The 57,671-nt window shown below is 46.7% G+C and carries 53 protein-coding genes, 1 pseudogene and 1 riboswitch (1 of these 55 running past the window's edge); of the genes and pseudogenes, 6 read left to right on the forward strand and 48 right to left on the reverse strand.

Annotation, left to right across the window (positions count from 1 at the left end; translation table 11 throughout):
• Positions 1–163 precede the first annotated feature (163 nt).
• The 8 genes and pseudogenes from LI091_RS06510 to pcrA form a co-directional block, all read right to left on the reverse strand.
• Positions 164–625 (reverse strand): annotated as a pseudogene (locus LI091_RS06510) (virulence RhuM family protein); the annotation flags it as partial.
• 87 nt (positions 626–712) lie between these two features.
• Positions 713–2,206: a 23S rRNA (uracil(1939)-C(5))-methyltransferase RlmD gene (gene rlmD, locus LI091_RS06515; RefSeq protein ID WP_186582415.1), complete on the reverse strand. Its 1,494-nt coding sequence runs from the start codon at positions 2,204–2,206 to the stop codon at positions 713–715.
• Between the two features lie 210 nt (positions 2,207–2,416).
• Complete coding sequence (locus LI091_RS06520) at positions 2,417–2,647, reverse strand: hypothetical protein (RefSeq protein ID WP_015526073.1); 231 nt, start codon at positions 2,645–2,647, stop codon at positions 2,417–2,419.
• A gap of 219 nt (positions 2,648–2,866) precedes the next feature.
• Positions 2,867–3,220, reverse strand: a complete 354-nt coding sequence (locus LI091_RS06525) for a CGGC domain-containing protein (protein WP_044961569.1) — start codon at positions 3,218–3,220, stop codon at positions 2,867–2,869.
• Positions 3,221–3,256: 36 nt separating this feature from the next.
• Positions 3,257–4,012 (reverse strand): ABC transporter ATP-binding protein, encoded by a 756-nt coding sequence (locus tag LI091_RS06530; RefSeq protein ID WP_021651662.1) that lies wholly within the window; start codon positions 4,010–4,012, stop codon positions 3,257–3,259.
• On the reverse strand, positions 4,012–5,097 hold the full coding sequence (locus LI091_RS06535; RefSeq protein ID WP_227574163.1) for a FecCD family ABC transporter permease: 1,086 nt from the start codon (positions 5,095–5,097) through the stop codon (positions 4,012–4,014). The genes LI091_RS06530 and LI091_RS06535 overlap by 1 nt, the downstream gene beginning before the upstream one ends.
• 14 nt (positions 5,098–5,111) lie before the next feature.
• Positions 5,112–6,206, reverse strand: a complete 1,095-nt coding sequence (locus LI091_RS06540) for an ABC transporter substrate-binding protein (protein WP_021651660.1) — start codon at positions 6,204–6,206, stop codon at positions 5,112–5,114.
• 106 nt (positions 6,207–6,312) lie between these two features.
• Positions 6,313–6,603: riboswitch (cobalamin riboswitch) on the reverse strand.
• A gap of 101 nt (positions 6,604–6,704) precedes the next feature.
• Positions 6,705–8,948, reverse strand: a complete 2,244-nt coding sequence (pcrA, locus tag LI091_RS06545) for a DNA helicase PcrA (protein WP_044961576.1) — start codon at positions 8,946–8,948, stop codon at positions 6,705–6,707.
• Positions 8,949–9,093: 145 nt separating this feature from the next.
• Between pcrA and LI091_RS06550 the strand changes: the two genes are divergently transcribed.
• Positions 9,094–9,714, forward strand: a complete 621-nt coding sequence (locus LI091_RS06550; RefSeq protein ID WP_015526078.1) for a DUF1836 domain-containing protein — start codon at positions 9,094–9,096, stop codon at positions 9,712–9,714.
• 130 nt (positions 9,715–9,844) lie between these two features.
• On the opposite strand, the gene LI091_RS06555 is transcribed toward LI091_RS06550, so the two are convergent.
• On the reverse strand, positions 9,845–10,162 hold the full coding sequence (locus LI091_RS06555; protein ID WP_015526079.1) for a YerC/YecD family TrpR-related protein: 318 nt from the start codon (positions 10,160–10,162) through the stop codon (positions 9,845–9,847).
• Positions 10,163–10,401: 239 nt separating this feature from the next.
• Here LI091_RS06555 and LI091_RS06560 point away from each other — a divergent pair, with 239 nt between their 5' ends.
• Genes LI091_RS06560 through LI091_RS06570 form a run of 3 tightly spaced genes read left to right on the forward strand, consistent with a single transcriptional unit; the run spans position 10,402 to position 12,559 of the window.
• On the forward strand, positions 10,402–11,091 hold the full coding sequence (locus LI091_RS06560) for a YesL family protein (protein ID WP_110102929.1): 690 nt from the start codon (positions 10,402–10,404) through the stop codon (positions 11,089–11,091).
• Complete coding sequence (locus LI091_RS06565; RefSeq protein ID WP_015526081.1) at positions 11,091–12,032, forward strand: TIGR01212 family radical SAM protein; 942 nt, start codon at positions 11,091–11,093, stop codon at positions 12,030–12,032. Before LI091_RS06560 ends, LI091_RS06565 begins: the two co-directional genes overlap by 1 nt.
• A gap of 14 nt (positions 12,033–12,046) precedes the next feature.
• Complete coding sequence (locus LI091_RS06570; protein WP_059086750.1) at positions 12,047–12,559, forward strand: DUF4364 family protein; 513 nt, start codon at positions 12,047–12,049, stop codon at positions 12,557–12,559.
• Positions 12,560–12,587: 28 nt separating this feature from the next.
• On the opposite strand, the gene LI091_RS06575 is transcribed toward LI091_RS06570, so the two are convergent.
• The 11 genes from LI091_RS06575 to infC form a co-directional block, all read right to left on the reverse strand.
• Positions 12,588–13,910: a replication-associated recombination protein A gene (locus LI091_RS06575; RefSeq protein WP_265190953.1), complete on the reverse strand. Its 1,323-nt coding sequence runs from the start codon at positions 13,908–13,910 to the stop codon at positions 12,588–12,590.
• A 182-nt stretch (positions 13,911–14,092) separates the two neighbouring features.
• A complete protein-coding gene (locus LI091_RS06580) occupies positions 14,093–14,857 on the reverse strand; it encodes a polysaccharide deacetylase family protein (protein WP_118752769.1) in 765 nt (254 codons plus the stop codon).
• A gap of 102 nt (positions 14,858–14,959) precedes the next feature.
• Entirely contained in the window at positions 14,960–15,580 is a 621-nt protein-coding gene (locus LI091_RS06585) for a cytidylate kinase-like family protein (RefSeq protein ID WP_110102931.1), read from the reverse strand.
• A gap of 10 nt (positions 15,581–15,590) precedes the next feature.
• The gene (locus LI091_RS06590; protein ID WP_015526086.1) at positions 15,591–16,301 is read right to left on the reverse strand and encodes an ABC transporter ATP-binding protein; all 711 of its coding nucleotides are present in this window, start codon (positions 16,299–16,301) and stop codon (positions 15,591–15,593) included.
• Positions 16,302–16,315: 14 nt separating this feature from the next.
• The gene (locus LI091_RS06595; RefSeq protein WP_021651650.1) at positions 16,316–17,074 is read right to left on the reverse strand and encodes an ABC transporter ATP-binding protein; all 759 of its coding nucleotides are present in this window, start codon (positions 17,072–17,074) and stop codon (positions 16,316–16,318) included.
• Positions 17,075–17,076: 2 nt separating this feature from the next.
• On the reverse strand, positions 17,077–18,150 hold the full coding sequence (locus LI091_RS06600; RefSeq protein WP_265190954.1) for a branched-chain amino acid ABC transporter permease: 1,074 nt from the start codon (positions 18,148–18,150) through the stop codon (positions 17,077–17,079).
• Positions 18,151–18,160: 10 nt separating this feature from the next.
• On the reverse strand, positions 18,161–19,045 hold the full coding sequence (locus LI091_RS06605; RefSeq protein WP_015526088.1) for a branched-chain amino acid ABC transporter permease: 885 nt from the start codon (positions 19,043–19,045) through the stop codon (positions 18,161–18,163).
• Positions 19,046–19,141: 96 nt separating this feature from the next.
• Positions 19,142–20,302: an ABC transporter substrate-binding protein gene (locus LI091_RS06610; RefSeq protein WP_021651647.1), complete on the reverse strand. Its 1,161-nt coding sequence runs from the start codon at positions 20,300–20,302 to the stop codon at positions 19,142–19,144.
• A 236-nt stretch (positions 20,303–20,538) separates the two neighbouring features.
• Positions 20,539–20,895, reverse strand: coding sequence for a 50S ribosomal protein L20 (gene rplT / locus LI091_RS06615; protein ID WP_015526090.1), 357 nt, complete (start codon positions 20,893–20,895; stop codon positions 20,539–20,541).
• Between the two features lie 33 nt (positions 20,896–20,928).
• Complete coding sequence (gene rpmI, locus LI091_RS06620) at positions 20,929–21,126, reverse strand: 50S ribosomal protein L35 (protein ID WP_021651646.1); 198 nt, start codon at positions 21,124–21,126, stop codon at positions 20,929–20,931.
• 83 nt (positions 21,127–21,209) lie between these two features.
• Positions 21,210–21,704, reverse strand: coding sequence for a translation initiation factor IF-3 (infC, locus tag LI091_RS06625; protein WP_015526092.1), 495 nt, complete (start codon positions 21,702–21,704; stop codon positions 21,210–21,212).
• A gap of 440 nt (positions 21,705–22,144) precedes the next feature.
• On the opposite strand from infC, the gene LI091_RS06630 reads away from it, so the two are divergent.
• On the forward strand, positions 22,145–22,468 hold the full coding sequence (locus LI091_RS06630) for a DUF1540 domain-containing protein (protein ID WP_021651645.1): 324 nt from the start codon (positions 22,145–22,147) through the stop codon (positions 22,466–22,468).
• 123 nt (positions 22,469–22,591) lie between these two features.
• Here LI091_RS06630 and ftsZ read toward each other — a convergent pair whose 3' ends face one another.
• The 12 genes from ftsZ to LI091_RS06690 form a co-directional block, all read right to left on the reverse strand.
• A complete protein-coding gene (gene ftsZ, locus LI091_RS06635; protein WP_015526094.1) occupies positions 22,592–23,743 on the reverse strand; it encodes a cell division protein FtsZ in 1,152 nt (383 codons plus the stop codon).
• Between the two features lie 251 nt (positions 23,744–23,994).
• The gene (locus LI091_RS06640; RefSeq protein WP_022426894.1) at positions 23,995–25,278 is read right to left on the reverse strand and encodes a cell division protein FtsQ/DivIB; all 1,284 of its coding nucleotides are present in this window, start codon (positions 25,276–25,278) and stop codon (positions 23,995–23,997) included.
• Complete coding sequence (gene murA, locus LI091_RS06645) at positions 25,275–26,555, reverse strand: UDP-N-acetylglucosamine 1-carboxyvinyltransferase (protein ID WP_237972222.1); 1,281 nt, start codon at positions 26,553–26,555, stop codon at positions 25,275–25,277. The genes LI091_RS06640 and murA overlap by 4 nt, the downstream gene beginning before the upstream one ends.
• 27 nt (positions 26,556–26,582) lie before the next feature.
• Positions 26,583–27,683, reverse strand: coding sequence for an FtsW/RodA/SpoVE family cell cycle protein (locus LI091_RS06650; protein WP_173776002.1), 1,101 nt, complete (start codon positions 27,681–27,683; stop codon positions 26,583–26,585).
• A 54-nt stretch (positions 27,684–27,737) separates the two neighbouring features.
• Positions 27,738–29,093, reverse strand: a complete 1,356-nt coding sequence (gene murD / locus LI091_RS06655; protein WP_173739726.1) for a UDP-N-acetylmuramoyl-L-alanine--D-glutamate ligase — start codon at positions 29,091–29,093, stop codon at positions 27,738–27,740.
• Between the two features lie 14 nt (positions 29,094–29,107).
• Entirely contained in the window at positions 29,108–30,064 is a 957-nt protein-coding gene (gene mraY / locus LI091_RS06660) for a phospho-N-acetylmuramoyl-pentapeptide-transferase (RefSeq protein ID WP_015526100.1), read from the reverse strand.
• A 63-nt stretch (positions 30,065–30,127) separates the two neighbouring features.
• A complete protein-coding gene (locus LI091_RS06665) occupies positions 30,128–31,894 on the reverse strand; it encodes a peptidoglycan D,D-transpeptidase FtsI family protein (protein WP_215638556.1) in 1,767 nt (588 codons plus the stop codon).
• A 67-nt stretch (positions 31,895–31,961) separates the two neighbouring features.
• Positions 31,962–34,031 carry a peptidoglycan D,D-transpeptidase FtsI family protein gene (locus tag LI091_RS06670; RefSeq protein ID WP_227588587.1) on the reverse strand — a complete coding sequence of 690 codons (2,070 nt, stop codon included), beginning with the start codon at positions 34,029–34,031 and terminating at the stop codon, positions 31,962–31,964.
• Positions 34,032–34,061: 30 nt separating this feature from the next.
• The gene (locus LI091_RS06675) at positions 34,062–34,631 is read right to left on the reverse strand and encodes a hypothetical protein (RefSeq protein WP_015526105.1); all 570 of its coding nucleotides are present in this window, start codon (positions 34,629–34,631) and stop codon (positions 34,062–34,064) included.
• Between the two features lie 22 nt (positions 34,632–34,653).
• Positions 34,654–35,589: a 16S rRNA (cytosine(1402)-N(4))-methyltransferase RsmH gene (rsmH, locus tag LI091_RS06680; protein WP_015526106.1), complete on the reverse strand. Its 936-nt coding sequence runs from the start codon at positions 35,587–35,589 to the stop codon at positions 34,654–34,656.
• A 35-nt stretch (positions 35,590–35,624) separates the two neighbouring features.
• Positions 35,625–36,056 carry a division/cell wall cluster transcriptional repressor MraZ gene (mraZ, locus tag LI091_RS06685; protein WP_021651636.1) on the reverse strand — a complete coding sequence of 144 codons (432 nt, stop codon included), beginning with the start codon at positions 36,054–36,056 and terminating at the stop codon, positions 35,625–35,627.
• 303 nt (positions 36,057–36,359) lie between these two features.
• Complete coding sequence (locus LI091_RS06690; protein ID WP_265190955.1) at positions 36,360–39,404, reverse strand: glycoside hydrolase family 2 TIM barrel-domain containing protein; 3,045 nt, start codon at positions 39,402–39,404, stop codon at positions 36,360–36,362.
• 140 nt (positions 39,405–39,544) lie between these two features.
• Between LI091_RS06690 and LI091_RS06695 the strand changes: the two genes are divergently transcribed.
• Positions 39,545–40,351 (forward strand): helix-turn-helix domain-containing protein, encoded by an 807-nt coding sequence (locus tag LI091_RS06695; RefSeq protein ID WP_015526109.1) that lies wholly within the window; start codon positions 39,545–39,547, stop codon positions 40,349–40,351.
• Positions 40,352–40,556: 205 nt separating this feature from the next.
• On the opposite strand, the gene lgt is transcribed toward LI091_RS06695, so the two are convergent.
• The 16 genes from lgt to LI091_RS06775 form a co-directional block, all read right to left on the reverse strand.
• Positions 40,557–41,675, reverse strand: a complete 1,119-nt coding sequence (lgt, locus tag LI091_RS06700; RefSeq protein WP_265190956.1) for a prolipoprotein diacylglyceryl transferase — start codon at positions 41,673–41,675, stop codon at positions 40,557–40,559.
• A gap of 56 nt (positions 41,676–41,731) precedes the next feature.
• Complete coding sequence (ychF, locus tag LI091_RS06705; protein ID WP_022426886.1) at positions 41,732–42,829, reverse strand: redox-regulated ATPase YchF; 1,098 nt, start codon at positions 42,827–42,829, stop codon at positions 41,732–41,734.
• Between the two features lie 145 nt (positions 42,830–42,974).
• Entirely contained in the window at positions 42,975–43,649 is a 675-nt protein-coding gene (locus tag LI091_RS06710) for a thiamine diphosphokinase (protein ID WP_118752749.1), read from the reverse strand.
• Positions 43,650–43,651: 2 nt separating this feature from the next.
• Positions 43,652–44,326 carry a ribulose-phosphate 3-epimerase gene (gene rpe, locus LI091_RS06715; RefSeq protein WP_265190957.1) on the reverse strand — a complete coding sequence of 225 codons (675 nt, stop codon included), beginning with the start codon at positions 44,324–44,326 and terminating at the stop codon, positions 43,652–43,654.
• Positions 44,327–44,329: 3 nt separating this feature from the next.
• Positions 44,330–45,208: a ribosome small subunit-dependent GTPase A gene (rsgA, locus tag LI091_RS06720; RefSeq protein ID WP_178818051.1), complete on the reverse strand. Its 879-nt coding sequence runs from the start codon at positions 45,206–45,208 to the stop codon at positions 44,330–44,332.
• Positions 45,209–45,210: 2 nt separating this feature from the next.
• Positions 45,211–47,436, reverse strand: a complete 2,226-nt coding sequence (pknB, locus tag LI091_RS06725; protein ID WP_178818049.1) for a Stk1 family PASTA domain-containing Ser/Thr kinase — start codon at positions 47,434–47,436, stop codon at positions 45,211–45,213.
• Complete coding sequence (locus tag LI091_RS06730) at positions 47,430–48,176, reverse strand: Stp1/IreP family PP2C-type Ser/Thr phosphatase (protein ID WP_021651617.1); 747 nt, start codon at positions 48,174–48,176, stop codon at positions 47,430–47,432. The genes pknB and LI091_RS06730 overlap by 7 nt, the downstream gene beginning before the upstream one ends.
• 1 nt (position 48,177) lies before the next feature.
• Complete coding sequence (rlmN, locus tag LI091_RS06735; RefSeq protein ID WP_015526117.1) at positions 48,178–49,218, reverse strand: 23S rRNA (adenine(2503)-C(2))-methyltransferase RlmN; 1,041 nt, start codon at positions 49,216–49,218, stop codon at positions 48,178–48,180.
• A 6-nt stretch (positions 49,219–49,224) separates the two neighbouring features.
• A complete protein-coding gene (rsmB, locus tag LI091_RS06740) occupies positions 49,225–50,577 on the reverse strand; it encodes a 16S rRNA (cytosine(967)-C(5))-methyltransferase RsmB (protein ID WP_044961572.1) in 1,353 nt (450 codons plus the stop codon).
• Positions 50,573–51,280, reverse strand: coding sequence for a zinc metallopeptidase (locus LI091_RS06745; RefSeq protein ID WP_015526118.1), 708 nt, complete (start codon positions 51,278–51,280; stop codon positions 50,573–50,575). The genes rsmB and LI091_RS06745 overlap by 5 nt, the downstream gene beginning before the upstream one ends.
• A gap of 6 nt (positions 51,281–51,286) precedes the next feature.
• Positions 51,287–52,231 carry a methionyl-tRNA formyltransferase gene (fmt, locus tag LI091_RS06750; RefSeq protein WP_265190958.1) on the reverse strand — a complete coding sequence of 315 codons (945 nt, stop codon included), beginning with the start codon at positions 52,229–52,231 and terminating at the stop codon, positions 51,287–51,289.
• Positions 52,232–52,243: 12 nt separating this feature from the next.
• A complete protein-coding gene (gene def / locus LI091_RS06755; protein ID WP_021651614.1) occupies positions 52,244–52,717 on the reverse strand; it encodes a peptide deformylase in 474 nt (157 codons plus the stop codon).
• A 12-nt stretch (positions 52,718–52,729) separates the two neighbouring features.
• Positions 52,730–54,949 (reverse strand): replication restart helicase PriA, encoded by a 2,220-nt coding sequence (gene priA / locus LI091_RS06760; protein ID WP_114002105.1) that lies wholly within the window; start codon positions 54,947–54,949, stop codon positions 52,730–52,732.
• A 4-nt stretch (positions 54,950–54,953) separates the two neighbouring features.
• On the reverse strand, positions 54,954–56,420 hold the full coding sequence (locus tag LI091_RS06765; protein ID WP_022426879.1) for a UDP-N-acetylmuramoyl-L-alanyl-D-glutamate--2,6-diaminopimelate ligase: 1,467 nt from the start codon (positions 56,418–56,420) through the stop codon (positions 54,954–54,956).
• Positions 56,417–56,620, reverse strand: a complete 204-nt coding sequence (locus LI091_RS06770; RefSeq protein ID WP_173740612.1) for a hypothetical protein — start codon at positions 56,618–56,620, stop codon at positions 56,417–56,419. The genes LI091_RS06765 and LI091_RS06770 overlap by 4 nt, the downstream gene beginning before the upstream one ends.
• Positions 56,607–57,671, reverse strand: the 3' portion of a protein-coding gene (locus LI091_RS06775; RefSeq protein WP_265190959.1) for a DUF11 domain-containing protein. Its footprint extends 873 nt past the window's final position; 1,065 of the gene's 1,938 nt are visible here — the last part of the coding sequence; its start codon lies off the right edge, out of view; the stop codon is at positions 56,607–56,609. Before LI091_RS06775 ends, LI091_RS06770 begins: the two co-directional genes overlap by 14 nt.

A 57,671-nucleotide genomic window follows, 5' to 3' on the forward strand; every position in this document is an offset into this window, starting at 1 on the left:
ACGACATTGTTGTTTGATTTATATGTTGTGTTCATATTTATATTATACTATGGTTTATTAGTTAATACAATTACTATTTTGTCCATCTTCAATTACTTGCATAAATTCGATGGACGCGTCTTATATCCCCATAGCTGAAGCAAGGAGTTTTACGACGCATTGGATAAAACACTTTCTCGGATGCACGAATATCACGGATTCTCTCCAACAATTCCTTGAAATATCCACCGCCACCTAGATTTTTCAAACGATCATCATCTAAAGCAAAACCTTTTCTCATGTATTCTTTTAAAATCCCAGTTGCCCAAATTCTGAACTGTGTTCCCTGTTTTGATTTTACACGATAGCCAACAGAAATAATAACATCAAGATTGTAATAGTCTACATTGTAAACTTTTCCATCAGAAGCAGTTGTTGCAAATTTTGCAACAACTGAATCCCGCTGTAATTCACCTTCGATAAATATATTTTTAATATGTCTGGAAATGGTTGATTTATCTCTCTGAAACAATTCTGCCATCTGATCAATGGACAACCAGACGGTATCACCATCAAAAGTAGTTTCAACTTTCGTCAGACCATCCTCTGTCGTATAAATAATCATATCTGCTTTTTCTTTGTACATAAATTAATTTTCCTCCAAAATCAGATACATTATCAATGTGAACAATTTAAAAAATAGAAATTCAACACAGCCACTATGACAAAATCATTATTCTGCATCTTTACCATTTATAATACGGTAGTAATCATCCATATCCACGCTGAGTTTTACCGTGGTATCTGGTTTTCGGTTGCTCAAGAGGCACACGGTCTCAACATGAACGCCCTGGCAGAACTGATCCACTGCACAGGCGTGGGTCATCTCATATCCTGCCTCATAAAATGCCGGGAGGTCTCTCACAAGACTTGTAACTTTGCAGGAAATGTATACGATCTGGTCTACGCCGTAAGCCAGGATCTTTGGAAGGGCTTTGGGGTGAACGCCATCTCTGGGCGGATCAAGGATGATCATATCCGGTTTCTCCGGCACATCATCCAGAACCTTCAGCACATCCCCGGCAATAAAACGGCAGTTATCAATGCCGTTAAGTGCAGCGTTTTCTCTGGCGGCTTTTACCGCGTCTTCCACGATCTCCACGCCGATCACCTCGCTGGCAACGGACGCCGCAAGCTGGGCAATGGTGCCGGTTCCGCTGTAAAGATCAAACACTACCTTATCTCTGGTATCTCCTACATATTCCCGCACCTTGGAATACAGGATCTCCGCAGCCAGGGAATTTGGCTGGAAAAAGGAAAAGGTGCTGATCTTAAATTTCAGCCCAAGAAGTTCTTCATAGAAATAATCCTTTCCATAAAGGATCTTCGTCTCGTCGCTCTGTACCACGTCGGATAAAGAATCATTTAAAATGTGCATGATCCCCACGATCTTCCCTTCCAGCGGAAGCGCAAGAAGCTGTTCTTTCAGAGGCTCCAGATCATATTCTTCCTGGGTGGTGGTTACCACATGGACCAGGATCTCACCACTTGTGACGCCTCTTCGAAGAAGAAGATGTCGAAGATACCCCACATGCTGCAGCTTTTTATAGAAGCTGGCATTACGCTCCAGGAAAAACTCCCGCACACAGACCAGGATCTTCGTCATATCCGGATGGACAAGCTTACAGTCATCCGTATTCAGGATATCGTAAGTGCTTCCCTTCTTGTGAAGTCCAAGGGACAGCGGCCCATCCTTATACTCATCCCCAAAGGAAAACTCCATCTTATTGCGGTACCCGAACTCAATAGGACTGCCGTAGATCCCATCCCAGTGATATAAACGATCTGCAGCCTCAGCTTCTTCTGTCCCATCACCGTTCTTCCCGATCTTAGCCAGGCTCTCTCTTACTGCCCCATCCAGAAGTTCCCTCACCTGATGTTCCTTCATATCCTTCTGTGCCTCATAGCTCATGGTCTGGTACATGCAGCCGCCGCATGCCGGAAACTCCTGACAGGCAGGTTCTCTTGTTTCCAGGGGAGATTTCTCCAGGACCTCCAGAAGACGTCCTTCCGCCCGGCCGGAACGTTTCTTATTGATCATAAACCGGACTTTCTGTCCCGGGATTCCGTTTTTTACAATTACTTTCTGGTCATCAACCCAAACAAAACCTTTGTTTGGAAATTCCACTTTTTCTATAATACCTTCGTAAATTTCACCTTTTTTCATAAATCCTCTTTCTGTTTTATAACCAGCAGACAATAGTTCGAACATTCAGGATCCTCTTTACTGTCTGCTCATGAACGCCAGCATTTCACGGTCCGTCTTCAAAAATCAAGCCCCGGTATCGCGCCGGGGCTTCAATTATCCGCTTCTCATATTCATACATAACAGACAGCCATTCTGATCTGCTCAAAACAGCCTCTGCAGTGAAAGTTCTTACTCTTCCTCATCCTCGAAATAATCATCGAAGTCATCATCAAAATCTTCTTCAAAATCTTCCAGATAATCCGGAGCGAAGAAACGGTATACTGCAAACGCAATACCGGCAACAGCTGCAACAGCACCGATGATCGCCAGTACCCAAAGGACTGTGTTCTTATCTTTCTCTTCTTCTTTTTTCTTCAGTGTTGCGAGCAGTTCTTCAAGTTTTGTTGTATTTAAATTCATAACACTGCACCATCCTTTCTTTCTGTTCGGCTGTACTTTCTGTCAGTAAATCTGCAGCGCAGCGTTTTTTGAGGTCGCTGCACCCGAGCCTTTTTTTAATGTTCTTATTATACCACCATATGTCTGGTTTTACCAGAACTTACACAAATTTTCGCAGAAACATTCTGTAAAAAAATCGCCGTATTTCCGGCATTTCCGGAAAGATACGGCGGTTTTCTCTTATTCTTTATGGGTTCCTCGGATCACTTTGATCCCGCGTTCTTCTATCAGACCGCAGATCTGTGTTATCCGCGGACATTCCTTTTTTTCCTCATTCAGACGGCATACCCCGACATGGATGACGCTGATCTTTTCACTGACCAGCCGATCTGCCTTTTCCAAAATCCCCTCATCTTCAGCAGGTTCTTTTGCATTGGTTTCTTTGCATCCGTTGCATGTCATCACAGCTGCCAGAATCGTATCTTCCGGATAGCCGGAAAAAAAATCTCTTCTTTCCCGAAATGCAGACAGACATCCTGCCCTGGTACACACATCATTGGAATTAAGGCATGTCAAAATCCCGATCTTTTTCATCTTTTTCCCTCTATGCATCCCGCTTCACAGCCAGAATCATAAAAACAAAATATGCATCTTTCCGCGGCTGTCGTAAACGATCTCCGCTTCTACTTTATAGATCCTGCGGATCAGCTCCGGGGTCAGGACTTCTTCCGGCGTTCCGTAACCTTCCAGAACTCCGTCCTTCAGTACATAGATCTTATCACAGTATGCTGCTGCAATATTCAGATCGTGAATAGCGGAGATCACGGTTACATTAAGTTTTTTCACCAGCTCCATCAGCATGATCTGGTGGGTAATGTCCAGATGATTGGTAGGCTCATCCAGAATCAGTGCAGAGGTCTGCTGGGCAAGTGCTCTTGCCAGGATCACCCTCTGCTGCTCTCCTCCGGAAAGAGTGGAAAAGGTACGGTCTGCAAACGCCTCCATCTGTACGGTTTTCAGCGCTTCATCCACGATCTGGTAATCTTTTGCATTGTCCCGTTCCAGAGTCTTTTTATGAGGCGCACGCCCCATAAGAACCACCTCGCGGACCGTAAAATCAAAATTATAATAATTGTGCTGTGCCACCACGGCCATTTTTTTCGCAGAGCTTCGAACACTCATGGAATGAAGCTCCTCGCCGTCCAGATACACGGCTCCTGCGTCTGGTTTCAGAATACGGTAAATGCATTTCAGCAAAGTGGATTTTCCGCTTCCGTTTGGTCCGATGATTCCTACCAGTTCCTTATCCTGGGATTCCATGGAGATTCCCTTCAGGATCTGTCTGGCGTGAAAGCCAACCTGAATATTTTCTGTGGTGATCTTCATTACCGGGCACCTCCGAATCCATAGGATTTCCGCACAAGCAGATAAATAAAGCAGGGAGCACCGATAATGGATACCAGCACACCGATGGGCATCTCGGAATTTTTAAGGATCACACGACATGCCACATCGCACCAGATCAGAAACGATGCACCAAGAAGCGCACTTAAGGGGAGCAGTTTTCTGTGATCTGTTCCAAAAAGGATCCGGACCACATGAGGGATCACCAGTCCCACAAATCCGATTACACCGGCACAGTACACGGCAAATCCGATCATAACAGAAGCAACGATCAGATAAAAAGTCCGCAGTCTGTGCAGATCTGTTCCAAGGGTAATGGATACGTCATCTCCCAGAAGCATCAGATTCAGGTTCCGGTACTGCGTCCAGAAAACAGCCACGCACACCAGCGTGACCGGAAGCATTACGCCCACTCTGGTCCAGCTTGCTCCGGCAAGACTTCCCATGCTCCACTTCATAACTTCTGTTGCCGCATTTTTGTCATTGGTAATATAAATGACAAAATTGGAAAAAGCAGAACAGACTGCGCTGACCGCCATTCCCGCAAGGATCAGTTTTGCGGAAGTTGCCTTTCCACCCATGTTTGCAATGGCGATCACCGCAAAAGAAGTGATCATCGCGCCAATGAAAGCTGTGATTCCCACAGAGTTTCCGCCAAGAAAGCTTCCGATTCCAAGCATGATGGCCAGTGTGGCACCCAGAGATGCACCAGATGAGATACCCAGCACATACGGGTCTGCCAGCGGGTTCTGCACGATAGCCTGCATCACCACGCCGCACACGGAAAGAGCCATTCCAACTGCCAGAGCCAGAAGGACTCTAGGCAGCCGGATCAGCCACACAACATCATGAACTGCGCCTTCCGCATAGGCGGACAGACTTTTTATATGAAACAATTTATAAGCGATAACGCTGTATACATCCTTCAGTGACAGATCCGCATTTCCAAAAGTGATGGCTGCAAGTATGGAAAAAATAAGGAATCCTGCAAGTCCGATGAGAACTGCCACATACATGGATGTTCTGAGCACCTTATCTTTTTTTCTCTGTGAAGCTGTTTCTTTCACTGCATTTTCTCCGATCAGTCAAGATTTACGTCCGGATATAATCCCTTTGCAAAAGTTTCGATTCCGTCCTGGGTACGTGTTGCACTTGCATACATCTCACTGAGCATGATCGGGTAAACACGTCCGTTCTTTACTGCGTCAAGGCTCTTCAGGGACTCATCATCCTGGATCACTGCAAGCTGGCTGTTCTTAACAGTTTCCGGATCATCTCCTGCATATGGCATGTAAACCACAAAGATCACGTCAGGGTTGGCTGCGATGATATCCTCTTTTCCAACGGTGGAAGCATCCGGGTTTGCAAGAGTTGCGCCTAACTGTGTTACCATATCTCCGCCAAGGCTCTTTACGCCATAGTTTGTGATGTCATCTCCAAGAGGCTCCAATACCATTACGCTTGGTTTGTCTTTTACATCTGCAGTTGCAGTAAGAGTTTTATCGATCACTGCTTTTGCATCATCAACGATAGCCTGTGCTTTGTCCTGTACATCGAAGATCTTTCCGATATTTAAGATATCTGTGAATTCATTTTCCAGTGTTCTGTCGCCGTCCGGACGAGTATTGGTGTTGTAGTAGGTGTTGCAGCCTTTGTCGATCCAGTCTGTTACATTTCCCAGATTCTTATCAGAGAAAAGAGAGCTCCAGGATAAGATCATGTCCGGCTCCAGCATTGTTACAGTTTCAAGGGATGGGGTAAATTCGTCAAGATAATTTGTTTTTGAGAATGCTTCTTTGAGATCTTCCGGAACTTCATTATCAAGACCTGCGGTAGCTACCAGGTGGTCTTCCAGACCAAGTGCGAGCATAGTCTCAATGCTTCCCTGATATACAGCAAGGACTTTTTCCGGTGCTTTTTCATAAGTGGTTTCGATTTCGTTTCCATCGTAATCATAGGTTGTGATGGTCAGAGGATATTCTGTCTTGGTTGCCTCTGCGGAAGAATCTTCGGTGTCTGCAGACTCTGTACTGTCTTCTGCTGCCGGCTGGTTGTCTTCCTTGATGGTCTCGGAGTCTGCTCTCTCTGCGGCATAAACAGCCGGAGCTGCTGATACGGTCATTGCCGCTGCCATTACCATTGCCATGATTCTTGTGGATACATACTTGTTTTTCATTTCATTTCCTCTCTTTTCGCCTGTTTTATCTCCTGTTGCCTATGGGTAACCGAAAAGATGGGGCTTCATAAAATCTGCACGGAACACTTTGTACGGAAGCTCCGACTTACATACTGTCAAGCAGGTTTCCTGACTTACAGACTCAGAAAAAACTCCGCAAAATAAAAACTGATACACCATTCATCTTTTAGCCGATCATGAATGATGTATCAGAATTTTCTCCAGAATCTCTCTGACATCGGGATTTCGCCTTCTCACATGAGTTTCTGCAATGGCATGTGAAATCCCTTCTTCTGTATACAGTGGCCGCAACCGCTCAGGCTTTTTACCCGATTCCCTCCTCACAGTATCCGGCAGCATATGTGCCGGTGATACTGTTCACTTCACAGCAATTCAATTACGCTGATACTGATTCTAACATACCGGTTTTCCAATTACAACCTTGAGGCCGGATTTTTACAGTTTTTTGCAGAAATAGTCTGCCCGGAGAGATCCCTCTCAGATCTTCTTCAGCTTGGCAAAACCGGCGAACATTTTTTTCACGCCGACTTTGTCAAAGTCTACCGTCACTTCGTAGTCTCTGCCGCCGTCTGCGATATTTTTTACGATACCGACTCCGAATTTCACATGACGGACCGTGTCTCCCTCACCATAGTCCAGGCTGTCCGCCTTCTTCACTGTGAAATCTTTTTTCTGCAGGGTGCTCTTTGCCTGGAAATTCATTTTCATCTGGGCATAGGCGCTTTTCGGAGATACGATATCATCTACTCTGGGCTTTTTCTCCTGAATGGTATGTCCAAGATCTACCAGCTCCCGTGGAACCTCCCTTACAAAACGTGACACACGGTTATACTGAGTCTCCCCACGGATCATCCGCTGTTTTGCACAGGTTAAAGTCAGTTCCTTCATGGCACGGGTGATCCCCACATAACAGAGCCTTCGCTCCTCCTCGATATCCGACGGATCACCGGACCAGATGGAAGCATATCCCGGAAAAACACCGTCCTCCATTCCCACGATAAATACATTGGGGAATTCCAGTCCCTTGGCACTGTGAAGGGTCATCAGCAACACATAATCCTGATCCGGATCAACAGAATCGATATCTGCCACCAGTGCGATCTCCTCCAGAAATGCAGAAAGTGTTGCCGGCTGTCCGGCCTCCTCCATGGCTTCCTGGAAGGATTCTGTCTTGGAGATCAGCTCATCGATATTTTCGATCCTCGCCTGAGCCTCCTCCGTTTTCTCTGCCTCCAGTTCCTTCACATAACCGGTAAGTTCAATGACCTCTTCCAGGGTTTCACGGACTGTATAGGCCTCTGCCTTACTTTTCAGTCCCTGGATAAAGGATACAAAATCATTGATCTTTCCTGCTGCCCTGCCAATGGACGGTACTTCCTCCACCACGCGGAGCGCATCGTAAAAGCTCAGGTTCATCATATCCGCATAGTCCTGGACACGGCCGATGCTGGTGAGTCCGATCCCTCTTTTTGGCACATTTAAGATCCTGCGCACAGCCAGATCATCACTGGCATTGTCAATGGTCTTCAGATAGCTTAACAGATCCTTGATCTCTTTGCGGGCATAAAAGTTCACGCCGCCGACAATCTTATAAGGAACATTTGCCAGGAGAAATTTCTCCTCAAAGAGACGAGACTGGGCATTGGTCCGATAAAGTACTGCACAGTCCTTGTACTGGAATTTCCCGTTGCGGCGCCCCTGGATGATCTCTCCTGCAACATACTCCGCTTCCTCAAATCCGTTGTTGAACTGACGGAAATGTACTTTATCGCCCTCTTCGTTCTCTGTCCAGAGGCGTTTTTCCTTACGCTCTGTGTTGTTGACGATCACCTCATTGGCTGCATTGAGGATGTTCTGGGTAGAACGGTAATTCTGTTCCAGGCGCACCACCTTAGCCTCAGGAAAAACCTTCTCAAAGCCTAAGATATTCCCGATATTTGCTCCACGAAAACGATAGATGGACTGATCATCATCACCAACCACACAGAGATTCTTGTATTTCTCAGCAAGAAGACTTACAAATTTAAACTGGGCAGTATTGGTATCCTGATACTCATCCACCATAATATATTTGAAACGTTCCTGATAATAGTCCAGGATATCTGGATTATGCTGAAAAAGCTCCACAGTCTTCACGATCAGGTCATCAAAATCCAGCGCATTGTTTCCCCGGAGGATAGACTGATATTCCTTATACATACCGGCAATCTTCCGTGCATCCGGATCGCCGCCTGCATTCAGCTCCATCTCTTCCGGTGTGATCAGTTCATCCTTGGCATGGGAAATCTCAGCAAGAACAGCGCGTTCCTTGTAGATCTTGGTATTGATATCAAACTTCCGGAAGATTTCCTTCATGACTGTTTTCTGGTCGTCGGCATCATAAATGGTAAAATTACTGCCAAAGCCCAGCACCTCAATATGTCTGCGCAGGATCCTCACGCAGGCGGAATGGAAGGTGGAGACCCATACGCTCTCCGCACCCATTCCCGCAATTTTATTCACACGTTCCCGCATCTCACTGGCGGCCTTGTTGGTAAAGGTGATCGCCAGGATATTCCATGGGTTTACACCCTTTTCTTCCATTAAATAGGCGATCCTGTGGGTCAGCACTCTTGTTTTTCCGGAACCGGCTCCTGCAAGGATCAGAAGTGGTCCCTCTGTATGTACGGCAGCTTCCCGCTGCATAGGATTCAATGTGTCCAAAGCATCATGTATACTCATTTTGATCTCCATTTCTTTTTCCATATGAACAGTATCTTTATATACTATCATGACTTTACTTTCCGGTAAACCCACCTCTCTGAAAAAAAGTTTCTTTACAAGTAGTATTTAAAACTATATAATAAGGAGCAGAGGTGATAATGCGATGACAGAAAACGAAAAAGAAATGATGAACAGCATTTTTGCAAAAATTGCTGAGCTTGATTATATAAAACCCGATGAAATTCCCAATATTGCTCTTTACATGGATCAGGTCACAACCTTTATGGAAGATAATCTCGCTTCCACCAAGCGTCATCATGATGACAAGATCCTGACCAAGACCATGATCAACAATTACGCAAAGAACAAGCTCCTTCCCCCGCCGGAAAAGAAGCGCTATTCCCGGGAGCATCTGCTGATGCTGATCTTTATCTACTATTTTAAGAATATCCTCTCCATCAGTGATATCCAGACCCTTCTGGGACCGATCACCGAGAAATACTTCAAGTCCGTTACAGAAAAGGACATGACTTACATCTACCAGGAGGTTTTCAGTATGGAGCAGTCACAGATCCGTTACCTGGAAAAGGATCTTATGCGCCGTTTCAAAAGTGCCGGAGAAATTTTTGAGGACGCCGACCCGGAGGATAAGGAATTCCTTCACCAGTTTTCCTTTATCTGTCTTCTTAGCTTCGACGTATACATGAAAAAAATGATCATCGAAAACATGATCGACCACATGAATTCCTCAAAAGATACGGATTCCTCAAAAAAAGACAAATAATATCCGGAGCTCACATCCGGTCATAAACGTGCGTCGCCGGGCGCACCGAAAAAAAAGAGACAGACGCACGATCGCCTGTCTCTTTTTCGTTACAGCATTATCCGTTATCATCACGGTATGGACGTAAGCCTTATTCTGCTTCGCCGCCCTGCTCCCCGTTATCCTTCTTCATACGTGCAAATACCATCTCATAACCATCATTTCCATAGTTCAGGGAACGGTTCACACGGCTGATCGTAGCTGTGGAAGCTCCTGTTTTCTCGGAAATATCAAGGTATGTACGCTTATCAGTAAGCATCTTGGCTACCTCGAAGCGCTGAGATAAAGAAAGCAGCTCATTGATGGTGCACACATCCTCAAAAAATGTATAACACTCTTCCTTGTCCTTCAGGCACAGGATCGCTTCAAAAAGATGATCCACAGCCTCCGTCCTGATTTTTTTGCTCATTGTTACGCTCCTTTAAAATACATGAATTTCGTCTAATACAATACTGATATTTTAACACTCTAAATCGTGATAAGCAAGCCTTTTAGGAAAATTTAATAAACTATTTCTCTTTTTTGTCTTTCTATGGCGGACACATGATTTTCCCATTTCCACTGCCCCGGAAAACATTTGGGATTTGCTTTTTCTGCTGTGATTGGGTATACTTAAAATAATATCCAAAAGAAAAGGAGACTTATCAAATGAATCGTTTTTTCAACATGGACAACAAATTCTTCGTGTTCATGGGACGCGTAGCAGACCTGCTTCTTCTGAATTTTCTGTGCATCCTCTGCTGCATTCCGGTTGTCACCGCAGGCGCCTCCATAACAGCTCTCTACTATGTCACACTAAAGATGGCAAGAGACGAGGAATCCTATATTGCCCGCAGCTTTTTCCACTCCTTCAAACAGAACTTCAAACAGGCGACCATCATCAATATCATCATGCTCCTCACCGCTGCTGTTCTGTTTATCGATCTTCGGATCGCCAGAGTCGGAAGCGGAGCTATGTACAAAGGACTTTTCAGTCTGTTCATTGCATTTGCACTGATCTATGCGATGATCCTTCTGTACATTTATCCGATCCTTTCCAAATTTTTTAATTCCGTCAAGAATACCTTTGTAAATGCATTCCTGATGTCCGTCCGCCATCTTCCGCTGACACTTTTGATGCTTGTGATCTCTGCGTCCCCACTCCTACTGATGTGGCTTTTTGCTTATGTGAGCTACGCACGGTTTACATCCATCCTGATCATGCTTTTTATTCTGATGGGATTTTCTACGCTGGCGTACTGGAAATCGAAGATCTTTGTAAAGATCTTCGATAACTATATACCGAAAGATGAAAACGAAGAAAACGGCGAAGAGAAAAACGAACCGAAAGAGGCATAATGAAGCGCTGGAACGACAAGCCTTATCATTCTCTGGACTATATGCTCCGGGAGCGATACGGCGAAAAGGTCTACCGGGTTGCATTAAACGGCGGCATGTCCTGTCCCAACCGTGACGGCACCCTGGGCAAAAAAGGCTGCATCTTCTGCAGCCAGGGCGGAAGCGGAGATTTTGCAGCAAACGCCGCTCTTTCCATTACAGAGCAGATCAACACACAGATCAAAAGTCTCTCTTCCAAACGCCCGATCCATAAATATATCGCCTATTTTCAGGCATATACAAACACATATGCTCCTGTGGAACACCTGCGTAAGATCTTCACAGAAGCCATCTCCCATCCGGATATCGTGGCACTGTCCATTGGTACCAGACCGGACTGTCTGGGAGATGATGTACTGGATCTTCTTTATTCCCTGAACCAGATCAAACCGGTGTGGGTGGAGCTGGGACTCCAGACTATCCATGAAGATACCGCCAGATATATACGGCGCGGCTATCCACTGTCCTGTTTTGATACCGCAGTAAAAAATCTCCGCGCAGGCGGCATCGAAGTGATCGTCCACACCATCCTGGGGCTTCCCGGTGAAAGCCGGAAGGATATCCTGGAAACAATGGCTTATCTGAACGCCATGGATATCCAGGGGATCAAGCTGCAGCTTCTTCATGTACTGCGTGGTACAGATCTTGCCGCTGATCATGAAGCCGGTCTTTTCCGCACTTATGAACGGGACGAGTATCTGAACCTTGTCATTGACTGTCTGGAACATCTCAGACCGGATATCGTGATCCACCGGGTCACCGGCGATGGACCGAAGGATCTGCTGATCGCACCTTTATGGGCCAGCCGCAAACGAGAAGTTTTAAACCTTCTTCATCACCGGATGAAAGAAAGAGCAAGTTTTCAGGGAAAAGCTCTCGAAGCCCTTTCCCGCAGCCAGTAAAAAGGAGGATTCTTATGGCATCACCTTTTACAACCTATAAGCTTATTATTTTATATATGCTGCAGAATTCCGATGGGGATCTCACAAATTCCCAGATCACCGATTTTATCCTGGACCGGAAATACACCAATTATTTTCAGCTCCAGCAGGCAGTTTCCGAACTTGTGGAGGCAGATCTGGTGGAAATGTCTTCACAGTCCAACCGCAGTTACTATCGACTGACCTCCGAGGGAAAAAACACTCTGAAATATTTTTCCAAAGAACTTTCCTCTGACATCAAGAAAGAAGTGGAAGAATATCTCAATTCCCTCCACTGCAAGATCGAAGAACATCTCCTGACTCCTGCAGATTACTATCCCACCAAAGAGGGTAGCTACTCGGTACGTCTGCGGATCATCGAAAGCGGCGTCAGCATCGTTGATCTCAGCATCAATGTGCCAAATCTTGCTGCTGCACAGTCTGTATGTGAAAGCTGGCCTTATAAATACCAGAATGTTTATGACAAAATAATGGAGGAGCTTCTCTGAGAGGCTCCTCCGTTTTACTTATATTCATTTATTTCGCTTCTTCGTGGATCTTCTTCATATGCTCTTTCAGTTTCTTTTCATATCCCATATCACTGAGCTCGTAAAAATGTTCTCCTTCGATTTCTGATGGCATATACTGCTGTTTTACATAGTGGTTCGGATAATCATGGGCATATTTATATCCGATACCATGACCCAGACTTTCGTGGCCACCATAATGGGCATCCTGCAGATGCACCGGAACGGTTGTCTTCTTCGCCTTCACGCAGCGCATGGCTTCCTGTATGGCATTTACTGCAGAATTGCTCTTGGGTGCACAGGCCATATAGGTAACTGCCTGGGAAAGAATGATCTGGGACTCCGGCATTCCCACACGTTCCACTGCCTGTGCTGCTGCCGTTGCCACGCAGAGGGCCTGGGGATCTGCGTTTCCGATATCTTCGGAAGCAAGGATCATGATCCTTCTTGCGATAAATTTCACATCTTCTCCTGCATAGAGCATTTTTGCCAGATAATAGACTGCCGCATCCGGGTCGGAGCCTCGCATGCTCTTGATAAAGGCAGAAATGATATCATAATGATTGTCCCCGTTCTTATCGTAGCGCACCACCCGCTTCTGGATACACTCAGAAGCCACCTCAAGGGTCAGATGGATCTTACCGTCTGTATCACGGGGTGTGGTGAGGATTCCCAGTTCTATGGCGTTTAAGGCGCTTCTGGCGTCTCCTCCTGCCATATCTGCCAGAAACTCCAGAGCATCCTCCTCGATCACCGCCCCATAGCTTCCCATTCCACGTTCCGGATCGTTAACCGCACGCAAGATCAGTTCCTTTATCTCCGGTATCTCCAGGGACTTCAATTCAAAGATGATCGATCTTGAAAGAAGCGCTCCGTTTACCTCAAAATATGGATTCTCTGTTGTGGCCCCGATAAGAATGATGGTTCCGTCCTCCACAAAGGGAAGAAGATAATCCTGCTGTCCCTTGTTGAAACGGTGGATCTCATCAATGAACAGAATGGTCTTTTTTCCATACATGCCGAGATCGTCCTGTGCCTGCTTTACAACTGCTTCCATATCTTTCTTCCCTGCTACGGTTGCATTGATCTGGGTAAAGCTGGCGCTTGTGGTATTGGCGATGACTTTTGCCAGGGTGGTCTTTCCGGTTCCCGGAGGGCCGTAAAAGATAACAGATGTCAGCTTATCCGCCTTTATGGCACGATACAGCAATTTATCTTTTCCTACGATGTGCTGCTGTCCCACCACCTCATCCAGCGTTCGCGGACGCAGCCTGGATGCAAGAGGTGACTCCTGATCCAGCGTTTTTGACTTTGCGTATTCAAATAAATCCATGGCTTTCACTCCTGTATTTTCTGTAAAAAGCAGATATTCACGATCCGTATTCTTTTCATAGATCTGTATCCGGCAACGATCGTTTCATTTGTTTCCGGCATACGGACAGATTCCTTATTTTTATAATTTTACCTGTTTGCACATAAAAAAGCAATCGTTTCTGCCTTTTCGGCAAATCACAGTTACATCACCAGCAGCTGATCTGCAGTTACCAGGTCATATCCTTCTTCCGTAAGCATATCCGCGATCTCCAGGGCCGCTTCCACGGATGTAGAAAAGCTGTCATGCATCAGGATAATGGAGCCATCCTTCACTTGTCTTTTTACGATATTTTCCACAGAACGGACATTTTTTGATTTCCAGTCCAGGGTATCCACATCCCAAAATACCGGCAGCATGGTCACACAGAGCTCCAGATCCTTCGGCCATGCACCGTAGGGCGGGCGAAGATACATGGGATATTCTCCGGTGATCTCGTAGATCTCATTATTCGTCTTTATGATCTGCTGACAGGCCTGATCACCGGGAAGCTTATCAAGCTGCACGTGATCATACGTGTGATTACCGATGAGATGACCGTCTCTCTGCATCTGCGTTACGATCTCCTCATTTCCCCGGATATTTTTTCCCATAAGAAAAAATGTGGCATGGATCCCACGCTTCCGCAGGCCATCCAGAAGCAGAGGTGTATATGTTGCATGCGGTCCATCATCAAAGGTAAGAGCCACACGTGGACGATCCTCTTTTTCGCTTCTGTCAGAGGCTGTCTCAGCCACCGGTTCTGCTACTTTTTGTCTGTACTGCGCCGCCACCAGCCGGAACATCCCCTCACCGGCGATCATTCTGGTCACCCGCATCCGAAATGCACTGTCTGAGATTTTTCCATATCCGCTGAGCAGGATCAATACCATTGCCACTACACAGAAATATTTTTTTCGCTTATCCATATTTCCCGCCGGATCAAATATACTTTTCCACAATATATGAAAAAATCCCCGGGAAAAGACTTTTGGCTTTTCTTTCCCGGGGAATATTCTCTGATATATGTCTTATTTTTTCAGGATCTCAAGTGCACTCTCGATCTCCTCCACGCATTTCTCATAACCAAGGGTACCGTTATCCAGGCACAGATTATATTTCGTCATGTCTGCCCAGTCAACACCCATGAAACGTTTGCAGAAATCTTCTTTGCGTTTGTCATCCTTATGCATAAATTTCTCAATATCCTTTGTAGTTCCGCTGAGTTTCTTACTTGCCTCACGGATACGGAAATCCCAGTCTCCGTAAACAAACACACGAAGAACATTGGAATAATCCTTCAGGATCATATTTGCACAACGTCCGATGATCACACAGGACTCTGTTTCTGCCAGCTGCCGGATCACCTTTGCCTGATAATTAAACAGGTTCTCATCGGATGTAAAATCCTTGCTCTGAGGCGGGATCAGCTCACCCTTGTAGATTCCGGACTTTGCAAAAAATCTCTGCTTTGTGCTGACATTTTCATCTGCCCTTCCAAAGAGCTGCTCATGAATGCCGCTCTCCTCAGATGCCATGCGGATGATATCCTTGTCATAGTAAGAAATCCCTAATTTCTTTGCAAGCTCCTCTCCGATGGTACGTCCACCGCTTCCATACTGTCTTGCAATGGTAATTACGAAATTATCCATGTCTTTCCCCCTACTCTCCAAGATATGCCTTCTGAACGGCCTCGTCATTCAGAAGATCCTCTGCCTTTCCATCCATAGTAATGCTTCCTGTTTCCAGAACGTACGCTCTGTCCGCAATGGAAAGAGCCTTCTTCGCATTCTGCTCAACCAGAAGCACTGTAGTTCCGCTCTCACTTACCTCGCGGATAATGTCAAAAATCTCATTTACAAAAATCGGCGACAGACCCATGGACGGCTCATCCATCAAAATGATCCTTGGTCTGCTCATCAGTGCACGTCCCATGGCAAGCATCTGCTGTTCACCACCGGAAAGTGTTCCTGCACGCTGTCCTTTACGTTCTTCCAGACGCGGAAATCTCTTGTATACACCAGCAAGGCTCTCTGCGATCTCTGCCTTGTCTTTTCTTGTGTAAGCTCCAAGAAGAAGATTCTCATAAACGGACATATCCGCAAATACTCGTCTTCCTTCCGGAACGTGTGCCATTCCCATTTCTACGATCTTATGGGCTGGTGTTCTTGTGAGGTCTTTTCCCTCAAACACAATGCTTCCGGACTTCGGAGAAAGAATTCCGGTAAGTGTCTGAAGTGTGGTTGTCTTTCCGGCACCGTTGGCACCGATCAGCGCAATAACCTCTCCCTGATTTACATGAAAAGAAATTCCCTTCAGAGCCTGGATCACACCATAATAGACCTGGAGGTCCTTTACTTCCAACATTGCCATTGTCTCGTTCCTCCTTATTCTCCCAGATATGCAGTGATAACCGTCGGGTCTTTCAGCACTGCAGATGTCTCACCCTGGATCAGTACCTGACCGAAGTTCAGAACTGTAAGTTCCTCACAGATACCGCCCACCAGTTTCATGTCGTGCTCGATCAGAAGAACAGTCATATCAAAATGCTCCCGCACAAAACGGATAGTATCCATCAGCTCCTGTGTCTCATTCGGGTTCATACCAGCCGCCGGCTCATCCAAGAGAAGAAGCTTCGGCTCTGTGGCAAGAGCTCTGGCAATCTCCAGCTTACGCTGTTTACCATAAGGCAGGTTACCTGCCAGAGTGTCTGCTTCCTTATCCAGATCAAACACCCTCAGTATCTCCATGGCACGTTCGTTCATCTCTTTTTCTACCTTGTAATATTTCGGCAGTCTTAAGATCCCGGTCAGTGTGGAATATGGATGATGATTGTGAAGTCCTACTTTTACATTGTCAAGAACCGGCATATCCTTGAAAAGACGGATATTCTGGAAAGTTCTAGCGATTCCGGCCTTGTTGATCTCAATGGTGCTTTTTCCTGTGATGTCCTGGCCGTCCAGTTTAATGATTCCCTCGGTAGGCTTATACACGCCTGTGAGAAGATTGAATACTGTTGTCTTACCGGCGCCGTTAGGTCCGATCAGTCCATAGAGCTGTCCCTTCTCAATGGTCATATTAAAGCCGTCAACAGCACGAAGACCGCCGAACTGGATAGACAGATTATTTACTTCCAGCATTGCCATGATCAGGCCACCTCCTTTTTCTCTTTTTTGCCTTTGAATTTCTCTACCATACGTGCTCTCCAGTCTCTTGCTGCCGGTGCCCAGTTAAAGAGCATCATGATGATCAGTACGATAGCATAGATCAGCATACGGTAGTTTGCGAATCCACGGAGAAGCTCAGGCAGTGCATAGAGGATAATGGTTGCAATGATCGATCCTCTGATATTTCCGATCCCGCCAAGTACCACATATACCAGTACCAGGATGGACATGTTGTAATCAAATACAGAAACCTTAAGAAGAGAAAGGTTATGTGCATACAGCACACCTGCCACTCCTGCAAGGGCTGCAGAAATGGTAAATGCCAGCAGCTTATATCTGGTGATATTGATTCCTACAGACTCCGCTGCAATACGGTTGTCCCTGGTTGACATAATAGCACGTCCGCTTCTGGAGTTTACAAGGTTCTGTACAATAAACAATGTGAGAAGAAGCAGGATCACGCCGATCAGGAAAAAGTAATTCTTGATATCTTTATAAAGAGTTGCTGTTCCCGAAATACCAAGGGCACCTTTGAGAATCTGCTTTCCGCCGGCTTCCAGATGAAGACCGGCTGCACTTGTTGCAACGTGAAGTCCTTTGTCATCCACGCCAATGTAAAGTACATTGATCAGGTTCTTGATGATCTCACCAAAAGCCAGTGTAACAATAGCCAGGTAGTCACCGCGGAGACGAAGTACCGGAATACCGATGATCACACCGAACAGTGCTGCAACTACCGCACCTACAAGGATTGCAAGGATAAAGCGAGGAACCTGCGGAATGGAGTCTGCAGCAACCTGTGAAAACAGGGCACTGGAAAAAGCTCCCACGCACATGAAGCCCGCATGTCCAAGGCTCAGCTCACCAGAAAAACCGACTACCAGGTTCAGGGAAACTGATGCAATGGTATAAACACAAAGGGGAACAAGAAGTCCCATAAGAAGTCTGGAAAGATTTCCAGTTGAGGAAAGTGCCTGTACGATCACAAAAAGCACAATGACAATTCCATAGTTGATCATGTTATTTTTTGTTGTTTTGTTTTTCATATTCTTCATATCGGCCACCTTACACTTTCTCCTGGATGTTCTTGCCGAACAGTCCGGTAGGTTTTACAAGAAGCACGACGATCAGGACTGCAAATACGATCGCATCTGCAACCTGGGAAGAAATATAAGCTTTTCCGAAGATCTCGATGATTCCCAGAAGGATGCCGCCGACCATAGCTCCCGGAATCGAACCGATTCCACCGAATACAGCAGCTACGAAAGCTTTGATACCAGGCATGGCTCCTGTGTACGGAGTCAGTGTCGGATAAGTCTGACAGAGCAGAAGGCCTGCGATCGCTGCAAGTCCGGAACCGATGGCAAATGTGAGGGAAATTGTCGCATTGACGTTAACTCCCATCAGCTGTGCCGCATCTCTGTCCTCGGAAACCGCCTGCATGGCACGGCCAGGTTTTGTCTTTTTTACAAAGAGGGAAAGTCCCACCATGATAATGATACATGCAAGGATGGTTACGATGGTGATTCCCTTGATGGTAAGCTCACCGTCAAATAGTGTGATGGACGGAACTTTGATAACAGCTACGAAACTCTTGGCATCTGCGCCGAAGATCAGAAGTGCCAGGTTCTGAAGCAGATAACTGACACCGATAGCCGTGATAAGAACGGCCAGGTTTGAGGAAGCTTTTCTAAGTGGACTGTAAGCTACCTTCTCAATGACAACACCAAGCAGTGTACAGATCACAACGGAAAGGATCACAGCAAGGATCGGTGACATGCCGCCTCTTGTGATACAGGTAAGGATGATATAAGCTCCCACCATGATAACATCTCCGTGTGCAAAGTTCAGCATCTTGGCAATACCATAAACCATGGTATATCCAAGTGCGATGATCGCATAGATACTGCCAAGACTGATGCCGTCTTTTAAATAAGATATAAAACTCATAACGCACCTCTTTTAATTGTTTATTGATAAGGGAAAAAGGGGACGGTTCCCACTAAAGGTGACCGTCCCCTGACCCCTAACGTTAACAGAAATTCCTTATTTCATCTCTACATAAGCACCGTCTTTGATCTCGAATGCTTTCGGCTCTTTATCACACTCGCCATCCTCGGTCCATTTTGCTTTTCCGGTAAGTCCGTCAAGCTCGATGTTTGCCATGGATGCGCTCATTGCTGCACTGATGTCTGCATTTTCCATATCTGGTGTGATCTTTGCATCGTCAGCTGCAAGCTGCATTGCGTAAAGTACATCATATGTATCTGCCGCAAACTGGTTCGGGATCTCACCGTTGTGAGCATCGCCGTATGCTTTTACGAAGTTCTGGCTCTTCTCATCTGTAGCTGTTGCGGAGAATGGTGTCAGAAGCATAACACCCTCTGCAAGGGATTTATCGAAGTTCTCTACATTGAGGATACCATCCATGCCATCTACACCAAAGAATTTAATGTCAAGGCCTGCCTCAGATGCCTGCTGAAGGATCAGCGCATTGTCGGAATAGTAGTTCGGAAGGAAAAGAAGCTCAGCGCCGCTCTTCTTGATCTTTGCAAGCTGTACAGAATAGTCTGTGTTGCTGTCTGTTGTGTAAGCCTCATCTGCAACTACTTCAAGTCCGTCATCAGCAGCTGCTGCAACGAATGCGTCATGTACACCGGAGTTGTAGTCAGCAGCGGAATCATAAAGTACTGCTACTTTCGTTGCAAGTTTGTGCTCGGAAATGTACTGAGCAGATTTGGTTCCCTGTGCCGGGTCTGTGAAGCACATACGGAACTCGTTTGTTCCTGCTGTGATACAGTCAAGTGCTGTTGCAGATGGTGTGAAGAGGAATGTATCCTCAGCTGCCTCAGCTCCTACTGCGATACAGGAACCGGATGTTACAGTTCCACAGAGCATCTGCATTCCTTTATCGATCAGGTCATTGTATGCGTTAACAGCCTTCTCCGGATCTCCCTGGTCATCACCTGCGTCAAGAATCTCTACTTTATATCCGTTGAATCCACCGTTCTCGTTGATCTCATCAGCTGCGATCTTGGCTGCGTTGTATACGTTGGTACCGTACTGTGCGTAATCACCTGTCATCGGTCCGATCACACCGATCTTAAATGTCTCATCCTCTGCCGCAAAAACGGATGCAGGCATCATCATAGCTGCTGTCATCGCTGCTGCTGATGCAACGCCGATTACTTTCTTCCAATTCTTCATAATAATCTCTCCTCCTGCGCTTTGTCGCGTTACTAATGTTTAATGGTAAAATTATAGCATCGCATATTTTTTATTTCAAGGGCAAATTTAGTTATCTGTTGTTTTTCGTCTGATTGCACAACACGGACACTTGTCCGCTGTACAGCTTGTGTCGTTTTTCGGCAAATTGTCTGAATTTTTTTACAAAAAAATCCAGGGAAAAATTCCCTGGACTCCTTCGTCTCTTAATACTTTACTTATGCGATTGCTTTCTTAGCGATCTCAGCAAGAGCTGTGAAGCCTGCTGCATCGTTAACAGCCATCTCTGCAAGCATCTTTCTGTTGATGTCGATGTTTGCAACCTTAAGGCCGTGCATCATTTTGCTGTAGGAAAGTCCGTTCATTCTTGCTGCTGCGTTGATACGAGCGATCCAGAGCTGTCTGAACTGACGTTTCTTCTGTTTTCTTCCTGCATAGGAGCTTGTAAGAGCTCTCATTACAGACTGTTTTGCTACTCTATACTGTTTGGAACGGGCTCCTCTGTAGCCTTTTGCCAGTTTTAATGTACGGTTATGTCTTTTCTTTGCGTTTAATCCGCCTTTAATTCTTGCCATTTCTTAATTCTCCTCCTGTTCGTCTTCTCTATCTTATAAATATGGTAATACTTTCTTCATGCTCTTTACATTAGTAGAATCAACAACAGTAGATTTTCTCAGATTTCTCTTTCTCTTCTGAGATTTCTTTGTAAGGATATGGCTCTTGTAGGCTTTATTTCTTACTAATTTTCCTGTACCTGTTTTTTTAAAGCGCTTTGCTGCTGCTCTGCAAGTTTTAATTTTTGGCATTATGAATTCCTCCTTGATTTGGTACTTCTAAATTTTATATAGCATCCCGTTCTGCCCGGCTGTTGCCGTGAAGACTGAGATATCTACCGTTTCTCAGTCAGAAACATAGTCATGCTTCTGCCTTCTACCTTCGGAGCCTTCTCTACAGTCGCTATATCGGACAGAAGATCTGCGAAGTCATCAAGCACATGCCTACTGCTGGACATATGTGCCATCTCTCTTCCGCGGAAACGAAGTGTAACCTTAACTCTGTCGCCCTTGCTAAGGAACTTTCTTGCTGCATTTACCTTCGTCTTCAAATCATTCGTATCAATGTTCGGGGAAAGACGCACTTCTTTGACATCGATGGTTTTCTGCTTTTTTCTGGCCTCTTTTTCTTTTCTTGCAAGCTCGTAACGGTATTTACCGTAATCGATGATCTTGCATACCGGCGGTTTCGCCTGTGGGGCAATCTTTACAAGGTCAAGTCCTGCCTCCTGCGCTTTCGCCATCGCTTCTCTGGCGGACACGATTCCAAGCTGAGCTCCGTCCGGACCAATCAAGCGTACCTCTCTGTCTCTGATCTGTTCGTTAATCATTAAACCGCTAATTGTTGTACACCTCCATGAACATGATAGAATTATTTTTTTCTTTCTCATTAATGTAGCTTAAGCCGCACAAAAAAAGCGCAGACAGATGTCCACACTTCAAATAATTACACCTGCGCACTGATGATTGGTCTGTTCGCAGTACTGTGCAATATTGACCTGAGTCGCTTATCTTCAGCGCTAAGGTGAGAGTGAACTCTGCTTTCTTTTCGCTACGTACTTTAAGAGGATACCATGGTGTCTGCTATTTGTCAACTGTTTTTTATATTATTCTGTATTAATTTTTTGAGTATAAATTTTTCTTCTTCCGGACATACTATGCAACATCGGAATCTGTCAAGCCTTACCGCAGTGCTGACGATCAGACAGGATGCGCATTCCGGCAGGCTGACGGTTTCCGGTAAAATCATAATTATCAGGAGGACACTTTTATGACAAGTCTTAAATGCTCCGCACACAACTGCTGCTATAACAAAAATTCTCTCTGCTCCAGGGGATCCATCAGTGTCGAAGGTGCAGATGCTCGTTATGCGGACGACACCGCCTGTGAAAGCTTCCGTGACCAGGAAGAGTGTGCTGTAAAAAATTCCGCAGATCCCTGCTGTGGGTGTGAGACCATTAACATCGACTGCAAAGCACACAACTGCACCTACAATGAGCACTGCAAATGCACCGCAGCTTCCATCAATGTATCCGGTGCCAATGCGCATCGCTGCTGTGATACAAAATGTGATACTTTCAGCTGCGAATGCTGATATCCTGAACAGAAATCCTGTTTCCATACAGAGCAGACATTCCTGTTTCTTTTGATCAGAAAGTCAAAAAGATCCGGCAGCGTTCCAGATGGAGTCTCTGCCGGATCTTATCCTGTTCATTTATTATCTGTTCTTAAGAAAATCCGGGATCTGGATATCCTTTTTCTGAACAGTGCTTGTAGGAGCCTTTGTTCCAAACTGTGTGGAATTCATAGTCGGCAGGCTGAAGCTTGGCATGTTAAGGTTCATACCGCCTGGCTGTGACTGGCTTGTTTTTTTGGTGTTTCCGAATACAGAATTGGAAGCTCTGTTTCCAAATGGTGTGTTCTGAAGGTTATTGTCTGTAAGACCTGTAGCAATAACTGTAATTCTCGCATAATCTGCAACAGAATCATCATACATAGCACCAAAGATGATGTTTGCATCCTCACCTGTAAGCTCCTGTACATAGCTTGCAGCATCGTTGGCATCCATAAGAGAAATATCTCCGGAAATGTTGATGATCACATGAGTAGCGCCCTTGATGGTTGTCTCAAGAAGCGGAGAAGATACCGCCTGCTGTACAGCCTCCATAGCCTTGTCATCACCTCTTGCCTCACCGATACCGATATGAGCGATTCCCTTGTCTGTCATGACTGTCTGCACATCTGCAAAGTCAAGGTTGATCAGAGCCGGCAGATTGATCAGGTCTGTAATACCCTGTACTGCCTGCTGAAGAACCTCATCAGCCTTACGCAGTGCTTCCGGCATGGTTGTTCTTCTGTCAACGATTTCAAGTAATTTGTCATTTGGGATGACAATCAATGTGTCAACTGCTTTCTTCAGATTTTCGATTCCCGCAAGTGCATTGTTCATACGGGTCTTTGCTTCAAAACGGAAAGGCTTGGTAACAACACCGACAGTCAGGATACCCATCTCTTTTGCCGCACCGGCGATCACAGGAGCAGCTCCGGTTCCGGTTCCGCCTCCCATACCACAGGTAACGAAAACCATGTCCGCTCCCTCGATGATCTTCTTAACTTCCTCAATGCTCTCCTCAGCTGCCTTCTGTCCAACCTCCGGCTGTGCACCGGCGCCGAGACCTTTCGTAATTTTCTCACCAATCTGAAGTACAGTCGGAGCTTTACACAGTGTCAGAGCCTGTTTATCGGTATTAACACCTACAAACTCAACTCCGCCAATGGCCTCTTCCACCATTCTGTTTACCGCATTATTACCTGCGCCGCCTACTCCAATTACAATAATTTTCGCAGAAGACTCAGCCTCATTCGTCATTATCTCTAACAATGTACTTCCTCCTTTATTTCTACCTGATATCCGATTCAGTGTAATAATCTATTCCAAGCTACATATACACATAGTTATATCATATATTTTTTTCGGTAATTAATCAACCATTAATTTTGTTTTTTTATACTTTTTTCACTAAATTTCGGCACTGTTTCTATTAACCGAAACATTTACAAAACAATCTCTGGCAAAATGTCCAAATACTGGTACTATATATTAAGAAAGCTTTTTTATCTTTACTCATAATCGGACTCATCACTGTAATCGCTGTACGAATTTTCATCATAATCCTCAGCTCCTTCTTCCTGATCACTGCTGTAATCAGCCTCTTCCTCGGTGCTGTCCGTACTGCTGTCTGAAGAGTCTTCTTCATTTTCTGTATCTCCGGTATCCGTACTCTGAGCATCTGGATCTTCGGAGTCTGTTCCGTCTCCGGAGCTTTCTGCCGAAGCCTGATAATCCTCCAGAGTGCCTACGTAATTGCCATCACGGTCATATTCACTGACTCCGTCATAGCCTCCGTCTTCCCGGTAACCGCCCTTCCAGTTTCCTTTTTCTGCCATGGTTTCTTCTGTGGGAGCTTCGCCTACATAGGTCATGTTGGCATCGTACTCACCACTGCCTGTGTAATCTCCCTCTTCATCATAGCCACCTACCCAGTTTTCCTGCGCATACTCCAGATCCGTCTGCGGTTTCGGTCCTACATAGTTGCCATTTTCGTCGTATTCGCCTTCTCCGGTGTAATTTCCTTCCTCATCATAGCCTCCGGTCCAGTTTTCTGCGGAAGTCTGGCTCTCATCCTGTTCCTGCTCCAGGGTAATGTTCTTGGAATTATCATTTACATTTTCTGCATGGAGAATTCCTTTTTTTTCGGAAATCATCGGAAGGATAGCCAGAACTCTGGTCATTTTGTCTTCCAGATATTCATCCTTTCCAAGTTTAACTGTGATATCCCCGTAAACAAGACTGATCTGTCCGTCGTCTTCAAATTCAATGTGATCCGGAACCTTATCATTTTTTGCAAAAATAGTAGAAAGAGCAACTGCCGTGTTCATCACCGTTTCATCCTTGATGGGGAGTTTCTCGTTCTGGATCACTTTTTTGACTTTGATCCCGTCAAAAAACGGGATTTTTTCGTTACGTTCCGTGGATCCTTCCACAAAAATACCGTTTCTGTCAAAATAAATATAACTGTCCAGATAAGGGATACAGCCAACGATGTCCTTCTCCTTCACACTGACACAGATGGTGTGCCGGTTCAGCCTTGTTACGGTATAGCCTTCTATAAAGGGAACATCCTTTGTGTTCTGCTTAGTATAAAGAAGCGGTGCAAGAACAGAATTGGATGCCAGCGGCCCCCTAAGCACCATCTTCCTGATCTGTTTTTCAGAATAATGGCTGCTGCCCATCACCTGCACTTCATCTACCTGATAATACGTAAAAAAGAAAATAATTCCTGCCAGCAGCAGGACAAGAAGTCCGCCAACTGCTTTCAGTGGCTTTTTTTTTGATGTTTTCATAAAGTTCCTCTGTCCTTTATCAGCAGACCGCCCAGTGCGGTCAGATCCTCACAGATATGTTCATAGCCTCTTTCTATGAAACAACAGCCCCGGATCCTGGTAATCCCCTGCGCGGCAAGTGCTGCGATCACAAGTGCCGCACCACCGCGAAGTTCCTCTGCTTCCACAGTACAACCGGTCAGGGGCTGCCCTCCGTATATCACAGCAACTCCATCCCGGATCTGGATCTGTGCTCCCATTTTACAGAGCCATGAAGCTGTTTTATATCTGTCTTCAAAAATCTTCTCGCGGATCCTGCTCACTCCCGGGATCGTGGCCAGTACCGCCATCGCAGGAGACTGCAGGTCTGTAGGAAATCCCGGATAAACTTCTGTTTCCAGAAGCTCCAGGGGAAAACCTGTATTTTTTCCGTTGACTATTAGTTTACCACCTACCCTGCGGCATTGTCCACCCATTTTCCGATATACGTCCAGGATTCCATCCATTTCCTCCAGAGGCGGATTTTCCAGGATGATCTCTCCTCTGGTTGCCGCCGCTGCCATGAGATAGGTTCCGGCGACAATACGGTCTGGTGGAATGCAGCCATCGCCAGCTTCAAGCTTCTCCACCCCTTCAATACAGATACAGCCATTTTCACGAATCCGGATCTTTGCACCCATTCCGGTAAGATAATGGCAAAGCCAATAAATTTCCGGTTCACAGGCGCAGCCGTTAAGGACTGTTTTCCCCTCTGCAAGGACCGCTGCCAGAATGCCCTGTTCTGTAGCGCCTACACTTCTTTTTTGAAAAAACATCTCTGCACCTCGGAGTTTTCCACAGGATGCCCGGATCATCCCGCCGTTTTCCACCACAGCTGCCCCAAGGCGGCGCAAAACCTGGATATGAAGATCCACCGGCCGCTTCCCGATCACACAGCCGCCGGGATATCCTGTCTGTGCCTTTTTGCTCCGCCCCAGCATTGCTCCCATTAAGATCACGGAAGAACGCATTTTTCCGGAATAACACTCCGGTATCATGGTGCCGTCCGCATGGCTGCAGTCCAGATAAAGATCTTGACCTTCCCACCAGGTTTCTGCCCCCAGATATTTCAGGATCTTTTCCATCAAATACACATCACTGATTCTCGGGCATCCCCGCAGTACACTGGTCCCGGTACTTAAGAGTGCTGCTGCCATAACCGGAAGTGCCGCATTTTTTGACCCCTGGATCCGGACGCTTCCATGCAGCGGCCTGCCTCCGGTCACGATGATCTCATCGATCTCATTCAAGTATTCCACTCCTAAAAGGGCCTCTTACTTGTTATTCTATGTGATCCTTCCATGTCTGTGACTGCTGACACTTAAGGCCAGCCCCATTTCCCCCAGAAGAAAAACAACAGAAGTTCCGCCATAGCTTACAAAGGGCAGAGTGATCCCGGTGTTGGGAATCGTATTCGTTACTACTGCAACATTCAGGACTACCTGTATTGCCATATGTGCCATGATCCCGGCGCACAGCAGCGTTCCCTGCAGATCCCGGCAGTTTAATGCCAGAATACAAAGCCTCCAGATCAGAATACCAAACAGAAAAAGTGTCAGAAAGGCTCCCAGTATCCCCGTTTCCTCACACACAATAGAAAATATCATATCATTCTGGGCTTCCGGGACAAATCCCAGCTTCTGCAGACTGTTCCCGAACCCCTTGCCGAAGATCCCTCCGCTTCCGATTGCATACAGGCCCTGTATGGTCTGAAATCCTTTTTCATATTTTTCCGGATCCCGCCAGATTGCCAGGCGTTCCAGACGATAACTCTCCGCGGCAAGAAAAACCACAATAAATCCTATCCCCGCACCTCCAAGCGCGAGAAACTGCAGATACCTGGGATTGGCCACAAAGATCAGCAGCACACCGATCCCCAGAATGATCACCGCTGTGCTTAAGTTATTGGAGCCCACCAGACCTGCTACCGGAAGCAAAGTCATCATAGTCCTGCAGATAAACCAGAATCCGGTTGTTTTGCTTTTTGTATTGCTGATCTGCCACACCAGAAACAATATCACTGCCACCTTGGAAAACTCCGACGGCTGAAAGGAAAGCGGCCCCAGGTTCAGCCACCTCTTCGATCCATTGATCTCCTGTCCGAAAAGCAGGACTGCAGCAGACAGAAAAAGCGAAAAAATATAGGCAGCCGGCGCCAGCTTTACAGACAGCCGGTAATCTACCCGTGATGCCAGATACATAACAAGCAGCCCCAGTGCCGTGGCAAAGAGCTGCTTTTTAAAATAATAGGCAGAGTCGTGGAAACGTACTCTGCCATTATATTCACTTGCCGAAAAAAGCGCCCCGAGTCCCAATACCACCAGAATCAGAACCAGTACCCAGAGAACGGTATCTGTCTTTCCGGTCTGTTTCTGTCCTGCCTTCATGCATGGCCTCCACAGTGGTCTTTATTTCAGCTTATGTATGTATTTTTCGGATTATTACAGTGCTTTCACGTATTCCTTGAACATGTCACCGCGCTGCTCATAATTATCAAACTGTCCCCAGCTCGCACATGCCGGTGAAAGCAGAACTGCATCTCCGGGATTGGCTTTTTCCGCACAGACCCGGACAGCTTCCTTCAGATCCTCGCAGAGGATGATATCTGTAAATCCAAGACGTTCTGCTGCTGCTTTGATCTTCTCTTTCGTCTGACCGATGAGAACAAGATAACGGACTTTTCCGTCGAAGGATTCTATCCACTCATCATAGCTGGATTCCTTGTCATAGCCACCGCCGATCAGAAGAGTCGGACGGTTCATTGCCTGAATCCCCTTGATGGCCGCATCCGGATTGGTTCCCTTGGAATCGTTGTAATATGCAACACCGTTTTTCTCTGTCACATACTCGATCCTGTGTGGAACTGCCACAAACTCACAGACACTCTTGCGGATACTCTCCACAGAAACACCCGCATAATATGCCATGGCGGCTGCTGCCATTACATTCTCGTGATTATGACGTCCCAGGATCTTAAGCTCTTCGGTTTTTACGATCGGGATCTCTTCTTTTTCTGTTTTGAGCATGATCTGATCTCCGTCCAGATAGATTCCCTGATCCAGTTTGCGAAGACTTGAGAAATATACCACCTTCGGAACGATATTTTCACCGAATTTACGAAGGACTTCATCCTCGTAATTCAGAACACATACATCTTCCGGTCCCTGATTTTTGGTGATCAGCTCTTTTACACGGATGTATTCCTCCATGGTATGATGACGGTTCAGATGGTCCTCTGTGATGTTGAGGATCGCACTTACCTTCGGGCGGAACTGGTCAATAGTCTCCAGCTGAAAGCTGCTGATCTCCGCAACAGTTACGGAATCCTCCCTCATCTCCAATGATTTGGATGTATATGCAGTTCCGATATTTCCTACAACAAATACAGATTCACGGGCATCTCCCATGATCTTTCCGAGGAGTGCTGTTGTTGTTGTCTTACCGTTGGTTCCTGTGATCGCAAGAACCTCTCCCTTGCCTGTACGATAGGCAAGCTCCACCTCGCTCCATACCGGAAGGCCCTTTTCATAGAAGCTCTTTACCAGCGGCAGGTCTGTGGGAACTCCCGGACTTAGCACTACAAGATCAAGACTGTCCAGCGCTCTCTCCGGAAAATCTCCGGCCCAGATCTCCGGGGTGTATTTTCCGTTTGTTTTATGTAAAACTGCCTCTTTATCAAGATCTGCGTTTCCGTCATAGATCACCGGCTGTGCTCCTGCACTTCCAAGCAGATCAGCTGCTCCAATGCCGCTTTTTCCGGCTCCGAAAACGAGAACTTTTTTTCCTTTTAAATCCATTTTTCTGTTCCTCCTTATAATGCCAGGAGAGCGATCAGGCACATAATAGCAGTTACAACAGAGAACACTGCAACAACTCGTGTCTCAGACCACCCACAAAGCTCAAAATGATGGTGGATAGGCGCCATCTTGAAGATTCTTTTTCCGTGTGTTGCCTTGAAATAGGATACCTGGAGCATAACAGACAATACCTCCACAAGGTAGATCAGTCCGACCAGGATGATAAACAGCGGCATCTGCATGGCATAAGCCACACCAGCCACAAAGCCACCCAATGCCAGAGAACCGGTGTCTCCCATAAATACCTTGGCAGGATATACATTAAACAGAAGAAATCCCATCAGACTGCCCACAACTGCACAGGTGATCGGTTCCACACCACTGTTCATTCCAAGGGAAACCACCGTAAAGAATACTGCCACGATCAGGGTAACACTGGAAGCCAGTCCGTCAAGTCCATCCGTAAAATTGACTCCGTTTACTGTACCGATCACCGCAAAGAACAGTACCGGAACCGCAAACCATCCCAGGTTCAGATAATGTCCGCTCCAGAACGGGATCTTCATAGTCAGGGATACGTTGGAATAATTTACAAGATAAAAAGCAAATACAGCTGTCACAACGATCTGCAGTGCCATTTTCTGCCATGGCAGAAGTCCGTCAGAACGCTTCAGAACTACCTTCAGATAATCATCCAGAAATCCGATCAGTCCAAATCCCAGTGTCAGGAAAAGTACCGGGATGATCATCGGATAATCTCTGATATAAAACAGTGATGTTACAGTTGTTGCAATGAGAAAGATCACCCCACCCATAGTAGGGGTACCGTTCTTTTTCAGGTGGGACTGCACACCCAGCTCTCTCTCTGTCTGTCCCATTTTAAGTCTTCTTAAAAAAGGGATAACAATCGGTCCTAATACAAGGCTGATCGCAAATGAGATCAGCACAGGGATCACAACATGAAACTCCATCCTCACACCTCTAATTCTTTCGTTTTTTTATACTTCTTCAACAGTATAAGGCTTTTATCCTCATTAATCAACCCCATCTGCCCGGTTTTCCCCGAATGGAGTTTCCGTAACTGTCCTCTCGATTCCAAGATAGGGAAGTACATTTTCAAAAATACTGCGTACCACCGGTGCAGCAATGATCCCACCATAATACATACCCTGGGGTGCATAGATGATACAAAGAGCCAGGACCTTCGGATCCTCTGCCGGGGCAAACCCCAGAAATGAAGAAATATATCTGCCGGAGCCTCTGGGCAGTGTCTGAGAGGTAGCTGTTTTTCCCCCAATGGAAAACCCCTGGATCCCGGCATTTTTTCCGGAGCCTTCTGAAACTACAGTTTCCAGGATCGTACGTACTGTCCGGGAAGTCTCACCGGACACGATCCCGCTTTCCACCGGATATTCCAGTGTCCGCACCTTTGTTCCGTCCGCACTTTCCACGCTGATCCCAAAATGAGGTGTGATCCGGTTTCCGCCATTGATGATCCCACTGACGGTTGTTGCAAGCTGGATCGGTGTGATCTGAAACGACTGGCCAAAGGATACCGTGGCAAGCTCCACCTCGCCCATATTTTTGGGGTTATGCATGATCGTTCCTGCCTCTCCCGGAAGATCTATTCCTGTTTTTTTCAAAAGTCCGAACTGTTTAAAATATTTATAATAACGGTCTGCTCCAAGCCGCAGACCCACCTCAATAAATACCGGGTTACAGGAGTTCTGGGCACCTTCTACAAAACTCTGCGCACCATGTCCTGTTCTCTTTGCACAGTGGATCCGCCGATCCTCCACCACCTTATAGCCCGGACAGAAAAAACGATCCTCTGTTGACACCACTCCTTCCTCCAGCCCTGCTGCCATAGTGATGATCTTAAAAGTCGAGCCAGGTTCATAGGTATCATTCAGGCAGGGGTTTCTCCACATCCGGTTCAGAAGATCCTGCTTCTTTTCTCCCTCTGCTGCTGTTTCTTCTGTATTCAGAGTAAACGGATCGTTCAGATCAAATTCAGGCACATTGACACAGGCATAGATTTCTCCGTTCTGAGGGTTCATAAGCAGTATGGAAACTCTCTCCGCCTGTTTTTCTTCCATGACTTTACCTGCTGCCTGCTGCACATATTCCTGGATATTAACATCCAGACTGGTACGCAGAGTATTTCCTGACACCGGTTCCTTCCTCCGTTCTCCGGTTCCGTCGATCTCCACACCACGTGCATCCGTAACTGTGAGGATCTTTCCGGGCTCTCCTTTCAGGATCTCATCGTATTTCACTTCAAGACCAATGATCCCCTGATTATCACCTCCGGTAAATCCCAGTACTTTTGAAGCGAGAGATCCATAAGGATAATATCTCCGATAATCCTCATCTACTTTCACTCCCTCAAGGTCATATTCCCGGATCCTGTCTCCAATGCTTTTTTCCACGTTTGTCTGTATTCTTTCAATAGAAGAAATTTTTTCAACTTTTTTTCGGATTTCCTCTTCTTTTACAGACAATGCTCCGGACAGTACACGGATTACTTTTTCAGGATCTTTGATCTGGCTGTGTATCACCGATACTGTGCAGACTGTCCGGTTATCTGCCAGAATATTTCCCCTGATGTCCAGGATCTTTCCCCTGGCTGCTTTTATGTCACGTTCCCTCTCATGAAGATCCTCCGCCTTTTTTGAATAATATTCTGCCCGAACGTTCATAAGATACCAGAGTCTTCCCACAAGTCCCAGAAGAAGCATTATGCAGATCAGAAAAACCATCCATATTTTTTTCCTGTGATAAACCATGGTCCGGATCATAAAAAAATCCCTCTCAGAGGTCGTCACTGTAATATATGACGTTCCCCTAAGAGGGTATTCTTTTTATCTATTCCAGACCGGCCTCCTCGTTGGTAAGACCTTCGCTCTGCATATCGTTATTATCTTCGGTATCACTGTCCTCCGACTCATCTTCCGGCGGACTTGGTACATTCTCATCGGAAATTGCCTCCTTCTGCCCGTCCGCGCCGGTTCCTGTTGCAGAATCGCTGATTCCCTTAAAAAGTTCCCACAGCTCTGTAGTCGGAACTTCTCCATCCTCTGCCTCATCCGGCTGTACATTCAGATACGGAAGTGCTTCGGAAAGGATTCCCTGTGCAATGTACTGTGCGTACGTACTGCTTGCCTGATCATCTACCTTCGGCTCATCCACAACTACATAGATCACAAGCGCCGGATCATCTACCGGTGCAAATCCGATAAAGGATACCAGATACTTGCCATTGCCTCGCGGAAGCTTCTCGGCAGTACCGGTTTTACCACCGGAGCTGTAGCCCTGCACCTTGGAGGTACGGCTGGTACCATGGTCTACGCTGGCAGCCATGTAGGAGCGGATATCTGCAGATATCTTCTCAGAAATCGTCTGCTTCATCAGTGTCGGAGAGATCGTTTTTACGATTCCGCCGCTGCTGTCCTTGATCTTCGTCACCAGATGAGGCTGATAGTAGTATCCTCCATTGATCACAGAACACATTGCATTGATCTCCTGTATCATGGTCAGTGTATAGCCCTGTCCGAAAGCAGAGCATGCAAGCTCCGTTTCTCCCATGGTATCGCTGGTATGGATCACACCGCTTCCCTCATTGGGAAGATCGATACCGGTTCTTGTTCCGAAATTGAAAACGCTCTGTGTCTTAAGAAAATTATCTTTTCCCATCTTTGCTGCGATCTGCATCATACCATCGTTGCAGGAATTGGCAATGACATCGGAAAGAGCTTCTGTCCCGTGAGCATCCGGCCATACCGCACATTTGATAAAAGTAGTCGCACCTTCCGCTCCAAAAGACTGTCCGCCGTCACAGACAAAATTATCGCTCTCGGAAATCGCTCCCATTTCAAGTGCGGAGCCCATAACGATGGGCTTTACAACCGATCCCGGCTCGTAGGCATCTGTCACGCAGAAATTACTCCACATTCCGTTCAGCGCTTCCACGGTTTCCTCATCGTTCATAGCAGCGATCTCACTCTGGGAATACACATTTGAAAGATCTCTCGGGTTATTCAGGTCATAACGGTCACCGCCGTCCATTGCCAGGATCTCTCCTGTTTTCGGATCCTCGATGATCACGCCTACATTTTTGGCTCCCATCTTTTCTTCAAAGGTATTTACGTATTTTTCCACGATCTGCTGAAGTCCCAGATCCAGCGAGGTCTCAATGCTTTTGCCATCCGTCGGTTCGATGATCGTCTGTTCTACATCGGAATTGTTGTTGATGTATCCGTACTGTCTTCCATCCACGCCGGTAAGTGTCGCATTGTAATATCCTTCCAGTCCGGCATCCGCCACATCTCTGGAAAGTGTAAATCCAACGGTATCACAGGCAGTCTCATTAAACGGATAAGATCTGAGATAATCTTCTTCAAACCATACACCTGTGATCCTGGAACGTTCTTTCAGCTGCGTGGCAGTCAGTTCACTGTCGTCCCCCGGATCTTCGTATTTTTCGAAGGCTTTTTTGTCGTCCATGGAAATCTGTTTCTTTACGATCTGATACTGACTTTTTTTTGTACTGCTGTCGGTGAGAAGCTTCCGCATCTCATCTTCATCCAATCCCAGGACTTCCACAAGAGCCTTTATGGTAGGCTCCACGGAATCCTGATCCTTATTGACCTCCAGACAGTCAAGGACCACATTATAGACCTTGTTGCTGGTTGCCAGGATATTCCCGTTCCGGTCATAGATATCTCCTCTTTTTGCCGGAAGTGTCTGATTTTCATATTTCTGCTGAGCCTGACTCAGCACCTGCTTTCGATATTTGCTTCCGCTGGTGGCATTGATATAGGTAATTCTTGCCACCAAACCGACTAAAGCCAGCAACACTAAGGAAAATAGTACTGCCAGCTTTTTCTTCATACTGTAATTTATTTTTTTTACCGGCCTGCGCCTTCTTGTACTCAATCGATCACCTGCTTAAAAACTGTACTTCTGTTACTTGTGTGTGTCCACATCCTGATACTGTCTCACATAACTGTTTCCTTCTGTGGTATAGGTCTGTATCTGATCCTCCGAAGGATATTTCATTCCGAGCTCGCCGATAGCTTTTTTCTTGATCTCGCTGATATCCACTGCAGAAGTGACCTGACTGTAATATGCATCGTTATCTTCTTTCAGCTGTGCAAGCTCAGATTCCAGATTTGCAACATTTTTCATACTCGCCGTGATTTCGGATTTTACCTGAAGATAATTGATACAGGTAAAAAGTACCGCGATGGAAACTGCCGTAAGAAACAGAACGAACCCCTTGTTCATGGCCATTGCCTTTTCCCGGTTCCGCTGTGCCTGTCTGCTTACCACCTGTTTTGCCGGTGTCACAGGTACTGCGGATTTCTGTTTTCTTTTCTGAGCCAGCCGTCGCCTTTCCTGTATCTCGGGCAGATCAGTCCTCTGAGGAACTTCCTGCAGCCGTTTTACCGCATTTCCCTGAACATACATTTCTCTGCTGTTCCTGACGGTATTTCGATTTCTTCTGGCTGTAGTCCCTCTTCCTGTCTTCGCCATTTGCCTACCTTCCATCTCTCAACTACATTTTCCGTTCAAAAATACGAAGCTTCGCACTTTTGGACCTCGGATTCTCTTCCATTTCCTCTTTTCCCGGTAAGATCGGTTTCCTTGTGATCACCTTACCCTTGGATTTCTTTCCGCATACGCAGACCGGAAAATCCGGCGGGCAGGTACAGGGATTTTCATTTTTTCGGAAAATGGTCTTAACGATCCTGTCTTCCAGAGAATGGAATGTAATGATACAGATCCTTCCTCCGTCATCCAGGAGATCGATCATGCCGTCCAGGGAATCCCGGAGCACGTCAAGCTCCCGGTTGAGCTCAATACGTATTGCCTGAAAAGTCCTCTTGGCCGGATGTCCTCCTGTAGCTTGTATTTTCATGGGGATCGCACCCCGTATGATCTCTGTCAGTTCTCCGGTTGTCCGGATCGGTGCCTGCTCTCTGGCAGCCACAATGTGTTTCGCTATATTTTTGGCAAATTTATCTTCGCCGTAATCGCGGATAATCCGATACAGCTCCCGTTCCTCATAACCGTTGACTATATCACCGGCTGTACGGCTCTGTCTTCTGTCCATTCGCATGTCCAGAGGAGAATCGTACCGATAGGAAAAACCTCGCTCTTCATTATCCAGCTGATAAGATGACACTCCCAAATCCAGCAGGATCCCGTCCACCTTCTCAATGCCACGGGATCTCAGCTCATCTGCCATGTAACAATAATTGCTGCGAATGATTGTCACCTGATTAAAGGCTGACAGCCGTTCACTCGCAGCAATTATCGCATCCTGGTCTTGATCTATGCCAATAAATCTCCCCTTGGCAGAAAGTTTCTTACACACCTCTGTGGCGTGTCCCGCTCCTCCTAAAGTGCCATCCACATAGATTCCATCCGGCTTTACCCTTAAGCCGTCAATGGTCTCATTGAGTAATACAGATTTATGCTTAAATTCCATATCCGTCTCCTGTGGGATTTCTACCTGCGTTATGCTCAAATGACGATTCCTATGTTCTGCATGCTTTCCGCAATGCTGTCCATATCATCATAATTGCAGTTCTCGCTCCACTTCTCTTTGCTCCAAACCTCGATCCGGTTCAGATTACCCGTAAGCACCACATCCTTATCCAGACCAGCGAACTGGCGCAGCGTCTGCGGCACCAAGATTCTTCCCTGCTTATCCAGCTGACATGTTGTAGCTCCGGCTACAAAGAAACGTGAAAAGGTTCTTGCGTCTTTATTTGTAAGTGGTAATGCTCGGAGTTTCTCTTCAAAAGCAACCCATTCATCCATCGGATAAATAGAAAGGCAACCATCCAACCCTCTTGTCAGTACGAACTCTTCCCCTAAGAGTTCCCTGAACCTGGAAGGGATGATCAGACGCCCCTTCGCGTCGATCGTATGATTATACTCGCCCATGAACATGAAACCCACCTACTCTCGTGAAACACGATTCTCCCCTTCGTGCTTCCAGGGTGCAAATGGTGTGTTCTGCCACTCATCCCCATTCGCTACCACTATTCACCACTTTCTACCACTTATGTAATCATTCTAAACTATTTACCATGAAAAAACAAGTGCATATCCAAGTTTTTTTTCATTTCATGAAATATCCACAGGTTTTTTTTCAACCTGTTTATTTTCTGTGCATTATTATGAAATGAAAAAGCTTCCGGACAGTCGCCGGAAGCTTTTTTCTGACTTTATGTTCTGTTATTTTATGACATTTTAAAGGCCTTTGAACGCAAAGGAAAATTTCATCTTTCCATTAGTATCCAGAAGGTATTCCGGATGGGTGCGGGCACCCCAGCTGTCATCTCCTCCAACACCCATCTGCGCCTTTGCGGCACGGACAACGGTATAATGGATTGCCGGAAGCTCATAGGGATGCATGGCATTTTCCATTTCATGAGGAGTATATGGAAGTGCCGAGAACATCATCGGGCCGTTTTCTTTATCCATCTCAAAGAGCATTCCTCTACCCTTTCTGTCTGTGATCTTTGCCCAGCGTACTTCCTCTTTGTTTCCGCATTCCTGCGGCACAAGATAGCGTGCCATATTGTCTGTCACGAGATTCTCATAAATGCCGAGCTTTGCGCCATGCTTCCGGTCTGCATAAGTCTCTGCCGGTCCCAGGCCGTACCACTGAACATGATCATAATCCGCATTGAATTTAAAGAGTACTCCGAACTCCGGCATATCACCCAGCTCTTTTACAGGATCATAGGTCAGCGTTGTCTTTACTCTTCCATCTCCGGTTACCTCATAGGCAAGACGGCATTCACTGGCAGGCGTAGTTGGCAGGATGTAGGTAAAAGCAACCTCCACGCTGTTTTCGTGAACCGTTGTCTCCGGAGCATTGGCCGGACCATACATGCCTTTTCGGTAATCCTTATGACTTGCGTACATGCTGGCGATCTTCCACTGTGCATAGCGCATCTGCATCAGACTTCCGCAATCATTATCTGTAGGGGCTCTCCAGAAGTTGGGCTTCGGAATCGCTTCGATCATTTCTCTTCCTGCATATTTATACGAAACCAGACCACCATTGAGAACGGAAAACAGCACTTCGAAATTTTCCCCGCGGACACCGATGTTATGAAGGCTTCTCACAAGCTCCACGCCACACGCAGGAGCTTCCGGTGTTCCTTCCACCTGATAAACATACTGGCCGAAAGCAACCTCATGTCCTGCCTCTGCCCAAAGTGTTTTTTCTCTGAGAAGGAAGGCTACGGTTACCGTATATTCGCCCGGGCGCTGCTGTTTTCCAAATGGAAGTCTGTAGGTCTGTTGGCTTAAAGGCTCCACCGCTGTATCCAGTGTCTCTGTGCGGAGGACATGACCGTTCTTTGCAAGAGTCACTTCACACCGGAATGTGTCCGTATTTACAAAAAGATTTTTGTTAATGATCTTAACAGAATCCTCACTTACCTGCGCAGTGATATTCTGGTAGTTGAATTTTACCTCCTGCATCTTTGGTGAAGCATCTCTGTCTCCGCCGTATGCGATACCGTTTCCACTGAAATTATAATCTGTAGGACGTTCACCGAAGTCTCCGCCGTATGCCTGGAATTCTTTACCGTAACGGTCTTTTTTGTAAATAGACTGATCAATGTAATCCCAGATAAAGCCACCCTGATATTTCGGTTCTGTATCTGTAAGATCTGTATATTTATGCATTGCACCGCAGGAATTTCCCATTGCATGGGTATACTCACAGCAAATAAACGGCTTGCTGTCATCCTTTGCAAGGAACTCCCGGATCGCTTCTACGGAAGGATACATCTGGCTTTCCATGTCACTGGTGGCATTGTAGCTGCGGTCATGGAAAACCCCCTCATAATGTACCAGTCTTGTAGGATCATTCTTGCGGTAGAACTCAGACATCTCAAAGATATCTTTTCCACCAAAGGATTCATTTCCACAGGACCAGATCAGGATCGCCGGGTGGTTCTTGTCACGCTGATACATGGAATTTACACGGTCTAGCATCATGCCCAGCCATTCTGGTTTGTTGTGCGGAACGATATCCGTGTGATCTCCGGTAAATTCTGCTATATCCCAGGTTCCGTGAGACTCCAGATTGTTTTCTGCGATCATGTAAATACCATATTCATCACAGAGACGGTAGATCGGAGATGCATCCGGATAATGACAGGTACGGATCGCATTGATGTTGTTCTGTTTCATGATCACGATGTCTTTGAGCAGTTCCTCCCGGGACACATGTCTTCCTGTGACAGAGCTGAACTCATGACGGTTCACACCCTTGAATACGATACGTTTTCCGTTAAGGGTCATGATACCATCCTTCATTTCAAAACGGCGGAAACCAACTTTCTCCGGGATGATCTCCTGGAGCTTTCCGCTTTCATCACTGATCTCCAGCTCCAGATCATAGAGATTCGGCTCTTCTGCACTCCAGAGAAGGGGATCCTGAATCTCCCAGGTACAGGTATCCTCTCCGTTCAGAGATCTTTCCTCCTGCAAAAGGATCTCTCCCTTTCCGGAAAGTGTAAGCTTCATTTTTCCTTTTCCCCAGGTACTGGTCACAATCTCAAGCTCGGCTTTTTTGAGAGTTTCATCCGGAATGGCACGGATCCTGAGATCATATACATGGACATCCGGTACCGTAAACAGATAAACATCTCTGTAAATTCCGGAAAAACGGTAAAAATCCTGATCCTCGCACCAGCTGCTGGCTGTCCATTTAAACACCTGTGCCGCCAGCTTGTTCTCGCCGTCCTTCAGATATTCCGTAAGCTCGAATTCTGACGGAGTAAAAGAATCTTCACTGTATCCCACAAATTTTCCATTGAGCCACAGAGCCAGGCCGCTCTCTGCTCCCTGGAATGAAACAAATACTCTTTTTCCTTTCATGCTCTCCGGCACATGGAAATATCTCACATAGCTTGCCACCGGGTTAAAACGTTCCGGGATCTGTCCCGGATGAAGTTCTTCATGGCCTTCCCACGGATACTGGACATTGGCATACTGCGGTGCATCATATCCTTCCATCTGGATATGTGCCGGCACATAAATGTCCTCCCAGTCCTTACAGGAATATGCTTCTTCCTCAAAGCCTGGGATAGCAGATGCATAATTCCGTGCATAATGGAACTTCCAGAGACCATTCAGACTGTGACGGAAAGAAGTTTTCCCATCTTCTCTCTCTTCCTCACAGCGATAATATGTATGATCTGAGTGGGCATCCATTCTTCCGTCGCTGAAATACCGGGGATCTTTTAACAGAGAATGATCAAATTTTTTCATTTTTTCCTCCTGCCCGGCAGATTCTGTTTTTTCTGCCGGATTCTTCGTTTTTTATGCTATGATCATTATAGTATAATCCACCGGATTATGGTATAATATGTTTCGCCAAAATATATAACATTTAGAAACAGGTGAATATCATGTCGATCTATTTCAGAAACACTCCGGTCAGTGCTCCCTTCATGTTTGAATCTCTTGGGAACCACTGGAATCAGGTTAATATCTTCCGTCCGGACGGATATCCGTATTATCATTACCTCCAGACTGAAAAGGGTACCGGACGCATTGAAGTCCGTGGAAAATTTTATACTCTCGGAGCCAACGAGGGCATCCTCATCGCCCCCGGTGTCCCTCATTCCTATCACAGGGAGTCTACTTCATGGACCACGATGTTTGCCACCTTCACAGGAACACTGGCAGGCAGCATTCCTTCCATGACAGACAACCAGGAAGTGATCCTTATCGAAAAGGAACAGGGGGCCAGTATCCGGAAAATGATTTCTTCTACCTTGCGTAAATATCATCAGCCCACACCGGATATGAAATCTCTTTCTTCCGACTGCTATAATTTTCTTATGAATTTTACAGACTGTGCAGCTTCTCCGAAGATACAGGATAATCCGCTCTACCAGAGATATGTGATCCCGGTAATAAAAGAAATCGAAACCGGTTATCAGCAGGATATCACTGCAGCGCAGCTGAGCCGGAGCGTTTTTGTCTCTCCGCAGTATCTTTCCCGTCTGTTCCGCCGTTTTATGGGCTGCTCGGTTTACGAGTACGTTACCATGTACCGCATCAGCCGCGCCCGGGAGCTTCTGCTTTCCAGACCGGATATGAAGATCCAGGATGTTGCCGGCGCTTCCGGATTTTCCGATGCCAGCCACTTTATCGCCATGTTCCGTAAAGTCACAGGCACAACTCCTCTGGATTTCCGAAAGATGTACTGATATATTCCTACTGCACAGCACAAAAACTGCCCTACCGGAAACGTCGTAGAAGACGTTTTCCTGCAGGGCAGTTTTCTGCTGCTCTTATCAGCCAAATGCCGGTATCCTATCCTATATTCTGATCCATCAGACAAAAGCATCTGTATCCTATATCTGTTTGATATCTGTTTGATCTCAGTTTCCGTAATATAATTCCAGAATACGGTCAACTCTTTGGCTGGCCTCCAGATTCTTCAGAAGATCGCTCCTGCTCCTGATCTGGCTGTCCAGCTTCTTCCGTTCCTCCTGCAGCTGCTGTAAAAGTGACGCTTTCCGAAGAGCTTCCTCTTTCTTCTGTATCTCGTTCTGATCCATTTTTTTCTCCCTGTACAGTCTCTGTTTCCAGATTCTCTGCTACATTTTCCCGTTGCTGTTCCGCTTCTTTCTCTGCCTGCTGATCTTTCTCGATCCTTCTCATCCGTACTTTTGCCCGCTTTCTGGACATCACGCGTTTCACTGCAACTACCACGGTGCAAAGAACAAAAAGTATTACCGAGATCACCAGTGAAACATCCACGCCGGTTCCCAGAAACAGTATTTTATCTGTGCGGAACCACTGGAGCACTGCTCTTCCAAGACCATAGCCTGCCAGATATTTCAGAAAGATCTCTCCCTGAAATACTTTTTTGCGAAGCAGCATCATAAGCATCAAAAGCACAAGCAGACACCAGAGACTTTCATAGAAAAACAAGGGCTGTACCAAAATCCAGGTACCACTGTCCACGGTTTGAAGCTTTTCACGCATAGCCGTGGTGACCTCTCCTGCCCGTACCGCAGTCAGCGGCAGCTGCATGGAAAAAATGTTGTCTGCATATTCCCCGAAAGATTCTCTGTTAAAAAAGCTTCCCCACTTTCCTATTATCTGCCCGATCAGAAGTCCCATGCAGGCAAGATCTGCCATCTGCCAGAAGGATTTCTTTCGGATCCTGCAGTAGACCGCACCACCCAGCACACCGCCCAGAAGTCCGCCATAAAACATAAGTCCTCCGGAACGTATATTCAGAAGCTGTCCCGGATCATTTTTATAAAGGCTCCAGGAAAAAGCCGCATAAAGCAGCCTTGCCCCTGCCACACCAGAAAGCAGCGTTATGATGGCCAGATCCAGATATGCATCCGGATCTTCATGATTTCTTCTGGCTTCCAGTGCCACAAAAAAGATTCCCAGAAGCATTCCTATCGCGATCAGTACGCCATAGATCGTGATCTCAAAGCCAAAGATCTCAAAGGATCTCGGCACATGATCCAAAACCAGATTTAATCCGGGAAACCGAATTGACATATCCATAAAATCACCTGTTATAATTTTTCAGCTTACAGCCGGTATTTCACAGACGTTGGTGATCACACGTTAAATCTGAATAAGATCACATCTCCGTCCTGTACAACGTACTCTTTTCCTTCCATACGTACAAGGCCCTTCTCTCTGGCACCTGCATAGGAACCGCAATCCAGAAGATCCTGATAATTCACAACCTCTGCTTTGATAAATCCACGTTCAAAGTCTGTGTGGATCTTACCTGCTGCCTGCGGTGCCTTGGTTCCGATCTTGATGGTCCATGCTCTTGTCTCATCCTCTCCGGCTGTCAGGAAGCTCATAAGGCCAAGAAGGTGATAGCTTGCGCGCACCAGCTTCTCAAGGCCGGATTCTGTCAGTCCCAGATCCTCAAGGAACATCTTTCTCTCATCCTCATCCAGCTCGGAGATTTCCTCCTCGATCTGCGCACAGATCACAAATACCTCGCTGTTCTGTTTGGCAGCGTATTCACGTACTGCCTGTACATACTGATTGTTCGCCCCATCATCTGCGATATCATCCTCTGCAACGTTAGCCGCATAGATCACCGGTTTTGCAGTAAGAAGATTATAGGTTGCAAGCCATGCATCCTCATCTTCGTTCTCTGTTTCCAGAGTAATGGCAAGCTGTCCCTCTTCCAGATGCGCCTTTACTTTTTCAAGGAATGTAAGCTCTTTGGCAGCTTCCTTATCCATACGTGCAGTCTTGGTAACCTTGGCAATCCTTCTCTCGAGGATCTCAAGATCAGAGAAAACAAGCTCCAGATTAATAGTCTCGATATCGCGGAGCGGATCAATGCTTCCATCTACATGAACAACATTGGAATCCTCAAAGCAGCGTACCACGTGAACGATAGCATCTACCTCACGGATATTTGCAAGGAACTGGTTTCCAAGTCCCTCTCCCTTAGATGCGCCTTTTACAAGACCTGCAATATCGACGAATTCGATCACTGCCGGTGTTACTTTTTTTGATTTATAAAAATCTCCGAGAAGATTCAGTCTCTCATCCGGAACGGTTACAACACCCACATTGGGGTCGATAGTACAGAACGGATAGTTTGCGGATTCTGCTCCGGCTTTTGTCAGTGAATTGAATAATGTACTTTTTCCTACGTTAGGAAGACCTACGATTCCTAATTTCATCTCTCTATATACGTCCTTTCGATATATTTATTTACAGTATTTTTCAGATACTCTTTAAACAGGCCTTTCCGTTTTTCAGGCCATTCCTGTCCCATATTACCATACACAGCCTGAAATCGCAACTGTGAGGCAATTATTGTTACTGTCAGTCCCTGGACATGATCATCAGAAGCTGCCCGCTTTCATACAGGATCTCTGCGGTTTCTTCCGAAATCTCATTGCTGACGGTCAGGCCACTGTCTTCTACTGTCAGATGATATCCGTTCAGCGGATACTTAAATCCCCTCAGAGTGAGGCCTGTCACATCACCTCCCACAGTAAAGAATGAAACATATTTTCCAAACTGCTCCTCTCTGTGCAGTATGGTTCCGCTTTCTGCAAGTGTGATATAATTCCACTGATCTGCGATCGCAATACGAACGCCCTGTTCCTTACCCATGGAAAGCAGTCCCAGATTCGCCAGCACATGATCCAGCCTTGTGCCGGTAGCTCCCAGGATCAGGATATCCTTTGCACCCTTGCGGATCATCTGGTTTACCGCAGACTGTGTATCCGAATCATCCTTCTCTGGCTTCAGCCTGATGATCTCCAGTCCCTTCAGGCTTTCCATATATTTTTGGCCTTCTTCGGAAAGACTGTCAAAATCCCCAATTGCAAGATCCGGAATAAATTCCCGGTTTTTCATAAACCATTCCATCCCCTTATCTGCAGCAACAAGAGTGATTTTCTCTCCTCGGCTTTCTTCTATTCTTTTTTTTAAAAAATCGAGGGCAAAACCATTCTGGATATTGCCCCCGCTGATTATTATTGTATCGATCATTTTCAGTCCAGCTCTTTTTTGATATTGTGGATTTTTTCTGTAATGTGTCTTACATTGGCTGACACATCGCCCTTAAATACCCAGGAACCTGCGACCATGAGGTTTGCACCGGCACGCATAACCGTCTCCAGTGTATCATCATTGATACCACCATCTACCTGGATATCAACATCCAACTCTTCTTCATCAATAAGCTCACGAAGCTCCTGGATCTTCTCTGTGCATTCGTCCATGTATTTCTGTCCGCCAAATCCTGGCTGAACAGTCATTATCAGCACCATATCCACATCTTCAAGAAGATGGCTGATGTCATTTACCGGTGTGGATGGCTTGATCGAAACTGCCGCCTTTACCCCTGCTGCCCTGATCTGCTCCAGTGTACGCTCCAGATCCTCACATGCCTCCGCATGTACAGTAATGGAATCTGCTCCGCATTCTACAAAATCGCGGATATATCTTTCCGGTTCTGTTACCATCAAATGTACGTCGAAAAACATGTTGGATTCTTTCCGGATCGATTTGATTACCGGCATTCCAAAAGAAATGCTGGGAACAAAATCTCCATCCATAACATCAATATGCAGATATTCAACGCCTTCCTTTTCCAGAATTTTGATCTGTTCTCCCAGTCTGTTAAAATCTGCTGATAAGATCGACGGGCACAATCGGTATTCCATGACTCAGTATCTCCTTTTCTCTTTTAATTCCTGGTGCAGCTCCAGATAATCTTCATATCGGAGTCTGCTGATCTCATTGTTCTCAAGGGCTTCCTTAACAGCGCAGCCCGGTTCATGTATGTGACGGCACCCCTGAAAGCGGCACTGTCCTTCATATCTTCGGAACTCCGGAAAGTAATCCTTCAGTTCCTGCTCCTCCATATTTTCAATATATAAGGAGGAAAATCCCGGCGTATCCACAAGGAATGTATCCTGTGCCACCGGTATGATCTGTGCATGGCGCGTGGTATGTTTTCCCCGTTTCAGCTTACGGCTGATCTCACCGGTTTCCATCTCCACTTCTTCCTGAAGGGAATTTGTAAGAGAAGATTTTCCCACGCCGGATGGGCCGGCAACCACAGTTGTCCTGCCCTGAAGCACTTCTTCAATCTCGTCGAGTCCTTCTCCCTTCAGGGCACTTGACAGGATCACCTGATAGCCGCAGCTCTGGTATGTTTCATAGAGAAATTCCAGCTCTTCCGTTGTTGCCAGATCTTTTTTGTTAAAACAGATGACTGCCGGAACACCTTCCCTCTCCATCATAATGAGGAAACGATCCAAAAGCATGAAGTTCGGCTTCGGATTATCCATGGCAAAGATCACCAGTGCCTGATCTACATTGGCCACAGCCGGACGGATCAGAGAATTCTTCCGCTTGTGGATCTCCGTCACACTTCCCTCCAGTTCCTTTCCATCCAGAACTGTAATGTCCACATTGTCACCTACCAGAGGCTTGAATTTATCCTTACGGAAAATTCCCTTGGCTCTGCATTCATATGTATTACCGTCTTCTGCATATACGTAGTAGAATCCGGCAATACCTTTGATTATCTTTCCCTGCATGATCACTCAGCTTTCTTGAATGTAACCGTGTAGGTTCCAAGCTGCTGATAATCCCCGTCTACCTCTTCATAGAGATAGATGGTTCCTGAGGTAACGCCCTCAGCACCTGAGATATCAAGCTGATACGGGAAGCTGATATTCTGTCCATCAATGATGGTGGATGCCTTAGGCTCACCGTTTACGTCCTGGATCAGTTCCAGACGGATCGCGCCTCCATTGTAGCCGGACGGAGTATCCAGTGTCTGTGTACATTTCCAGCCTGTGTTTGCATTGACATCTGCTGTAGATGTAGTTGTGGATACTGTGCTGTCCGCAGATGCTGTGCTGTCTGTGGATGCTGTACTGTCTGTAGATGCTGTACTATCTGTAGATGCTGTGCTGTCTGTGGATGGAGCCTTGTCACCGGAGCTGATGGTAATGCTGATCGGCTGATCCGGGTCTGCTGCCGCATAGGCTTCCGGATCCTGTGCGATAACTGTACCTGCAGCTTCTGTACTCTGCTGTTCTGTTATCTGGATATCAATAAATTTACCTAAAGTAGTAAGTGCATCATCCTTGGTCATTCCTACAACACTCGGAACCTCAGCATTATCGCCATAATCAACCCCTCGACTGACTGTCAGTGTTACAGAAGAGCCTGCCTGCACAGAAGTACCTGCTGCCGGTTCGACATTGTAAACATATCCCGGATCTACCAGTGCATATCCGTTGTCATCTGTGTCACTGTATTCTTTCTGGACATTTACCTGAAGTCCAAGATCTTCCAGAGTCTGCTGTGCATCGATTCCTGTACGTCCATCCAGATCCGGGATCGTAACCTGTGCTGTTCCGGTGCTTACCCAGTATTTCACAGTTGTATTGGCTTCAACCTGTGTTCCCGCAGCTGTCTCCTGACGGGAGATCCTGCCTTTTTCCTGATCGGATGCCTCCTCACCGGCCATCTGGACACCCAGATGTGCATCGTTTGCAAGTGTTTTAGCCTCTTCCTCTGTCTTGCCTACAAGATCAGGAACGGTTGCCAGACCGTCAGCTGCTGAATCCTGCTTCGCTTCTGCCTTGCTGCTGTCTGCAGCTCCGCTGCTGCCGGTTCCAAACAGTCCTGCGGCACGTCCAAGCACTACCACAAGAACGATCAGAAGAACTGCACCTCCGATCAGTGCCGCAATCGTCAGGCCTCTTCCGGAACCATGATGCTTCTTTTTCTTTCCGGATCTATGCTCGGATCTCGGTCTGTATTCTTCCTCTGCATCATCGTAATCGTTATCGTCGTATTTTTCTTCCTCAAGTGCGGTGATCTCCGGTTTTGTGATCTGCTTCGGTGTATGTTTGATCTCACCAAGCTCTTCTTCTGAGATCACAACCGTCTTGGCATCGTTGTCAACTGTAGTAAGCTTTACAAAATCACCCTGGGGATCGATCAGAGAATGCTTCAGGTCTGCGATCACATCCTCCATACGGCTGTAACGACGATCTACACTTTTCTGTGTACATTTCAGAATGATCTGCTCCAGACTGTACGGAAGGTCCGGTGTATACACACTTGGCGGGACCATCTCTTCCTGCAGATGCTTGATAGCGATCGCCACAGTGGTATCTCCGTCAAAAGGAACTCTTCCTGTGACCATCTCATACAGTGTGATTCCAAGAGAATAGATATCGCTCTTCTCATCGCTGTATCCGCCTCTCACCTGCTCAGGTGAGCTGTAATGTACAGATCCCATTACATTGGAGCTGATCGTATTGGAGGATGCAGCTCTGGCAATTCCAAAGTCTGTCACCTTTACTTTACCATCTGTGGAAATAATGATATTCTGAGGTTTCACATCTCTGTGAACGATACCATGGCTGTGTGCCGCCTCCAGACCCATAGAAACCTGGATTGCGATACTTGTAGCCTCTTTAATGGAAAGCTTTCCCTTCTTGGAGATGTATTCCTTCAGAGTGATACCCTCGATCAGTTCCATAACAATGTAATAAACACCGCCGTCATCTCCTACGTCAAATACATTGACGATATTCGGATGTGTAAGACCAGCTGCCGCCTGGGCCTCACTTCTGAATTTCTTTATAAACGTGGTGTCTTCCCGAAACTCCGGTTTCAGGACCTTCACGGCAACAAAACGGTTCAGCTTATGGTCCATAGCCTTATAGACATCTGCCATTCCGCCAGTTCCGATTTTTCCTACGATCTCATAGCGCTCGGCTATGATCATTCCCGTCTTCAACATGCTTCCACCTCATTCGTGAATGGCTCTACCAGTACGACTGCAATATTATCCTTACCACCATTCTGATTTGCTTCCCGAAGGAGCGCACTGCCCTTCTGATCAATATCTGCTTCCGGATCGGATATGATCTCCTGGATCTTCTCATCTTCAACCATATTGCTGAGACCGTCTGAACACATCAGGATCGTACATCCTTTTTCAAGTTTCAGATCAAAGAAATCCACATCCACCGTTTTCTCCGCGCCAAGTGCCCTTGTAATGATGTTCTTATCTGGATGATTCCGTGCTTCCGCTTCGCTGATCTCGCCCATTCTCACCATTTCCTGTACCAGGGAATGATCTCTGGTGACCTGGCGGATTCCGTCCTGGATCACATATAAACGGCTGTCACCCACATTGGCTACATAGGCATACTGATCTACAATAGTCGCCACCACCATAGTGGTTCCCATGCCCCGGAGGTTTTCGTCTTCCTGCGCACGGTTTCTGATCTCCGTGTTCGCAGCTTCGATCGCATGACGAATAACCTTCACAGGATTGTAATCCGCATCTTCACGGATTTCATCCACAAGGATCCGTACTGCATGTGAGGATGCATAGTCACCGGCGTTATGTCCGCCCATTCCGTCCGCGACTGTGAAAAGATTAGGCAGATTTCCAACCGGACCTTCAGATGCAAACACGTAATCCTGATTCATCTTCCGCTTCTGCCCTACATCAGTAGCTGAGTATATCCTCATGTCACTTCTCGCTTTCTGTTTTTTCCATGTAACTTTTTCTTAGCTGTCCACAGGCACCGTCGATATCGCTGCCCATTTCCCTTCTAATAGTAACATTAATTCCGTATTTTTCAAGTTTTATTTTGAAATTCTCCACAGCCTGTCGAGTAGACCTCACATAGGAGCGTTCCTTGATGGGATTGACCGGAATCAGATTTACATGGCAATTGATGCCTTTTATACGGCCTGCCAGCTGTCTCGCATCTTCTTCACTGTCGTTGACGCCAGCTACAAGACTGTACTCAAAGGTGATCCTTCGGCCTGTTTTGTCAAAATAATTTCTGCAGGCATCCAGAACCTCATCCATGGAATACTTATTCGCGATCGGCATCAGTTCCTGTCGTTTTTCATCATTTGGAGCATGAAGGGAAAGTGCCAGAGTGATCTGAAGCTTTTCTTCAGCCAGATCATACATCTTCGGCACGATCCCACAGGTAGAAACCGTCACATTTCTCTGACTGATCCCAAGACCGTTTTCGTCGGTAAGGATCCGGACAAAACGGACAAGATTGTCATAATTATCCATCGGCTCACCGGTTCCCATCACAACTACATTGGCCACACGTTCACCGGTATCTGCCTGGATACGGTAAATCTGATCCAGCATCTCGGACGGTTTCAGGCATCTGGTCAGTCCTCCGATGGTAGATGCACAGAATCTGCATCCCATACGGCAGCCCACCTGAGAAGAAATGCACACAGAATTTCCGTGGTGATACCGCATGAGAACACTCTCGATCACATTTCCATCTTCCAGCTGGAACAGATATTTTCTGGTTCCGTCAATTTTTGAGATCCTTACATCTGCCTGGGTCAGTGCTGTGATCGGATAAGCCGAAAGCTTTTCCCTGAGGCTTTTGGAAAGATTTGTCATTTCATCCCAGGAGGTAACCAGCTGCTGGTGAAGCCATGCATAGATCTGTTTCGCCCGGAAAGGCTTTTCACCGATCTTTGTCATGAATTCCTTCAATTCCTCCATGGTCATGGATTTTACATCTGTCATTTTCTGTTATTTCCTTCTGAATCTGGCAATAAAGAATCCATCTGTCTTATGTATTCCCGGCAGAAGCTGCAGATAGCCAAGCTTCGTGGATTTACAGTGCAGTTCCTCCGGAATATACGGATCCAGGCTTTCCAGCCGGTACGGATAATTCTTTAAAAACCATAATACATTTTCTTCGTTTTCTTCCCGGGCAATGGTACATGTGCTGAAGATCAGCGTTCCATCCGGTTTCACATACTTTGCAGCCTTATCCAGGATCATTCTCTGGAGCATTACGATCTCTTCCTGTTTCTGCGGAGTTGCCCGGTATTTGATTTCCGGTTTCTTGCCGATAACTCCATAACCGGAGCACGGTACATCCGCGATCACAATATCCGCAGCCTGTTCGGAATCCGGATCATATACCGTTGCATCCTGAACTCTGGCTTCCACATTGATCACTCCGGTCCTGTGGATGTTTTCTTTGATAAGATCTGCCTTATACTGACTTACATCTCTGGCATCCACATTTCCGTAATCCCCCATTTTGTCTGCCGCATGGATGCTTTTTCCACCTGGTGCAGCGCACATATCGATGATATGGTCACCTTTTTTCGGACTTGCAGCTTCCGCTACAAGCATAGAGCTTACATCCTGCACCAGGATCTTTCCCTGAAGGAAGGTCTCAAGTGTCAAAATATGATTGTAATCGGAAATCTTCAGTGCATAGGGAAGATAAGGAGCCTGTTCTACTGTCACTCCCTGAGACTTCAAACTGGTGACGATCTCTCTCAGAGACGCCTTATGAGTACGGCACCGTACTGTGATCGGTCTTTCTGTCAGAAAATCCTCCAGGATCTTCTCCGTAGTCTTCACTCCGTAGGCTGCTTTCCATTTTTCTACCAAATATTCCGGCATGGAATATTTCACAGAAAGATAACGGACTTCGTTTTCTTCCCTGGAAGGAAGCTCCAGATCACCGATCTCTCTTGCGATCGTACGGAGCACCCCGTTGACAAAGGGCTTTAGATTATAAAAGCCTTTTCGCTGTGCCAGCTTTACCGCTTCATTGCATACTGCACTGTCCGGAACACTGTCCATAAATTTCAGCTGATATACCGCACTTCTCAGGATCTCACGGATCTGCGGTTTCATCTTGTTTACAGAAACCTTGGAAAAAGAATCGATGACGTAATCAATATAGATCCTGTATTCCAGGGTTCCCTCACATACTCTTGTAATAAAGCTACGTTCCTGTTTCGGAAGAAACTGATATTTGGAAAGCGCATTCCGGATCGCAATATGGCTGTGCTCCCCCTCCTCCTCGATCTGTAACAGGATCTCAAGGATCAGTTCTCTGGTATTTACTCCGCTGCTAATCACGATCTCTACCTCCTGCAAGGATAATCAGTCTCAGAAGCTGCAGAATAGATGCCGCCAGAGCTGCTACATAGGTAAGCGCTGCCGCTGTAAGTACTTTTCTTGCACCCTTTTTTTCATCTGCACCTAAGATACCTGTACTTTCCAGCATTTTAAGCGCTCTGGAAGACGCATTGATCTCAACCGGAAGTGTCACCAGCTGAAACAGTACTGCCAGTGAAAACAAAACAATTCCCAGAGTTACCAGCGGATCAATGGAAAAGATCAGTCCTGCGATAAACAGCGGCCATGAAAGCTGGGAACCAATATTTGCGGCAGGTACAATGGCTGAACGGATATTCAGTGGTGCATAATTGATCGCATCCTGGATCGCATGGCCACATTCATGTGCTGCCACCCCCACAGCCGCCAGAGAATTTCTTCCATAAATATCTTCTGAAAGGGAAACCGTTTTCGTTCTCGGATCATAGTGATCCGTAAGACTTCCGCGGATCGGAACCACCTGTACGTCTGTGATCCCAGCCGCTCTCAGGATCCTCTGTGCAGCTTCCGCACCAGTGATACCTGAATGACTCCGGACCTTTTTATAGACTGCAAAGGTACTGCGCAGCTTCGCGGATGCCGCAAGAGAAAGAAGCATTCCGATCACGAGCAAAAGAATCGTGGGGTCCATTCCCCATCCGTAATAACCATATCCGTACATAACTCATCACTCCCTGGAATCTCTGAACATGTCTCCTGGTTTCAACTGATATCCCCGAAGGAACGCATCCGCTTCCATGCGTTTTTTGCCTTCCAACTGCACTTCATGGAGCACGAGTACCTTCTGGCCGCATGCTACCTGGATTCCTCCTTTGTCAGCGGCTATCACAGTTCCCGGTGCTTCCTGTGTCTGTTTTTCCAGAACAGAGCTCTTCCAAACCTTCAATGTTTTTCCATTGATAAAGGTAAAAGCGCTTGGCCATGGATCAAGGCCTCTTACCAGACGCTCCAGTTCTTCCGCATTTTTGCTGAAATCCAGAAGCCCCATTTTTTTGGAGATCATGGCAGCATATGGTGTGGGACTCTCCTCCGGCTGTTTCTCGCGGGTTGCAGTTCCGTCAAAAATGGACGGTAAAGTCTGTACCAGAAGCTCTGCACCTGCCTGTGCGAGCTTATCAAACAAGCTTCCACCTGTCTCATCTTTGGCAAGCGGAACCACGATCCTGGAAATCATATCACCGGTATCCAGACCGGTTCCCATCTGCATAATAGTAACGCCGGATTCTTTTTCACCGTCGATCACCGCCTGCTGGATCGGTGCAGCTCCACGATATTTAGGAAGCAGAGACGCATGGATATTGATACATCCGAATCTCGGCATATCCAGGATGCTCTTTGGAATGATCTGCCCAAATGCCGCAACAATGATGATGTCCGGTGCAAGATTTTTCAGTTCTTCCACAAATTCAGGATCTCTTACCTTCACCGGCTGCAGTACCGGGATCCCGTGTTTCAGTGCTTCTTCTTTTACAGGAGTAGGCATCATAGTTTTGCCTCTGCCCTTCGGTTTGTCCGGCTGTGTGATCACAGCCTCCACTTCATATCCGTTCTCTGCCAGTGCTACAAGAGGCGCCACCGCAAAGTCCGGAGTTCCCATATAAATAATCTTCATAGTATCCCGCCTTTAGTCTTCTTCATCATAAGTTACCTTGTGAAGTTCTCCCTCCACAAGTTCTGTATACATTTTTCCATCCAGATGGTCAATCTCATGACAGAATGCTCTTGCCAGAAGGCCCTCTCCCTCGTAGATCTGTTCGTTCATATTTACATCAAGTGCTTTTACCTTCACATAGTTCGGACGTGTTACCTGTCCTGCCATTCCCGGAACGCTCAGGCATCCCTCGTCACCGGTCTGCTCGCCGCTTGTCTCAAGGATCTCCGGATTGATCAGCACGATCGGGCCCTCACCTACATCGATGACAACGATACGTTTCAGGATTCCTACCTGTGGTGCAGCGAGGCCAACACCCATTGCATCATACATGGTATCCAGCATATCTGTGATCAGTTCCCCGATCCTCGGTGTCATTTTGTCTACTGTCCGGGATTTTTTTGTCAGTACAGAATCCCCCTGTACACGGATTGTTCTAAGTGCCATTTTTCTTCTCCTTTAATTCATATCAAATTGAATGTATATTTTCCGGAATCCGGAATTTATCTCTATATATTTCTCCAGCTTCTCTCTGACTGCTGTGAGAAAGCAGATATCCCTGTGCTTCAGATGGATCACCTGACGATAAACATCCTTTACCTTACCTACCGATGCAGCTGCAGGTCCGATCATGTGAAGCTCTTCCTTCGGACTTACCCTGCGGATAAAAACTTCTATATAATACATGGCATTTTTCAGAAGTTCTTCATCCTGGCAGGCGCCAAAAACAGTCATCATATGGGCTGCCGGCGGATAGTCCAGAAGCATCCGATACCCCATTTCTTCTTTATAAAATTTCTTATAATCCTGAATAGCCGCAGCCTGGATACTGTAATGCTCCGGCTGATATGTCTGGATCACCGCCTGCCCCGGCCGATTCCCTCTGCCGGAACGTCCAACTGCCTGAGTCAGAAGCTGGAATGTACGCTCCCCGCAGTGATAGTCATCCATATTCAGCGAAAGATCTGCTGCGATCACTCCTACCAGAGTCACATTCGGAAAATCATGTCCCTTGACGATCATCTGGGTCCCCACCAGAATATCTGCCTCATGCTTTGCAAAAGAAGCCAGGATCTTCTCATAGCTGTCCTTGGTCCTTGTAGTATCAAAATCCATTCGAAGTACCCTGGCTTTCGGGAATTCTTTTTCAATGACCTTCTCGATCTGCTGGGTTCCTGCCTTAAATCCACCAATGTGCGGTGAACCACAGGACGGACAGATTTCCGGTTTCACAGTCTCATAGCCGCAATAATGACAGATCAGACGATTGCCATTGTGTTCACTTAGAGATACATCACAGTGAGGACATTTCATAACGTGACCGCAGGCTCTGCAGGAAACAAAGCCCGCATATCCTCTCCGGTTCAGAAACAGCATGGCCTGTTCTCTTCTTTCAAGGACCTGCTCCAGATCCCTCTTCAGCTCCAGACTCAGTACCGAGCGGTTTCCTTTCTTTAATTCTTCCCGAAGATCCACGATTGATACCTGTGGAAGAGGCCTTTCCTCATAACGTGCGTTTAACTTTACCAGAAGATATTCTCCGTCACAGGCATGACTGTAGGCTTCCAATGACGGAGTGGCTGATCCCATGACCACACGGGCATGTTCCATTCGTGCCCTCTCAATGGCAGTCTCACGTGCATGGTACCTTGGCGTATTCTCACTTTTGTAGGTGGGTTCATGCTCTTCGTCGATAACGATCAGTCCCAGATCTGAAAACGGTGTGAACAGTGCGGATCTGGGTCCTACCATCACCTGGATCTCACCACGTTTTGCTCTTTTGAACTGATCATAACGTTCTCCCTGGGAAAGTCTGGAATTCAGAACCGAAACCTTATCTCCGAACATGGCATAAAAACGCCTGACTGTCTGATAAGTAAGCGCGATCTCAGGGATCAGCACGATCGCCTGTTTTCCCTCCTCCAGTACCTTCTGGATCAGGCGCATATAAACCTGGGTCTTTCCGCTTCCGGTCACTCCGAAAAGAAGTGCAGGCCTTGGGTCCGGCTCCTGCCATTCCCGAAAGATCTGCTCTGCCGCCAAAAGCTGTTCCTGGTTCAGACTCAACTCCATGTTCTCCTTCACCAGGCCGAGCCCCTCGGGAATACGATACATTTCCTGACTTTCAATAGTTATCAGACCTTTTTTCTCAAAAAAATCAAGAACGGAAATGCCGGCTCCAAGCTCTTTGGAGGCATAGGTATAATCCAGGCTCCCGGCCTCCAGGATTGCCCGAAGGAACCGCTCACGTGCTTTAAAGCGGCTGCCTTCCAGCTTTCCAAGAAGTGCCTGCCCCTCTTCCTTTTTCCCTGTAAAAAGGATCAGTCTTTTCTCTTTTGCACGGACCTTGTCTTTTACAGGCAGAACTGTTTTCAGTGCCTGGATCATGGTGGAGCCATAGGTCTCCTTCATCCAGGCCGCAAGTGCGATCAGCCGGGATTCTGTTGTCTCACTGTCTGTGGACACTCCCCGGATCTCCTTGAGCTTTGACGCATCATATTTTGCCGTTCCGGAGATCCCGGTCACATAGCCTTTCCGAAGGGTATTTCCCTTTCCGAAGGGCACTGTGACCACAACTCCGGGTTTTATTGCCTGCACCAGCTCCTCAGGTACACGATACTGAAAATCCCGGTCCAGCTTTTCATGAGAAATGTCAATGATCACATCTGCATAGATCATCCATTTACGCTTTCTGATCTTCTTCCAGGATCTCCCGGATCAGTACACGCTCATCCATGGGATATTTCTTACCCTTGATCTCCTGATAATCCTCATGGCCCTTTCCGGCAAGGACGATGATATCTCCCGGCTCACCATGATGGATCGCGTAGGCGATCGCCTCTTTACGATCCGGGATCTCTACATATTTTCCATCTGTTTTTGCCATTCCGATCTTAATATCATCGATGATGGCCTGTGGATCCTCATCTCGCGGATTATCTGAAGTAATGATGGTCAGATCTGCCATCTTTCCTGAAACCTCACCCATTTCATAACGGCGCAGCTTGGAACGGTTTCCGCCACAGCCAAACAGGCATACCAGTCTGTGCGGATCATATTCCTTCAGTGTTCCAAGAAGGCTCTCCAGCGCCATGGCATTATGTGCGTAATCGATCATCAGTGTGAATTCGTCAGATACCTTGATCATCTCAATACGGCCTTTGACCCTGGCCACCTTCAGAGCTTTGATGATATTCTCCTCGGATACCTTAAAATGACGGCAGATGGCAATGGCAGTCAGAGAATTGTAAATGCTGAACTTACCTGGAATATCGATCTCCACAGGAAAATCCATAAGTCCCTTAACATGATAGGAAATTCCCAGATAGCCCTTTCTTCCAACGAGTCTGGCGCCCTCTGCACGGAGATCTGCTTTTTCGGAAAATCCATAGGTTTCAAGTTTACAGGTGTGGCCTTCGATAATGCGGTCAAAGTGTTCATCGTCACGATTTACGATACCAACCTTACACTGTCTGAGAAGCATGGATTTGCAGTGCAGATAATCATCAAAGTCCTTGTGCTCATTCGGTCCGATATGATCTGGTTCAATATTTGTGAAAATTCCAAAATCAAACACAAATCCCTGGGTTCTGTGAAGCATCAGTCCCTGTGAGGAAACCTCCATAACGACCGCATCGCAGCCTGCTTCTACCATATCATGAAAATATTTCTGTACCATATAGGATTCCGGTGTCGTGTTGGCTGCCGGGATATGCTTCTCCCCGATAACAGCCTCGATGGTTCCGATCAGACCAACCTTATATCCGGCATTCTCAAGGATCGATTTCACCATATAGGTTGTAGTTGTTTTTCCTTTGGTTCCGGTGATACCGATGGTTTTGAGCTTTTCTGCCGGATGTCCGAACCATGCTGCTGAAATAAAGGCCATGGCGTAACGGGTATCCTCTACCTGGATCACTGTCACATCCTCCGGTGCCTCCACCGCTTCTTCCACGATGAGTGTCTTCGCACCCTTTGCCACAACATCAGGTATAAATTTATGTCCATCCACGACCGCACCTCTGATGCAGATAAAAAGGCTCCCTTCTTCTACTTTGCGGGAATCATATACAACAGAAGAAACCTCCTGCTCTGTACTTCCCTGAAGGCATTTGTATTCAAGATGTTCCAATAAGGATAAAAGATTCATTTTTCTCCTCCATCTTCCCTTTTTCCGGTCTGACGGCAGCACACCGGAGGCGGGAAATATACTGTTCTTATTTTCTGTACATACCATATAGAATAGCACACCTCCCCCCTGTTTTCAACGTTTCTTTGAGGTACGGCCGCCTTGTAAAATATCAGCTTGTTACTGTTCACTCCGTTCTCAGTAACATCAGCTTTTTCCATAAATATCCGCATATTTTTTCCGGAGCCAGATGCCGCCCAGCACAGTCACCAAAGCTGTCACTGCCAGAAGCGTCCACAAATCCCTCCTGGTATCATCTCCGGTCTTCGGATGTGTGGACGCAGTTCTTGCCATCTGTATCTGACCGGAAGCCGGACCCTGGTCATCTCCCTGCAAAGGCAGCCCTTCTTCCGGCGTAATAGCCACCTCTCCTTTTACCATGACAGAAGCGGAGGCCTCCATCAATCGCTCTCCGGTTTCCTGGCTTGTGACCGTCACCTGGTTAAAAAGCTTCTGATCCGCTGTTTTTCCCGGGATCTTCACCACAGCCTGAAGAGAAACTGCCTCTCCCGGCGGGATCTGTTGGATCATTGCCTTTGTACGGCTGCTGTTGAGCGTTACACCTTCCTGCTCCAGAAACTGTGCATGGATCCCTGCTGCCTGAAAGCGCTCCGTTCCCACAACCGAATGAAGCGTTTTTTCACCGGTATTCACGATACAGATCTGATAGGTCACAGTCTCACCCGGTGCAGCGGTTTCTTTGTCTGCAGTTTTCTTTACAGAAAGATCCGCCTTCAGTGCCTCCAGACCATTTATAGTGGAAGCGTTCTTCCGGATCACCTCCTCCACTCTGTCCTTCACCCTGGCCTCTGCTTCCACCTGGTGCTCCAGATCTTTTTCCTGTTCATCCAGAAGCGGCGCCTGTACATAAAAGCTCCTGCTCTCTCCGGCTTTTAATTCTGCAAATTCCGCCACAGCCCCTTCTGTTAGAAGGCCTTCTGCATCTTCCCACAGCTGCCGGATCTTAGGGCATGAAAGGCTGCTGGTCAGACGGATATCTGCAAGATCCAGCTTTCCGGTATTGGCTATCTCTACCTGATAACGGATGGTCTGCCCTGCTTTCATTTTTTTATTCTGTGCAATTACCGACAATTCCATATCAGCCTCAGCAGCCTCCACGTCCAACATAGGCGAGATCCCCTCTGCGATCACCAGCTTTTCCCCGTTTTCTTCTGTCATGAGAAAGGTTCCCGCACCGGTACAGTCCTTCTG

It is taken from the genome of Blautia sp. MSK20_18 (assembly GCF_020553125.1).
Lineage (GTDB): Bacteria > Bacillota > Clostridia > Lachnospirales > Lachnospiraceae > Blautia_A > Blautia_A fusiformis.

What these genes read in the sequence shown, in the direction of transcription:
- rlmD (WP_186582415.1), bottom strand. Translation starts at nt 2,206, where the DNA reads ATGAAAAAAGGTGAAATTTACGAAGGTATTATAGAAAAAGTGGAATTT.
- LI091_RS06520 (WP_015526073.1), bottom strand. Translation starts at nt 2,647, where the DNA reads ATGAATTTAAATACAACAAAACTTGAAGAACTGCTCGCAACACTGAAG.
- LI091_RS06525 (WP_044961569.1), bottom strand. Translation starts at nt 3,220, where the DNA reads ATGAAAAAGATCGGGATTTTGACATGCCTTAATTCCAATGATGTGTGT.
- LI091_RS06530 (WP_021651662.1), bottom strand. Translation starts at nt 4,012, where the DNA reads ATGAAGATCACCACAGAAAATATTCAGGTTGGCTTTCACGCCAGACAG.
- LI091_RS06540 (WP_021651660.1), bottom strand. Translation starts at nt 6,206, where the DNA reads ATGAAAAACAAGTATGTATCCACAAGAATCATGGCAATGGTAATGGCA.
- pcrA (WP_044961576.1), bottom strand. Translation starts at nt 8,948, where the DNA reads ATGAGTATACATGATGCTTTGGACACATTGAATCCTATGCAGCGGGAA.
- LI091_RS06550 (WP_015526078.1), top strand. Translation starts at nt 9,094, where the DNA reads ATGACAGAAAACGAAAAAGAAATGATGAACAGCATTTTTGCAAAAATT.
- LI091_RS06555 (WP_015526079.1), bottom strand. Translation starts at nt 10,162, where the DNA reads ATGAGCAAAAAAATCAGGACGGAGGCTGTGGATCATCTTTTTGAAGCG.
- LI091_RS06560 (WP_110102929.1), top strand. Translation starts at nt 10,402, where the DNA reads ATGAATCGTTTTTTCAACATGGACAACAAATTCTTCGTGTTCATGGGA.
- LI091_RS06565 (WP_015526081.1), top strand. Translation starts at nt 11,091, where the DNA reads ATGAAGCGCTGGAACGACAAGCCTTATCATTCTCTGGACTATATGCTC.
- LI091_RS06570 (WP_059086750.1), top strand. Translation starts at nt 12,047, where the DNA reads ATGGCATCACCTTTTACAACCTATAAGCTTATTATTTTATATATGCTG.
- LI091_RS06575 (WP_265190953.1), bottom strand. Translation starts at nt 13,910, where the DNA reads ATGGATTTATTTGAATACGCAAAGTCAAAAACGCTGGATCAGGAGTCA.
- LI091_RS06580 (WP_118752769.1), bottom strand. Translation starts at nt 14,857, where the DNA reads ATGGATAAGCGAAAAAAATATTTCTGTGTAGTGGCAATGGTATTGATC.
- LI091_RS06585 (WP_110102931.1), bottom strand. Translation starts at nt 15,580, where the DNA reads ATGGATAATTTCGTAATTACCATTGCAAGACAGTATGGAAGCGGTGGA.
- LI091_RS06590 (WP_015526086.1), bottom strand. Translation starts at nt 16,301, where the DNA reads ATGGCAATGTTGGAAGTAAAGGACCTCCAGGTCTATTATGGTGTGATC.
- LI091_RS06595 (WP_021651650.1), bottom strand. Translation starts at nt 17,074, where the DNA reads ATGGCAATGCTGGAAGTAAATAATCTGTCTATCCAGTTCGGCGGTCTT.
- LI091_RS06600 (WP_265190954.1), bottom strand. Translation starts at nt 18,150, where the DNA reads ATGAAGAATATGAAAAACAAAACAACAAAAAATAACATGATCAACTAT.
- LI091_RS06605 (WP_015526088.1), bottom strand. Translation starts at nt 19,045, where the DNA reads ATGAGTTTTATATCTTATTTAAAAGACGGCATCAGTCTTGGCAGTATC.
- LI091_RS06610 (WP_021651647.1), bottom strand. Translation starts at nt 20,302, where the DNA reads ATGAAGAATTGGAAGAAAGTAATCGGCGTTGCATCAGCAGCAGCGATG.
- rplT (WP_015526090.1), bottom strand. Translation starts at nt 20,895, where the DNA reads ATGGCAAGAATTAAAGGCGGATTAAACGCAAAGAAAAGACATAACCGT.
- rpmI (WP_021651646.1), bottom strand. Translation starts at nt 21,126, where the DNA reads ATGCCAAAAATTAAAACTTGCAGAGCAGCAGCAAAGCGCTTTAAAAAA.
- infC (WP_015526092.1), bottom strand. Translation starts at nt 21,704, where the DNA reads ATGATTAACGAACAGATCAGAGACAGAGAGGTACGCTTGATTGGTCCG.
- LI091_RS06630 (WP_021651645.1), top strand. Translation starts at nt 22,145, where the DNA reads ATGACAAGTCTTAAATGCTCCGCACACAACTGCTGCTATAACAAAAAT.
- ftsZ (WP_015526094.1), bottom strand. Translation starts at nt 23,743, where the DNA reads ATGACGAATGAGGCTGAGTCTTCTGCGAAAATTATTGTAATTGGAGTA.
- LI091_RS06640 (WP_022426894.1), bottom strand. Translation starts at nt 25,278, where the DNA reads ATGAAAACATCAAAAAAAAAGCCACTGAAAGCAGTTGGCGGACTTCTT.
- LI091_RS06650 (WP_173776002.1), bottom strand. Translation starts at nt 27,683, where the DNA reads ATGAAGGCAGGACAGAAACAGACCGGAAAGACAGATACCGTTCTCTGG.
- murD (WP_173739726.1), bottom strand. Translation starts at nt 29,093, where the DNA reads ATGGATTTAAAAGGAAAAAAAGTTCTCGTTTTCGGAGCCGGAAAAAGC.
- mraY (WP_015526100.1), bottom strand. Translation starts at nt 30,064, where the DNA reads ATGGAGTTTCATGTTGTGATCCCTGTGCTGATCTCATTTGCGATCAGC.
- LI091_RS06665 (WP_215638556.1), bottom strand. Translation starts at nt 31,894, where the DNA reads ATGATCCGGACCATGGTTTATCACAGGAAAAAAATATGGATGGTTTTT.
- LI091_RS06675 (WP_015526105.1), bottom strand. Translation starts at nt 34,631, where the DNA reads ATGGCGAAGACAGGAAGAGGGACTACAGCCAGAAGAAATCGAAATACC.
- rsmH (WP_015526106.1), bottom strand. Translation starts at nt 35,589, where the DNA reads ATGGAATTTAAGCATAAATCTGTATTACTCAATGAGACCATTGACGGC.
- mraZ (WP_021651636.1), bottom strand. Translation starts at nt 36,056, where the DNA reads ATGTTCATGGGCGAGTATAATCATACGATCGACGCGAAGGGGCGTCTG.
- LI091_RS06690 (WP_265190955.1), bottom strand. Translation starts at nt 39,404, where the DNA reads ATGAAAAAATTTGATCATTCTCTGTTAAAAGATCCCCGGTATTTCAGC.
- LI091_RS06695 (WP_015526109.1), top strand. Translation starts at nt 39,545, where the DNA reads ATGTCGATCTATTTCAGAAACACTCCGGTCAGTGCTCCCTTCATGTTT.
- lgt (WP_265190956.1), bottom strand. Translation starts at nt 41,675, where the DNA reads ATGGATATGTCAATTCGGTTTCCCGGATTAAATCTGGTTTTGGATCAT.
- ychF (WP_022426886.1), bottom strand. Translation starts at nt 42,829, where the DNA reads ATGAAATTAGGAATCGTAGGTCTTCCTAACGTAGGAAAAAGTACATTA.
- LI091_RS06710 (WP_118752749.1), bottom strand. Translation starts at nt 43,649, where the DNA reads ATGATCGATACAATAATAATCAGCGGGGGCAATATCCAGAATGGTTTT.
- rpe (WP_265190957.1), bottom strand. Translation starts at nt 44,326, where the DNA reads ATGGAATACCGATTGTGCCCGTCGATCTTATCAGCAGATTTTAACAGA.
- rsgA (WP_178818051.1), bottom strand. Translation starts at nt 45,208, where the DNA reads ATGCAGGGAAAGATAATCAAAGGTATTGCCGGATTCTACTACGTATAT.
- pknB (WP_178818049.1), bottom strand. Translation starts at nt 47,436, where the DNA reads ATGTTGAAGACGGGAATGATCATAGCCGAGCGCTATGAGATCGTAGGA.
- LI091_RS06730 (WP_021651617.1), bottom strand. Translation starts at nt 48,176, where the DNA reads ATGAGGATATACTCAGCTACTGATGTAGGGCAGAAGCGGAAGATGAAT.
- rlmN (WP_015526117.1), bottom strand. Translation starts at nt 49,218, where the DNA reads ATGACAGATGTAAAATCCATGACCATGGAGGAATTGAAGGAATTCATG.
- LI091_RS06745 (WP_015526118.1), bottom strand. Translation starts at nt 51,280, where the DNA reads ATGTACGGATATGGTTATTACGGATGGGGAATGGACCCCACGATTCTT.
- fmt (WP_265190958.1), bottom strand. Translation starts at nt 52,231, where the DNA reads ATGAAGATTATTTATATGGGAACTCCGGACTTTGCGGTGGCGCCTCTT.
- def (WP_021651614.1), bottom strand. Translation starts at nt 52,717, where the DNA reads ATGGCACTTAGAACAATCCGTGTACAGGGGGATTCTGTACTGACAAAA.
- priA (WP_114002105.1), bottom strand. Translation starts at nt 54,949, where the DNA reads ATGATCTATGCAGATGTGATCATTGACATTTCTCATGAAAAGCTGGAC.
- LI091_RS06765 (WP_022426879.1), bottom strand. Translation starts at nt 56,420, where the DNA reads ATGAATCTTTTATCCTTATTGGAACATCTTGAATACAAATGCCTTCAG.
- LI091_RS06770 (WP_173740612.1), bottom strand. Translation starts at nt 56,620, where the DNA reads ATGGAAAAAGCTGATGTTACTGAGAACGGAGTGAACAGTAACAAGCTG.